The sequence below is a fragment of the Thiomicrorhabdus sp. Kp2 genome (assembly GCF_000478585.1).
Classification (GTDB): domain Bacteria; phylum Pseudomonadota; class Gammaproteobacteria; order Thiomicrospirales; family Thiomicrospiraceae; genus Thiomicrorhabdus.
The window spans coordinates 1-57671 of sequence record NZ_ARWI01000001.1 but is presented as its reverse complement, the minus strand read 5'-3'; the positions used below and the strand labels follow the sequence as shown (position 1 = coordinate 57671).

At 39.3% G+C, this 57671-nt stretch carries 52 protein-coding genes and 3 pseudogenes (1 of these 55 running past the window's edge); 12 read left to right on the top strand and 43 right to left on the bottom strand.

Annotated features, from left to right (window positions below):
• The 9 genes from A379_RS00275 to A379_RS00235 form a co-directional block, all read right to left on the bottom strand.
• Positions 1-365, bottom strand: the 5' portion of a protein-coding gene (locus A379_RS00275; RefSeq protein ID WP_040724834.1) for an oxygen-insensitive NAD(P)H-dependent nitroreductase NfsB. It extends 295 nt beyond the left edge of the window; 365 of the gene's 660 nt are visible here — the first part of the coding sequence; its start codon is at positions 363-365; the stop codon falls past the left edge of the window.
• Positions 366-536: 171 nt separating this feature from the next.
• Positions 537-2090 carry a bifunctional GNAT family N-acetyltransferase/carbon-nitrogen hydrolase family protein gene (locus A379_RS00270; RefSeq protein ID WP_040724832.1) on the bottom strand — a complete coding sequence of 518 codons (1554 nt, stop codon included), beginning with the start codon at positions 2088-2090 and terminating at the stop codon, positions 537-539.
• A gap of 177 nt (positions 2091-2267) precedes the next feature.
• The gene (locus A379_RS00265) at positions 2268-3707 is read right to left on the bottom strand and encodes a dicarboxylate/amino acid:cation symporter (protein ID WP_040724831.1); all 1440 of its coding nucleotides are present in this window, start codon (positions 3705-3707) and stop codon (positions 2268-2270) included.
• 282 nt (positions 3708-3989) lie between these two features.
• A complete protein-coding gene (locus tag A379_RS00260; protein WP_040724829.1) occupies positions 3990-4316 on the bottom strand; it encodes a carboxymuconolactone decarboxylase family protein in 327 nt (108 codons plus the stop codon).
• 205 nt (positions 4317-4521) lie between these two features.
• The gene (locus A379_RS00255; RefSeq protein WP_040724827.1) at positions 4522-5391 is read right to left on the bottom strand and encodes a sensor domain-containing diguanylate cyclase; all 870 of its coding nucleotides are present in this window, start codon (positions 5389-5391) and stop codon (positions 4522-4524) included.
• Positions 5392-5643: 252 nt separating this feature from the next.
• Complete coding sequence (locus A379_RS00250) at positions 5644-6117, bottom strand: HAD family hydrolase (RefSeq protein WP_040724825.1); 474 nt, start codon at positions 6115-6117, stop codon at positions 5644-5646.
• An 86-nt stretch (positions 6118-6203) separates the two neighbouring features.
• Positions 6204-7442, bottom strand: a complete 1239-nt coding sequence (locus A379_RS00245) for a TlpA disulfide reductase family protein (protein ID WP_157832326.1) — start codon at positions 7440-7442, stop codon at positions 6204-6206.
• Positions 7443-7757: 315 nt separating this feature from the next.
• A complete protein-coding gene (locus A379_RS00240; RefSeq protein ID WP_040724823.1) occupies positions 7758-8426 on the bottom strand; it encodes a rhodanese-like domain-containing protein in 669 nt (222 codons plus the stop codon).
• A gap of 261 nt (positions 8427-8687) precedes the next feature.
• Positions 8688-9035: a hypothetical protein gene (locus A379_RS00235; protein WP_040724822.1), complete on the bottom strand. Its 348-nt coding sequence runs from the start codon at positions 9033-9035 to the stop codon at positions 8688-8690.
• Between the two features lie 261 nt (positions 9036-9296).
• On the opposite strand from A379_RS00235, the gene A379_RS00230 reads away from it, so the two are divergent.
• Positions 9297-9731, top strand: coding sequence for a host attachment protein (locus A379_RS00230; protein ID WP_040724821.1), 435 nt, complete (start codon positions 9297-9299; stop codon positions 9729-9731).
• Positions 9732-9995: 264 nt separating this feature from the next.
• On the opposite strand, the gene A379_RS00225 is transcribed toward A379_RS00230, so the two are convergent.
• Both A379_RS00225 and A379_RS00220 read right to left on the bottom strand, forming a co-directional pair.
• Entirely contained in the window at positions 9996-11345 is a 1350-nt protein-coding gene (locus A379_RS00225; protein WP_040724819.1) for a sensor domain-containing diguanylate cyclase, read from the bottom strand.
• A gap of 17 nt (positions 11346-11362) precedes the next feature.
• Positions 11363-12172, bottom strand: coding sequence for an ABC transporter substrate-binding protein (locus A379_RS00220; RefSeq protein ID WP_040724818.1), 810 nt, complete (start codon positions 12170-12172; stop codon positions 11363-11365).
• Between the two features lie 306 nt (positions 12173-12478).
• On the opposite strand from A379_RS00220, the gene A379_RS00215 reads away from it, so the two are divergent.
• On the top strand, positions 12479-13525 hold the full coding sequence (locus A379_RS00215) for an NADP(H)-dependent aldo-keto reductase (protein ID WP_040724815.1): 1047 nt from the start codon (positions 12479-12481) through the stop codon (positions 13523-13525).
• Between the two features lie 144 nt (positions 13526-13669).
• On the opposite strand, the gene A379_RS00210 is transcribed toward A379_RS00215, so the two are convergent.
• The 13 genes and pseudogenes from A379_RS00210 to A379_RS00155 all read right to left on the bottom strand — a co-directional run bounded on the left by A379_RS00210 (position 13670) and on the right by A379_RS00155 (position 27713).
• Positions 13670-14764, bottom strand: coding sequence for a PQQ-dependent sugar dehydrogenase (locus A379_RS00210; RefSeq protein ID WP_040724813.1), 1095 nt, complete (start codon positions 14762-14764; stop codon positions 13670-13672).
• A gap of 124 nt (positions 14765-14888) precedes the next feature.
• Positions 14889-15521: a DNA-J related domain-containing protein gene (locus tag A379_RS00205; RefSeq protein ID WP_040724812.1), complete on the bottom strand. Its 633-nt coding sequence runs from the start codon at positions 15519-15521 to the stop codon at positions 14889-14891.
• A gap of 206 nt (positions 15522-15727) precedes the next feature.
• Positions 15728-16216, bottom strand: a complete 489-nt coding sequence (locus A379_RS00200) for a GGDEF domain-containing protein (protein WP_051144817.1) — start codon at positions 16214-16216, stop codon at positions 15728-15730.
• Positions 16217-16357: 141 nt separating this feature from the next.
• Positions 16358-16651: pseudogene (locus tag A379_RS00195) on the bottom strand (PAS domain-containing protein); the annotation flags it as partial.
• A 341-nt stretch (positions 16652-16992) separates the two neighbouring features.
• Positions 16993-17121, bottom strand: coding sequence for a hypothetical protein (locus A379_RS13195; RefSeq protein ID WP_255325062.1), 129 nt, complete (start codon positions 17119-17121; stop codon positions 16993-16995).
• A 247-nt stretch (positions 17122-17368) separates the two neighbouring features.
• Positions 17369-17579, bottom strand: a pseudogene (locus A379_RS00190) (DUF3820 family protein).
• Positions 17580-17942: 363 nt separating this feature from the next.
• Positions 17943-18215, bottom strand: a complete 273-nt coding sequence (locus tag A379_RS00185) for an addiction module antidote protein (protein ID WP_040724808.1) — start codon at positions 18213-18215, stop codon at positions 17943-17945.
• Positions 18202-18507, bottom strand: a complete 306-nt coding sequence (locus A379_RS00180; protein WP_040724806.1) for a type II toxin-antitoxin system RelE/ParE family toxin — start codon at positions 18505-18507, stop codon at positions 18202-18204. Before A379_RS00180 ends, A379_RS00185 begins: the two co-directional genes overlap by 14 nt.
• Before the next feature lie 277 nt (positions 18508-18784).
• Entirely contained in the window at positions 18785-20488 is a 1704-nt protein-coding gene (locus A379_RS00175) for a hypothetical protein (RefSeq protein WP_040724805.1), read from the bottom strand.
• A gap of 299 nt (positions 20489-20787) precedes the next feature.
• Positions 20788-22560, bottom strand: coding sequence for a dihydrolipoyl dehydrogenase (gene lpdA / locus A379_RS00170; RefSeq protein WP_040724802.1), 1773 nt, complete (start codon positions 22558-22560; stop codon positions 20788-20790).
• Positions 22561-22572: 12 nt separating this feature from the next.
• Positions 22573-23916, bottom strand: coding sequence for a dihydrolipoyllysine-residue acetyltransferase (gene aceF / locus A379_RS00165; RefSeq protein WP_040724799.1), 1344 nt, complete (start codon positions 23914-23916; stop codon positions 22573-22575).
• Positions 23917-24065: 149 nt separating this feature from the next.
• Positions 24066-26726, bottom strand: coding sequence for a pyruvate dehydrogenase (acetyl-transferring), homodimeric type (aceE, locus tag A379_RS00160; RefSeq protein ID WP_040724798.1), 2661 nt, complete (start codon positions 26724-26726; stop codon positions 24066-24068).
• Between the two features lie 495 nt (positions 26727-27221).
• Complete coding sequence (locus tag A379_RS00155) at positions 27222-27713, bottom strand: RNA pyrophosphohydrolase (protein WP_040724796.1); 492 nt, start codon at positions 27711-27713, stop codon at positions 27222-27224.
• A gap of 206 nt (positions 27714-27919) precedes the next feature.
• On the opposite strand from A379_RS00155, the gene A379_RS00150 reads away from it, so the two are divergent.
• On the top strand, positions 27920-28573 hold the full coding sequence (locus tag A379_RS00150; RefSeq protein ID WP_040724794.1) for an HAD family phosphatase: 654 nt from the start codon (positions 27920-27922) through the stop codon (positions 28571-28573).
• Positions 28574-28679: 106 nt separating this feature from the next.
• On the opposite strand, the pseudogene A379_RS00145 reads toward A379_RS00150, so the two are convergent.
• The 4 genes and pseudogenes from A379_RS00145 to A379_RS00130 all read right to left on the bottom strand — a co-directional run.
• Positions 28680-28979: pseudogene (locus A379_RS00145) on the bottom strand (flavodoxin domain-containing protein); the annotation flags it as partial.
• A gap of 285 nt (positions 28980-29264) precedes the next feature.
• On the bottom strand, positions 29265-31253 hold the full coding sequence (locus tag A379_RS00140; protein WP_157832325.1) for a TonB-dependent receptor plug domain-containing protein: 1989 nt from the start codon (positions 31251-31253) through the stop codon (positions 29265-29267).
• Between the two features lie 258 nt (positions 31254-31511).
• Positions 31512-31904 (bottom strand): hypothetical protein, encoded by a 393-nt coding sequence (locus tag A379_RS00135; RefSeq protein ID WP_040724791.1) that lies wholly within the window; start codon positions 31902-31904, stop codon positions 31512-31514.
• A 285-nt stretch (positions 31905-32189) separates the two neighbouring features.
• Positions 32190-32705 (bottom strand): flavodoxin, encoded by a 516-nt coding sequence (locus A379_RS00130; protein ID WP_040724788.1) that lies wholly within the window; start codon positions 32703-32705, stop codon positions 32190-32192.
• Between the two features lie 816 nt (positions 32706-33521).
• Between A379_RS00130 and A379_RS00120 the strand changes: the two genes are divergently transcribed.
• Entirely contained in the window at positions 33522-35534 is a 2013-nt protein-coding gene (locus tag A379_RS00120) for a cache domain-containing protein (protein WP_040724784.1), read from the top strand.
• A gap of 50 nt (positions 35535-35584) precedes the next feature.
• Here A379_RS00120 and ampD read toward each other — a convergent pair whose 3' ends face one another.
• Positions 35585-36172 (bottom strand): 1,6-anhydro-N-acetylmuramyl-L-alanine amidase AmpD, encoded by a 588-nt coding sequence (gene ampD / locus A379_RS00115; protein ID WP_051144815.1) that lies wholly within the window; start codon positions 36170-36172, stop codon positions 35585-35587.
• Between the two features lie 127 nt (positions 36173-36299).
• Between ampD and nadC the strand changes: the two genes are divergently transcribed.
• Complete coding sequence (nadC, locus tag A379_RS00110) at positions 36300-37148, top strand: carboxylating nicotinate-nucleotide diphosphorylase (protein WP_040724781.1); 849 nt, start codon at positions 36300-36302, stop codon at positions 37146-37148.
• A gap of 156 nt (positions 37149-37304) precedes the next feature.
• Positions 37305-39254, top strand: a complete 1950-nt coding sequence (locus tag A379_RS00105; RefSeq protein WP_232744786.1) for a monovalent cation:proton antiporter family protein — start codon at positions 37305-37307, stop codon at positions 39252-39254.
• A 38-nt stretch (positions 39255-39292) separates the two neighbouring features.
• Here the strand turns inward: A379_RS00105 and pgeF are convergent, their stop codons facing one another.
• Positions 39293-40045, bottom strand: a complete 753-nt coding sequence (gene pgeF / locus A379_RS00100) for a peptidoglycan editing factor PgeF (RefSeq protein WP_040724776.1) — start codon at positions 40043-40045, stop codon at positions 39293-39295.
• Positions 40046-40076: 31 nt separating this feature from the next.
• Positions 40077-41120, bottom strand: a complete 1044-nt coding sequence (rluD, locus tag A379_RS00095) for a 23S rRNA pseudouridine(1911/1915/1917) synthase RluD (RefSeq protein ID WP_040724773.1) — start codon at positions 41118-41120, stop codon at positions 40077-40079.
• Between the two features lie 186 nt (positions 41121-41306).
• On the opposite strand from rluD, the gene A379_RS00090 reads away from it, so the two are divergent.
• Positions 41307-42176: an outer membrane protein assembly factor BamD gene (locus tag A379_RS00090; RefSeq protein WP_040724769.1), complete on the top strand. Its 870-nt coding sequence runs from the start codon at positions 41307-41309 to the stop codon at positions 42174-42176.
• A gap of 75 nt (positions 42177-42251) precedes the next feature.
• Here the strand turns inward: A379_RS00090 and A379_RS00085 are convergent, their stop codons facing one another.
• The 3 genes from A379_RS00085 to sucC form a co-directional block, all read right to left on the bottom strand.
• A complete protein-coding gene (locus tag A379_RS00085; protein ID WP_040724765.1) occupies positions 42252-43880 on the bottom strand; it encodes an NAD+ synthase in 1629 nt (542 codons plus the stop codon).
• A 200-nt stretch (positions 43881-44080) separates the two neighbouring features.
• Positions 44081-44962, bottom strand: a complete 882-nt coding sequence (gene sucD / locus A379_RS00080; RefSeq protein ID WP_040724763.1) for a succinate--CoA ligase subunit alpha — start codon at positions 44960-44962, stop codon at positions 44081-44083.
• Between the two features lie 5 nt (positions 44963-44967).
• Positions 44968-46131 (bottom strand): ADP-forming succinate--CoA ligase subunit beta, encoded by a 1164-nt coding sequence (gene sucC, locus A379_RS00075; protein WP_040724762.1) that lies wholly within the window; start codon positions 46129-46131, stop codon positions 44968-44970.
• A 261-nt stretch (positions 46132-46392) separates the two neighbouring features.
• On the opposite strand from sucC, the gene A379_RS00070 reads away from it, so the two are divergent.
• A complete protein-coding gene (locus tag A379_RS00070; RefSeq protein ID WP_040724760.1) occupies positions 46393-46668 on the top strand; it encodes a PP0621 family protein in 276 nt (91 codons plus the stop codon).
• A gap of 52 nt (positions 46669-46720) precedes the next feature.
• On the opposite strand, the gene A379_RS00065 is transcribed toward A379_RS00070, so the two are convergent.
• From A379_RS00065 to A379_RS00045, 5 genes are all read right to left on the bottom strand, one after another.
• Complete coding sequence (locus tag A379_RS00065; protein ID WP_040724759.1) at positions 46721-47176, bottom strand: peptidylprolyl isomerase; 456 nt, start codon at positions 47174-47176, stop codon at positions 46721-46723.
• Between the two features lie 334 nt (positions 47177-47510).
• Positions 47511-48782 carry a GGDEF domain-containing protein gene (locus tag A379_RS00060; RefSeq protein ID WP_040724758.1) on the bottom strand — a complete coding sequence of 424 codons (1272 nt, stop codon included), beginning with the start codon at positions 48780-48782 and terminating at the stop codon, positions 47511-47513.
• 186 nt (positions 48783-48968) lie between these two features.
• Entirely contained in the window at positions 48969-49445 is a 477-nt protein-coding gene (locus A379_RS12465) for a hypothetical protein (protein ID WP_051144813.1), read from the bottom strand.
• 225 nt (positions 49446-49670) lie between these two features.
• Positions 49671-50006: a hypothetical protein gene (locus A379_RS00050; protein ID WP_040724757.1), complete on the bottom strand. Its 336-nt coding sequence runs from the start codon at positions 50004-50006 to the stop codon at positions 49671-49673.
• A gap of 54 nt (positions 50007-50060) precedes the next feature.
• Positions 50061-50408 (bottom strand): hypothetical protein, encoded by a 348-nt coding sequence (locus tag A379_RS00045; protein WP_040724754.1) that lies wholly within the window; start codon positions 50406-50408, stop codon positions 50061-50063.
• 299 nt (positions 50409-50707) lie between these two features.
• On the opposite strand from A379_RS00045, the gene A379_RS00040 reads away from it, so the two are divergent.
• From A379_RS00040 to A379_RS00030, 3 genes are all read left to right on the top strand, one after another.
• The gene (locus tag A379_RS00040; RefSeq protein ID WP_081696288.1) at positions 50708-51955 is read left to right on the top strand and encodes a glycosyltransferase; all 1248 of its coding nucleotides are present in this window, start codon (positions 50708-50710) and stop codon (positions 51953-51955) included.
• Positions 51956-52008: 53 nt separating this feature from the next.
• The gene (locus A379_RS00035; RefSeq protein WP_040724751.1) at positions 52009-52290 is read left to right on the top strand and encodes a VF530 family DNA-binding protein; all 282 of its coding nucleotides are present in this window, start codon (positions 52009-52011) and stop codon (positions 52288-52290) included.
• 98 nt (positions 52291-52388) lie between these two features.
• A complete protein-coding gene (locus tag A379_RS00030; RefSeq protein ID WP_040724748.1) occupies positions 52389-52751 on the top strand; it encodes a DUF6172 family protein in 363 nt (120 codons plus the stop codon).
• A gap of 23 nt (positions 52752-52774) precedes the next feature.
• Here the strand turns inward: A379_RS00030 and A379_RS00025 are convergent, their stop codons facing one another.
• Positions 52775-53224: a hypothetical protein gene (locus A379_RS00025; protein WP_040724746.1), complete on the bottom strand. Its 450-nt coding sequence runs from the start codon at positions 53222-53224 to the stop codon at positions 52775-52777.
• Positions 53225-53434: 210 nt separating this feature from the next.
• Here A379_RS00025 and A379_RS00020 point away from each other — a divergent pair, with 210 nt between their 5' ends.
• Positions 53435-53737 (top strand): peptidylprolyl isomerase, encoded by a 303-nt coding sequence (locus A379_RS00020; RefSeq protein ID WP_232744785.1) that lies wholly within the window; start codon positions 53435-53437, stop codon positions 53735-53737.
• Positions 53738-53903: 166 nt separating this feature from the next.
• On the opposite strand, the gene rluF is transcribed toward A379_RS00020, so the two are convergent.
• The 3 genes from rluF to A379_RS00005 form a co-directional block, all read right to left on the bottom strand.
• Complete coding sequence (rluF, locus tag A379_RS00015) at positions 53904-54881, bottom strand: 23S rRNA pseudouridine(2604) synthase RluF (RefSeq protein ID WP_232744784.1); 978 nt, start codon at positions 54879-54881, stop codon at positions 53904-53906.
• A 263-nt stretch (positions 54882-55144) separates the two neighbouring features.
• On the bottom strand, positions 55145-55657 hold the full coding sequence (locus tag A379_RS00010; protein ID WP_232744783.1) for a c-type cytochrome: 513 nt from the start codon (positions 55655-55657) through the stop codon (positions 55145-55147).
• Positions 55658-55941: 284 nt separating this feature from the next.
• On the bottom strand, positions 55942-57671 hold a 1730-nt coding region (locus A379_RS00005), incomplete at its 5' end, for a DUF3418 domain-containing protein (RefSeq protein WP_040724743.1).

The window sequence follows — 57671 nt, the reverse complement described above, 5'->3', positions numbered from 1 at the left end:
CCACGTACCTTACCTGCGATTTCCTTTGCTTCTGGCTTTGGAAAACGACCATTTTTATCTTCGTTTTCTAACAAGTGCTGTAAATACTCATCACTCATCTCCGTTTTAGCACAAAACAAAACCACATGTGAGGCATCTAAAATCTTAGGTTCATTAGCACTGTATACACCTTGTGCGCCTTTAGCCAGTCGCTTTTTGGCGTCTAAATTATCGGCAATCACAAAATGCCAAGGCTGAGAGTTCACACTGGATGGACTCAATCGCAGTAAAGTCTTAATCTGTGCAAAATCAGAATCTGAAATACGTTTGTTTGCATCAAACTTTTTGGTTGCATAACGCCTTTTAACGGCTTCAACAAGAGTCATATTTTTTCCTCAATTATTTTGGTATCGATTATTTTTGTAGCGACTATCTTAGTCGAAAACTCCACAGAGCTAAATACAGATAATAAAAAACCCGCTGAATGATTCAAGCAGGTTAAGAATCAAACCACCGACGAAAAATCATCGTTACCAGGCCTGGTAAATTGATCTAAATTACTCTTTATCGCCAATCCAATTAATACGGTATAAGTCACGGCGACGGTCTAAATAGTTACGTACAGAACCTTCGTTTTTAAGCACACTGAGTTTTTCTAAATCTAAATCAACAATGAGTGTCATTTCTGTATTTGGGGTCGTTTCTGCCATAATCGCATCATGTGGAAACGAAAAATCAGAAGGCGAAAATACCGCCGATTGTGCATATTGAATGTCTGCCCCATCCACTTTGGGTAAATTTCCCACACTTCCTGCAATCGCCACATAACATTCGTTTTCAATTGCTCTGGCTTGAGCGCAGCAGCGTACCCGTAAATAAGCATTTTTGGTATCTGTCCAAAATGGCACAAACAGGATTTGCATCCCCTCTTCCGATTGCATACGTGCAAGCTCTGGAAACTCCACGTCATAACAAATCAAAATACCAATTTTGCCAAAATCGGTATCAAACACATTTAATTTATTACCGCCCGCCATAATCCAAGCGCGTTTTTCATGTGGCGTTGGATGAATTTTATACTGCGATTCAATCGTACCGTCCCTTCGGCAAAAATAGGAGACATTATAGAGCACGTTATTTTCCATAACAGGCAGTGAACCCGCGATAATACTGATGTTATATGCAACGGCTAAACGAGATATTTCTTCAACCGTCTGCTCAGAATATTCAGAGAGCGCCTTAATTGAATCGATTGAGTTCTGATGGGTATCAATCCCCATTAATGGCGCATTAAAGAGCTCTGGAAAAAGCGCTAAATCACACTGATAGTCGGCCAATGCATCCACAAAAAATTCAACCTGTTGAATCAAATCTTCCATAGATTGTACGGGGCGCATTTGCCACTGAACACAACCAATTCTTGCCGACGTTTTTACTGCACCAAACAGTGGTGCTTTCTGCTTATCGTAATAGAGGTTAGTCCATTCCAGCAAAGTAGCATAGCCTTTTGATTCTTTATCTTCAGGCAGGTAGTCACTTAGTACTCTCTTCACTTCAAAATCATTAGAGAGTTGAAAGGTTAAAATCGGGTCGTAAATCTCTTTTTTCTTAACCCGTTCAATATACTTTTGCGGAGACATCTCATGGGCGTGATTTTTATAATTTGGAATTCGACCACCAGCCACAATCGACTTGAGATTTAAGTTCTGACACAGCTCTTTTCTGGCTTCGTACAACCTGCGGCCTAAACGCATTCCTTGGTAATCAGGATGCACCACCACCTCTGCGCCGTACAACACATCGCCCCTTGGATCGTGGGTTGTAAGATAAGCATTACCAGTAATCTCTTCATAAGTGTGATAGTCGCCAAACTTGTCATAATCCACAATTAATGAGAAGGCGGCGGCAATCACTTTTCCATGATCTTCAATACATATCTGCCCCTCTGGAAAAGTGGCTAATTGCGCTTTAAACACCTTCTCTGGCCCAGCACCATCCATATCGGGGTACACAATCGCCATCATCTCTTTAAGATCAGGAAAATCGGTTAATTCTAAATTTCTTAATATCAGTCGATGCTCTGAATCTTCTATTGAAATATTTGAGTCCATAAAATCCTAACCTTTTTGCAAATCATGTCGATTATCGTCCAGCCAATATAACGAAAATACATTATCTGGGTCAATAAAAAACCCGCTTAATAACAGTTAGCGGGCTTGACTGGTGTAAAAGAGACCAGGCCTGGAAGCTACAATAGATTTACCTTTTTTAAACACAAATAGTATCAATTACTTCACATTCTCTGGGGTTAAAACATCCATCCCCGTTTTCTCACGAATATCCTCATGTAAAGATTCTTCTTTTAGCTCTTCTTTCAATGTCGCTTTTGAGCCGACCCAACGATCCATAAGTTTAGCAGCAACCAAATCACCTGTAACATTAATAGCGGTACGACTCATATCAAGAATACGGTCAACCCCCATAATCAATGCGATTCCTGCGGGTGGAATTCCGACCGAGTTAAGTACCATAGCCAAAATAACAATCCCCACGCCTGGCGTAGCTGGAGCACCGATAGAAGCTCCCACAGAGGTTAATATTATCAATACCATTCCACTCAGACCGATTTCAATACCAAACACCTGAGCAAGAAATAATGCGGCAACCCCTTGATACAAAGCCGTTCCATTCATATTAATGGTTGCACCGAGCGGAATAACAAATTGAGAGACCGAGGGCCTTACTTTTAACTTCTCTTCGGCTGTTTTAATAGATAATGGCATGACCGCTGCAGAACTCGAGGTTGAAAATGCCAGTAACATAACCTCTCTTATGTCACGGATAAAACTGAATGGATACTCTCTTGCAATAAGAAAAATCATAATCAAATAGGTCATGAACAATAACAACAAAGCGAACAAAACCGTTCCAACATAAACGGCCATACCGAGTAAAGCATCCATACCCAGTTTGGCCGTCAATTGCGCCAATAAACCAAACACTGCAATGGGTGCTAACACCATAGCCCAGCGCACGACCGTCATACAGACTTCCTGCAAAGAACCTAACAAATCTAACATCGGTTTAGCCTGTGCTGGAGCCATCATCACTAATGCAACCCCAACAACCATAGCAAAGATGACCACTTGCAGCATATCACTTTCAACCATCGACCCTAATGGGTTTGCAGGAAGCAAAGAGACCACTTTTTGAGGCAGGTCTGAAATATTGATACTTTGTGACGAGGCTTGTTCAGCTAATACAGGTGCAATTGACATATTGGCCTGGAGTGCCTGACTATCGATGTAGGTACCAGGCTTAATGACCGAAGCTACGATTAACCCAATAACAATTGCCATTGCCGTAGTCGCGATAAAAAACAACACAACACGAAACCCCATACTGCGAAGTTGCTCAAGATCCTCTGTAGCGGCAAGCCCTCGTATAATTGAGGCAAAAATGAGCGGTATAACAATCATCTGAATAAGTGCCAGAAATAATTTTCCTGGAAAAGCCAGCCAGTCCCCAACCAAGATTGCCATTGAAGGTTCAACCAAACCTACCGAAGGCCCAATGAGTACTCCAGTCACAATCCCTAAAACCATTCCAATTAAAACCTGTAGCCACAAGCGATTATGAACCATAGACTGTAAATAGTTCGTGAGGTATTTAAGAGAACGTGGGTGTAACAAACCAATAGAATCATTCTGCTTTTGGTCTTTTGACATAACTTCACTCCAAATTAGTCTTACCAGCAATAATTAAACATAATTTCATTAAAAAAAATAGGGTAATAACTCAAGCGAGCTTAAAATGAATAGAGATAAGTCAACTCAGTCTTTGCGGGATTTCAAGTAAAAAATTTTATTTATGAGATTGATACAAAAAACCTACATGAAGTAGGTTTGGTTTTGTGCTTATTGAGAGTAAATCAAATTAGACTCTTAACCTAGCCAGAATATCGACTATATGATTTAGGTGTAATTTAATTCAGATTGTGTGAAGGCCAATTATTTAAAGTATTTATCCAACTCTTCATAGACCACTTCAATATACATTAACTTTGGACCGCCTCCCATGACAACCGCCATCATAGCGGCTTCAAGAATCTCTTCTTTCGTCGCTTTTTGATCCACACACCCTTTTACATGCACTGCTATACACCAAGCGCATTGAAATGCCACACCTAAAGAAAGCAACATTAAATGTTTGGTTTTTTCTTCTAAAGCACCATCCGCTTCGGCCACTTTAACAAAACCGCCAAACTGTTTTAACTGCTCTGGCATATCTTTCATAAGACGTTCCATCATCGCCCCTGTTTCCTGTAATCGTTCCATAACCACCTCCAAGACTTAAACTGAAAATAATATAAACCCATTTAATATTACTCTTTTAGCAAGTTTAAAAATGAATTTATTGTGAATATGCTGATATAAAAAGAGCAAAAAAAACGGTTATACAAGCTCTATCAAACTTTGAATACTGAAAAGAGGGCTTAACAATCTATCTTTTATTTTATTACTATTTCCAGGTGTTTAATGGCTAGGAACAAGCTCTCTTCCCTTTGGCTTTGTACATATCAACATCGGCAGCCGTAAGTAAACTGTCCATTGTTGTGCCATCTTCAGGGTAAATGGCTACACCAATACTACAACTGACTTGAAGCTGTTTATCATCAAAAATAAATACTTCATTTAATTTGTTTTCAATCGTTTCAACCATGCTAGAAAGATCATTTTTATTAGAGATATTTTCTAATAACAGAACAAATTCATCACCACCAATTCTGCCGACCGTATCTGATTTGCGAATGGTTTTCTCCAAGCGTGAAGCCGTTTCAACCAGAACTTGATCGCCAAATGTATGGCCTTTTGTGTCGTTAATGACTTTAAAATCATCCAAATCGATAAAAAGCAAAGCAAAGTGATTTTTACTACGTTCTGACTGTGCAATTAAATGTTCAATACGGTCAATCAGAAGGTAACGATTAGGAATTTTTGTGAGGTAATCATAATGTGCAAGCTGCTCAAGTCGCTTAGTTTCTTTTATACGATCCGTGATATCACGATTGATACCTAATGCGCCTATCATCTGTTCATTGTCTGCATAAATGGGTACACACATAGACTCAATCCAGCCAATATCACCGTTTTTACGCAACATCCTAATTTCACCAGACCATTTGCCAAATTTTTCAACCGCTGAAATCACTTCTAAAGTGATTTTTTCAGAATCCTCTGGAACATGTAAGATGTTAACGGGTTGTCCAATGGCTTCATTTTTAGAATAGCCGTACAACTCTTCTGAACCCTTATTCCAATCGATTATGACGCCTTGTAAATCCGTTACGACCACTGCATCGAACAGATAATCAAAAGCCTTAGCGCGTTGTTTAAGCGTATCCAAATTCATAATGTATTAAGCACCAAAGCTATTCATAATTATTAGAAAGATTTACCAACAGGTTCACTTATCAGAAAGCAAGTGAGAAACGTTTTACCCATTAAATAAAGCAAACATTCGTTAATCTCACAAGTAATTTTGATTATAACGTTTAATCCAAAATGGTATGTCATATTATTATTGGGCATAACTTAAGAGGATTAATGCACTCTATCTACCCCCCATTCAGCTGCTTAACTCGTTTAAACCCGCCTTATGAGATTAGGCATTACGCAAAGAAGCCATTAGGCGCTTAGGTTTAAGCAAAGAGTCTAAAACATCCACAATACTACTAAATACTAAATCGCTTGCCATAAGCGTTTTGGTGAAACAGCCTTCCTCTTGAATAACCACAATTCCCAAAGCAGCCTCTTTAAGCATAAACGCATCATTAAAGCCATTACCAACTGCAACACAGTTTTTTGCGTTCAAATGGTTAACATAGTCTTGTTTCTGCTTGTCTTGATGACTCTTTTCAATCACATAAATCGTGACCCCACTGCCCAAAAAAGCGTTATGCACCGAACCATGCGTATCTGCGGTAATCACATGCACTTGCAATAGACTAGAAAGCGCCTGTAATTTGCTCAAAACATTCTCTTTTAGAATGCCATCGCAAGCGACGGTGCCGTTATAATCCAAAACTAGGTGTTTTAACTCTAGGGTGTCATTACCAGGTACTTCAATCGTTAACATAGGCTTTACTTTCCAATTCTTTACAAAGGTTTGTTATTAACCAATGACCAATAAAATAATTCAAAGAAATTTTTGCTATCACACGACTACTCCTTAATCATTAATTCAATTGTCTCTTTGATTTTAGGTTCATCCCACTCAATCGCCGCATTTACTGAATAGCGTAAATTACCTTGGGCATCAATAATGAAAGAGCTTGGAAAAGAAAATATTTCATAACGGTTAGAGACTTTTCCATCCAAATCAATCAGCACTGGAAAATCCACTTTTACACTCTTTAAAAACGCTGCAATCGTTTCTGGGTTCTCTTTAAAATTCACAGAGACAATCTCAAAATCACTCGTCTTAAACGATTCTGCTAGGCGATTCATCGAAGGAATCTCTTTCACACAAGGTGGACACCAACTCGCCCAAAAATTCAGCAATATGACTTTGCCCCGCTTATTGTTTAACTGAATCGCCTTACCGTAGATATCGGTTAACTGAAAATTAGGTGCTGGACGGCTGGCAATCGGCACCAACCCTTTTACGCTAACAGTTGCCTCTTTGTTTAAAAGGGTTTTAACAGGCTTAAAGCGAGTGTTTTCTGCAACCAGCCCAGCTTTTAACCAAACTTCCAATTGCTCTGGAATCATCTCGCCTAATTTTTTCTCCAAAGCCGTCGGTTCACGTCTTAAAAAATACCAATCTCTAACATCAAGCGCCGCAGCAACCGTTACTTGGCTCTGGTTTCTTTCCAACGCCTCAATGACTTCAGGTAATTTCCATTTATAGGTGCCCTGTGTTGGCTGAACAAGCGTAATCGGCAAACTGCTTGCAGAAACAATTGGGAATAACGCAGGTGCATCCCCCGCTTTTTTAGGGGCATCAAATAGATTCGGAAAAAAGGTCACCACCTGCTTCAACTTTCCAACCCCATTTTGAGGGTCGCTTTTAAGCTGCCATAAACGACTACCTCGCAATAACACCAAACTCATTCGCCCTGTACTAACTGGCACAAAACCTCGATTTTGTTGGTTTGCATATTGCAAAACGGCCGCCACACCTTCACCTGTTAAAGCTCGAACATTGGTTGGTGTGCGCTCAATAAAATAAGACTCCAACAAATCAACCTGCCAAAACTCATAACCTAGGTCATTGAATTCAGATATTAATTGTCTAAAAGGCGGACGGCTTGCATAGCCTTCGGTAAACCAGATTAATAAAGGCTTTTCTGAGTCCGAAAAAGTCGCTGGATAAACTTTAACCGCCACCTCCTCACCAGAATCAAGCGACAAATTAAAATGGCTACTTGCTTGTGCAGTTGAAACACCCAAAAAAACCATTATCAAAAAAAGCCAAATACGCACCTGTAAACCCTCTTATAGAGAAACTTCAACCATCTTATATTTATAAAGCGCCTGTTGGAAAGTTTTATTTAAACCCCATCCATTGCCGCTACCCTAAATCATTTCATTACCCAATAAAAAACCCGTTTCACACACTGGTCAAACGGGGCTTTCAATACATTTAATTTACCAGGCCTGGCAAACATAGAGTTTAACGATGTCTTGTAAGCCTACGGTAAATTAAATTTTGTATAAAACGAGATTGTTTTAAGAGTTATATTACGGTTAGATTATGGTTAGTTCAGGGTTTGTTTATGGTTTAACCGTTGTTAAGCCTAACGCATTCCAGGCTTGCATACCGCCTCGATACCAATAAATTTTATCTGCTGGATAGCCCATACTGACTAAGGTTTTAATATTAGTTGGTGACTGACCACACCAAGGACCATTACAAAACATCACCAAATCCTTTGCATTGGAAAAGTCCCAAATGCCATCTTCCACTTTGGCTCCAAAACGCTCGGTCAAAATACTCTCAACCACCATTGGTTCAAAATTAGACGCTTTACGGTACAGTTGCGTCCACGGAATATTAATCGCCGTAGGAATAGTGCCTTTAGCAACCCAGTCTGGCGTTCGTGAATCAATAATTAATAGGTTCTTATCCCCATTCGATTTACCTTTAAGAAAAGTTAACATCTCCAGTTCACCAATTGTATGAACCCCTGGCAGTAAATTGATGGGTTGCACACAAAAAGGCGGGCAATTTCTTGAGGTTAAAGCGTAATCTTTAACAATGGTGTTTTCTGCATTTTGGTTACGCTGTATCACAATCGGCTTGCCATTGTGCAACACGGTGATAGAACCGATTTTATCGGTGATTTTTACCTTAAGTTCAGGCTTGGACACTTCTGCAGACCAAGCTGGTACTGAAAAAAGCATGATAACGGTGGTACACATTAATAACATTTTATAAAACATGACTCCTCCTTCAATTAGCTCAATTTGGCTAGTCGTTCAGTATTGATATTACCAGAAGGCCGTAAAAAACAAAATGTATAAAGGCGCTAGAGGAATTAACCAATAAGAAATGAAAGGCGTGTTTTATTGGTTTTAACATACCTGCTCTAACAGGTTGATTAAACAAAGATTAAACGAGGGTTAAACAATTTTGATATATAAAATTAAGCACTCTATGTTTTCAAAAGCTCATTGGACACTGAACATACCAGGCCTGGTTATTTACGCACCTTCGGCAAGCAAACAAACATCGGTTTCTCCAGCAGGTTTATGAATGGTCAGTCTTATTTTGCACTGTTCGGGTAGTTCGCAAATAGGCGTTGGATCATCCGCACAACAATCTCCCGCCTCCATGCCAGTATAAAATACCAATACCGTCAAAACCAAAGCTTGCTTAGTTTCATCGGCATTAAGTAACATAAAACTAATATCCGTGTCTGCCACACGGTTACTCATGGCCAGCCCTTGCTGTAAAGGCCATTGCGATTTATCCACTTGCTGAAGCTCTTTATGTAACACTCTTTTAAAATCAACGGTTGGCCAAGAAACAAGTACTTGTAATAAGTTCATAAGACCTCCTCCAACAAAACGGTTATTGATAAGTTTACCAGGCCTGGTAGACAGGCTCTCATTAAAAGTCTTTAAAGCTTCCCCCACAAAACGGAACACTAAATATAAACAATAAAGATTCGAATGAATCCCAAAATTAGTTTAGTATGAAAGATTGGGACAAGATAAGCATTTGTTTTTCCGAACATTACATGCCTAATATGTCTCTAGTTATAACCCACAAAGCATACATATGTAAATTTCCAATTTAGGAGGATTCAAATGAGCACAATCGGTTATGCAATACTTGTTGATTTAGGAAATATTAAAGTTTTTGCGGTCAATAAAAGTGAACAAAACAGCACTTCTCTACAAGCCTACCAATCAACTGAAAACACAGAGGTTCGCACAAAAATATCTGAACTCTATAGCGACAAGGCGGGAGACTATTCCAACTCTGTTACTGGGGCCAATAGTTCCTATGAAAACAAAAGCGACCTTGAAATAAAACACCGCTCCATTGAACTCATTAGCGGGTTTATTAATGAATTTGCAGACAAACATGAAGAAAAAATTTATCTCGCTATTTCTGATCCCATTCACAGTAAAGTAGAAACAAAACTTACCGCGACAACAAAATCAAAAATATCTAAATCTCTCGCAAAAAACCTGACTCAGCAAAACGTGGATAATGTTATAAAAGCGTTTGAATTCTAGATGTAAAACAGGTTGGTTTTAATCAAACTATTTTAATAAAACCCGCTTAACCAAATGGCTATAAAGTGCCCCCCTAAAGGTTGGACACCAATCTATGAGGGCACTTCACTAAACGGGGTTTTTATTCGTTTAAATAAAAAATTACTCAAGCTTAACCACTCACAATCTAATGAAAAATAAATATCCACTTTAAGTTCTTTTTATTCATTTAGATTTGAAACAACAGAGTCACTTTATTGAGAGTGGTTGTATTGATTTTATATTTCAAGAGACAGAGTGAAGCTCGCTGTAACAGACTACCTGATTCCTACCTCGGTGTTTTGCTTCGTATAAAGCTTGATCGGATTGAGCTAAAGTCTCCTCTAAAGTAAAGTTTTTTGGATTAGCTTCGATCACACCAAAACTCGCACTACTGGTAATGATTTGTCCCTCGTGCTCCACCTGAAGCTTCATAAATGCCTGCCGAATTTTTTCCGCTAACAACTTAGCTCCTTGCTCATCAGTCCGAGCTAGAATTAGGGCAAATTCTTCACCGCCAAGCCGTCCATTCAAATCTGAAGTACGAATAAGCGATGAAATTGTTTGCGCAAAAGCTGCTAGTACCTTATCTCCAGCCGAGTGACCATAAGTATCGTTAATGGTTTTAAAGTGGTCGATATCCATCATAATCATACTCAAATGTTCACCATTACGGACGGCTTCATTAAAGAGATGATTACCAATATCGAAAAAGGCACGACGCGTCTTTAAATTGGTGAGCATATCGGTAGAAGCAAGTAATTCAGCCTCATCTTTTGCCTTTTCAAGCTGATGTGTACGAACTTTAACCATTTGATCGAGTTCGGCATTAAGCGTCACCAATGCTTGCTGTTTGGTGTTTAACTCTTCAATCATTTGGTTATAACTGCCTTTTAGAACCTGTATCTCATTTTTATCGGACCAGGGCAGTTCTAAAGTGATTGGCTTAGGTTCGTTTATATCCTGACTCTTAATTTTATCGGTAAACTCATTTAGGGGTTCGCCCAAATAACGTTTGATAAAATAAAAAGCAATCAGCCAAAGCGCAAAGGTTTTGACCACTGAGTTAATCAGAATCAAAAAGAAACCGTATTTCACGCGCTCAAAAACCAGACGTTCATTCGAATAAAGCGTCACTTGACCTAAAGGTTGCAGCTCCTTGAAAGCGGGCCCATTATACGTAATTGGAAAAGTGTGACTAAAAAGAGAGGACGACCCCAACCCAGTCTCAGTTGGCTGAGAAAGTTTTCCTTGGCTATCATAAAATACTGGGCGTAATTCATCATCGAATATCGCACCGATCTTATAATCCATTTTATGGTCGAGAGATTTCACTTCAACGCCCACAACAATCGGGATGTTGTAGACGCCTTTTAAAATGGATTCAAGTAATTCTTGATTATAAGTCCAGACAGAGTCACTAATCCCTTGGCTAAAAGTCGCTGGCAATAACTGGATTTCTTGATAGAAGGTATTTTTAGTATTCTCGTACTCTTTATAAAGCTGAATGGCAGTAACCAATAGCGTCACAATAAAATAAAAACCGAAAATGACTACTAATAAATGTAGTGCAATGGAGTGGCGATATCGGAACATAATCGTCTAACTTGAACTTAACGCTGCCAATCTTGAATACCATAAGTCGACAGGATTTTTTGCAACTGGCCACTTTGACGCATCTTTTCAACTTCCTCTTCTAAAATCTGGGCATACTGCTTAGATTTTGGAAGTACTGGAGAGAATCCTGAGTAAACATTAATCACCGCGGAGGTCGAGCCAGAAACCCGAACCTGATCGGCATACCCCATTTGCTGTATTTTGTATTCCAGAACCATTTTATCGTCAATAACCGCAGTCAAACGTCCTGACAATAACATTTGCAACAGCCTTTCAAGAGGCTTTTCGCCAGTAATTTCCAAAACATTTTTAGGGTGTTGATTAATATAATCCATAACCTCAGAATCGACATAATCATATCCTTTAATGACACCAATCATTTTAGCTTGCTTAAGGGAATCTAATCCTTGATAGCGCCAATCATTGCCTTTGCGACTAAAAAAGGTGCTATTGCTTATTCCTTGAACCGCATTTGAAAAGACAAAATCGGGGGCTTCCTCTTTAAAGCAAGCCATCGTAGCATCCAACTTTCCTTCTCTAACCAGTTCTAAACCTCTAGAATAAGAAACCTCAACAAACTCAACTTTATGCCCCCTGTTCTGCATAGCGGCAACCAAAAGATCACCCATATAACCGACTTTGCCATCATTCTGAGAGGCAATACAGTCATAAGGACACCATTCATCCGTTGCTATTCTTAAAGTATCCGCCATGCTTTGTTGGGGTACAAATAGAACGAAACTAAAAATAAAGGTTACAAAATGTAATTTACGCTTTCTCTGCAAGGTAGCAATCAGGTTCATCATTGTCGCTTCTAAATGTATTTATTATGAAATTATCATTCATCGTATCCTAAACAACATTTAGTTACCAACACTTCGTTACCAATAAACTGAATCCTGCAAAAAAATAATAACTGGGTTTCTAAACCAACAAGATTAATCAATGAACTCAAATTAAAAATTAAATCAATGAAAAGAAGAGCGAACTAGCTGCTAATTGCTCTGGAGGTTCTGTTTTGTTGAGTCTTTTTCTTCTGAATGAATCACGTTTTATAATATTATAGAGTGTCGTAATACAATCAAAATTCAAACGGCTTTCAAAGGGGCAATATGCAATACAGTCATTTAGGAAATACTTCGATCAAAGTGAGTAAAATCTGTTTAGGCACCATGACTTGGGGTCAACAAAACACTCAAGCAGAAGCCTTTAAACAGATGGATTTTGCTTTAGGTCAAGGCGTTAACTTTTGGGACACAGCAGAGCTCTACTCCGTACCACCCAAAGCCGAAACCTATGGAGCAACGGAACGTATTATCGGCAACTGGCTTGCCGCAACTGGACGCCGAGATGAAATTGTACTGGCTTCTAAAATTGCAGGCCCAGGTGAATTTGTTGAGCATATTCGTGATGGCAAAACGCGCTTTAATCAATTGACTATTGAAACAGCCCTAAATCAATCACTCACACGCCTTCAAACCGACTACCTTGATCTTTACCAACTGCATTGGCCTGAACGCCCAACCAACTATTTTGGTCAACTCGGTTTTGAACACCCTAAAAACTCACCAGAAGATTTAACGCCAATCGCGGAGACCTTAGAGGCGCTTTCAAAACAAGTGAAAGCGGGTAAAATTCGTAGCATTGGTTTATCAAATGAGACAGCGTGGGCTACCATGAAGTTTATCCAAGTCGCTAAAGAGCTTGGGCTGGAGAAGATTGTTTCAGTACAAAACCCGTACAATCTTTTAAACCGCAGTTATGAAGTTGGATTGGCTGAAATTGCTCACCAAGAAAATGTTGGCTTACTAGCCTACTCGCCTTTGGCTTTTGGTGTATTAAGCGGAAAGTACCTGAATAATCAATGGCCTGAAGAGGCACGCATCACTCTCTTTCCTCGTTTTGATCGCTACCAAAACCCACAAGCGCAAGCAGCCACTCAAGCTTATTATGATTTAGCTCAAAAGCATGAGCTGTCTTTAACCCAAATGGCACTGAGTTATGTCAACACACGTCCATTTGTCACCAGCAATATCATTGGTGCCACGACAATGTCACAACTCAAAGAGAACATCGACTCCATTCACACCAAATTAAACGATGAACTGCTTACAGAGCTGGAACAAATTCACCAAAAATACACCTACCCTTCGCCTTAACTAGCAAATAAAGTTACAGGGATGTGTTGTTAGTAAAACCCATCCCTTTCAACCATGCCTGAATTTTCTCAAAGCCAAGGCTGTTTGCCGTTTTTCTATTTCAGTAAGGCGCATTCAGTTATTCAATACAAAACTTAAAACCGATTATTGAGCGCTCAGCCTATAAATCACGCCATTATCCGTTGCCACATAGATTCGCCCTTGTTTATCTTGAGTTAAACTTCTTACGCGTTGTTCCAAGGCTTGTAAATAACGATTTTCGGCAATGGCTTTGCCATTTTTATCCAATACCACTTGATTGAGATGGCGTAATACCAAAGCCCCTGCAAATAGACTCCCTTGCCATGTGCGGAATTCATTTCCCTGATACACAATCAAACCACTAGGTGCAATAGACGGGATATAGACTTTGACTGGTTCAATCACCCCTTCTTGATGGCGCTCGCCCACAGGCCTACCTGAAAAATACTCTTTACCTTGCGAGACGATTGGCCATCCGTAATTTTGACCTTTCTCTATAAGGTTGATTTCATCTCCACCACGCGGGCCATGTTCTATCTCCCATAAACGATTGGTTTTACCGTCAAACACTAACCCTTGCGGATTACGATGACCATAACTCCAAATCTCATCCAATGCATTAGCATCGCCCACAAACGGGTTGTCTTTGGGGACAGAGCCATCCTGGTTTAATCGAATAATGGTACCCGCATGATTGCTTAAATCTTGGGCATTTCCTCTGTTACCGCGATCTCCTACACTGAAAAAAACATGGTCTTGGTCATCAAACGCAATTCGGCTACCAAAGTGAATGTCTTTAAAACTTTCGGATTGAGTAACCATTAAATCTTGCCAGTTTAGTAAGTTATTGCCTGCTAGCTTTGCACGAGCCAAAGTGGTCACTGCCGAAGTAACGGTTGGTTTGCTATAGGTAAAATAAATCCAACCTATTTGGGCATAATTGGGCGCCGCTTTTACATCTAACAAACCGCCCTGGTTTTCATTATGAACTTCTGGCAAGCCTTTTAACCAAGTGACCTGGCCTGTCTGAATATTAAGCAAACCTGCTTGCCCACTTCGTTGGGTAAAAATCAGATTTGTCTCATCCAAAAAATCCATGCCCCAGACAATCCCTAAATCCTCTGCAAGCGGTTTAATCACAAACGGTTTTTCACTCGCATTTACAGGCAACAAGATTGTGGTAAAAAGCATCAATAACAGAGTTCTTAAAATAATCATAACCATACCTTTAACTTGTTAAGTATTTCATCCAGTCTAAAATAATGAGTGGCCGAGTAAAAAACGGTTTTAAGCGTTTTTTAAATGGCTTGAACGAATCAGAACAACTCGCCAGGATCCGCTTTTAATTTAACCCCTGAAGCAAAATCTCTTTAGCATCGCAAATCTGCCTAAAAACCTGAGCATCCCCACCCTTATCAGGATGGTGTTGCTGACACAAGTTACGAAACTGTAATTTCACACTCTGCCTAGATACAATCTGATTTTCCAAACCAAGAGTTTGCTGGGCTTGCAATCTGGCCCCCTCATTAATGGGGTAAATAGGATGGCTGGCCATCTTTTTCCAAAAATCATCCAATAAGCCCAGTACATCCTCTTCTTGTGTGTTTAAAAATTCACGGTAATCCAGATAATAAGCTTTGACGGGGTCATCTTTATGCACCTCTTGTGGCGTTCTCTCGACAGACTTCGGAGAAAATGCCATTTCCTGTAAATGAATATCTGTCGTATGGATGCTAAGCCAACCACGACTTTCAAAAAACCACTGGTCTTGTATACGATAAAGTAGGTGAAAGAGTAAAAAATGGGCACGAAATAGCGTTAATGGATCCAAGTCAGGTTTAAAGTCAGATAAACCTTGTTCAGATAAATATCGCAAGAGTTCATATTCACTGATGCTCTGCCGTGTTTTTAAAAGTTCCCATAACAGAGCTTCAAAACGCTCTGGCAACGGTGGCAATTCAGGAATATCGCTCATACTGTCAGTCTCGATCCTCTCTTATTTTTAGTGTGTTAGTCATCCATAAAAGGGGTTAGCTCCACTGCTGTCCCACTTAGCAGAAATGAAAAAGCCTGAGAACCGAAAACAAAAAACCTGCATTTTTAGGCGCAGGTTTTATTCAAGCATAAAATAGAAATAATCACTATTTTAAATTCACATTAAAGAATCTATTGATTACAACCTTATTCTAACGTGAAATTGTCTTTGCCTTTATCTTTCGAACCATACAAAGCTTTATCCGCACGTTGAATGATTGAATCTACATTATCTGATTCTGGGTAAACGGCACCACCAATACTCAAGGTTAAAAGTCCAATCTTTTCAAACTTATGTTGTTTTATATGATTCTGAAGGGTCTTTGCCAAGTGTAAAATGGTTTCTTTAGAGGCTTTGGGCACAATAATCAAAAACTCATCCCCTCCCCATCTACCAGCAATATCTGTTTGGCGGATCGAGCGCTTCAAAACATCGGCAAATTCCTTTAAAACTCTGTCGCCAAATACGTGACCTAAAGAGTCATTAATAACCTTAAAATTATCAACATCTATTAAAATCAAACCAAAGCAATTACCGTAACGTTTGGCAAAATTAACCTCCTTAGTTAACTCATTGTCTAACTTATGGCGGTTGTAAAGCATAGTCAACTTATCGTAGATTGAGATTTTCTCCATTTTTTGGAGTGCCTCTTCAAGCTCTTTAGTTCTGGCCTTTACTGTTTCCTCAAGCTTTTCATTAGTCAGTTTTAATTGCTCTTCTATACGTTTGAGTCGAGTAAACTCACGCGAAATACCAAAAATGCGTTGTGCTCCAGTTTATTCATCAATAATGGGAAGAATCATTGTTTCCCAATAGCGTGCTTCACCAGAGTCATCAAGAACATGAGTTTCCGCATAATGAACAGGGGCGTTGTTTTGTAAACAGTCGTTATAACGTTGCGCAATTTTTTGAAAAGCTTCTACTGGAAGCAGTGTTTTTAAGGAGGCACCTGATGCCTGTTGAGGAGTCATTTTAAAAAGCTTTACCAAAGCAGGATTGCTACGTTCGGTAATAAAATCCCCATCCTCTGTTTTCAAGACGATGAACAGATTATCTTCAGAATTGTTCCAAACGGCTTTAAATACCTAAGTTCATCAGCACTTGAAACCGTTTTATTTTCATTAATCTGCGTAGTCATCAACTCGCTTTTTTTATAAATGGTTTTTATTAACGATGCCAATCAGCCTGAACAGCGATAAATGACAAAAAATAATCTTTATGATAAAACAAAGCAACCCCTGATAAAAATGATTTTACAGTCAGAAAATAATGAGTATCAAATCCTTTACAGGGCAACCAGGCCTGGTAGGTTTTTGAAAGAATCGTTAGGTAAATTCAATTCCAAATAAAAAAGCCGAGTTACCTCAAAAAGATAACTCGGCTTTTCTATAAGCATTATTTAAATAGTCAACTAAGCCGTTGCTATTGGCAATACAATTTCACTAATCAATGTAATTGGAGCCAGTAAAAGTAATGCCCCGATAAGACCATATTTTAGCCATGAAGCCGTTTTAACTTTGTTTTGAGTTTGATTAGACATGTTTTCACCTATTATTATTTCGGGCAAAATCATATAACATTTTCCTATCAGTCAAAATCAAATTATTTTATCACTGGGCAAAAACTACCTATACATTAGATTATCAACTTTTGTTTCTTTTCAGACATAAAAAACCGCTTAACAAAAAGGCTAAACGTTTTTTGAAAACTACCTGGCCTGGCATATCCTGCGGCCAATATGCTTTGCAGATATAGGGTTATTTAAAAACTCAATTCTCTCATAAAACTCACTCTCTTAAAGGGTCAAGTAGTGACTTTAAACCATTATGATCCAACTCCTGCATTAGAAGCCAATAACTGCCCTAAATTACCAGGCGGAAAACCCTTTCTAGCAAACCAATTAAGGTAATTGCCTGGCAAATCAGCGATAATTCGACCCTTGTATTTACCGTAAGGCATCGTGACTTCAACAAGTTTCTTTAAGTTCTCTGGATTCATAAATTAATGTATTTAGATAAGGGTTTATTAAGCATTTTGACCATTAGTATACAGATGTGTATTTCAGTAGAGTTTAAGATTAACAACCTACCTCACATATTTTAAAAACAATTCTACCAGGCCTGCTATCACTGAAACCAACGAAAACTTAATAACTACAAAATTAAAAAGATAACTTATCCACAAAAAACGGCTTTGACCCCTTTTTTATTAAAGGACTCTGCCCCCTTTAATCAAAAAATCAAGCATTGCCAAAATCATAAAACCCGCTTAACAAAACTTGCTAAGCGTGTTCTTTTTATAAACTACCACACCCCGAAAGGGGGTATAAAGGCCTGGTTACTTTAAACTGTATCCCATCTTTTAAACCAACCTAAAGTTTAACCCTAAAGCGTGTATGACCTTATAAACCGTTTCAAAACGCGGGTGTTTACCAGCACCAAAAGACTTGTATAAACTCTGATAACCCAGGCCTGTCTTTTCTGATATTTCTTTCATGCCTTTAGAACGGCTTACGATCGCCAAAGCATCAATAAAAAACTCTGGATCATTCTCATCTAACGCCGCTTGTAAATACTGCTTAACGTCCTCTTCTGTTGCTAAATAGTCAGAGACATTCAATTCAGTTGTTTTCATTTATCCAGCCTTTTACTTTTTCAATATCTTTTGCTTGGGTTGATTTATTCCCTGTTAGGTAGAGTAAAACCACATCATGTGCCTGTTGTTGATAATAAACTCGCCACCCCTTGCCAACATCAATACGCAACTCATACAGATTGCCTTCAATATTTTTAAAGTCACCTCGATTACCTAACTCCAAACGCCGTAACCGAGTTAAGATTTTAGCTTTTGCCTGTGGATCTTTAACGCGCCGAAAGCTATCATCAAAAGGACATAACTCACCTAACCAAAATTTTCTAACTTTCATTGTACCATTTTTTATCCATCTGGATAATACCAAAGAACTGACATAAAAATCTAGTTTACCAAACCCTAATCAAGATTGAGTAAAAATACGTAATTAGTAGAGTTTAAATATAAAAAAACCGCTTAACAAAAATGCTAAACGGTTTTAACAATTTAACCAGGCCTGGTAACTTTTAATTGGGGTCAGAATTAAGTTATTTCTAATTCACTATGTTTTTCAACAGCTTGAAAATTTAATTTTACTCTGACCCCAATTGTTTGACCCCAATTATTCTTTTTTAGTCACAAGTATTCCTTAATATACTAATCACCTGTGTATGTTGTTCTCTAACAAACAGCGCATAATGTTTGAGCGAAAATTGTTCTGTATGTAGTTTTTTAATCAACTTATCAGCGAGTATCTTATTATTACGGATATTCAAGAGTGCCCATGCAATAAAAATAACCCGCGCTTCTTGACCGTGATATGTTTGCAAACTGGTGACCCATTCAATCAGATTATCCAACGCGCTTTCTACAGACTCACGAAATACTCTAACCATCATCGCATGCTCATTTTGGCAGCTGGCTTGCGTGGTGGAAGTAATGGCCAAATCTACAAGGACAATCTGCTCTTCTACCGTATCATGGACATTTTCAACGTCTTGCCATAAATCAATCACACGATTTTGCAACTTTACAATTTCTTTTAATGCCAGTTCTAGAACAGCTAAATCCAATTCAAAGGCAATCGAAGATATTATCAGTCGTTCCTTTGCTTTTAGCCAATTCACCTTATCAATCGGCAACGCCGTATTTATTTTCCCAATCATCTGATCAATAAACGGTAGCCATTGTTTGGACTGAACAGTCAACCACATATAATCATCCAACCATCGTTGGTTACCAATGTTTTTTGCAATTTGCGCATTCAACACATGCGTCAGCTCTCGATGGATTAATAATTTCTTACCAAGATCAAGCTTTCCTTCTTCAAGATTGACTTTGAGCTTAGGCATAAAACTGTCATAGCTTTTATTAAATGCTTTGCCATCATTTAAACGCATGCGTAACTCACTTAATCGAAAAACAAATACATCTTCCTCACTTTGTGGAGGAAACTTTGTCTGTATGGCATAAGCCTTGTCTATCCAAGCTTGACACTCTGCCTCCCTGCCTGCATGGAGCAAATCATTAGAATACTCAATCCATTGTTCACGATTGTTTTTATCCAGAAATTTTTCATACTCTAAAATTAAGCACTCAGATTTATCTAATAAACCTTGACGAGCATAGTTCAGCAATAAATTATGAACAATTACTGAAAAAAACTCTGGCTCTATTTTTTGTTTAAATAATCTATAAGATTTTTCATACTCAACTTGTGCAAAATCCAGTTGATGTAAAAAGGTATAAATGCGACCGCGGTTATTGTATATTTGCATACGTAATCTTGGTTTTTCAACCGATTCTAAAAGAACTTCTAGACGGGATAAGGCCTGATCATATAGTTGAGCACTTTCCAATTTCCTAACCAACAAAAAATCCAAATTCACACGAACCCGGTCAGAAAGATTACCAGAATGTACAGCTAACTCTTCGGCTAATGCATAAGCTCGTTGATGATTACCTACTTCAAATAAGAACCAAGCCAAATCTAACTGCGCCTGATGCTTTTCCCAAGGGAAAACAGCCAGCCTATTAAGTCGCTGATAAATTTGATAAGCATCTGAAAATAAACCATGTTTGATTAATGAATTTGCATTGAGAATTTTTTTACGCCGAAAAGAACTATGTCCTGGCCACAGCTTCCAAACAAATAAAGTCACCGCTAATAAAGCAAAAAACCACACATAATCAAATGCCCACGCAACCCCTGATTCCAAAAGCCACCAAGAGAACAATGTTAAAAATGACAAAATCAACAATATTAGTACTCGTGAATGCCTTAAAACATCACGAAAGGTATAAATCTTTTGTAAGTTCTTTAAATTTTCAAGCATAAAACTTATAACCTATGAATACTTAAGCGTAGAGCAATGATAATACATTTTAAATACATAAATTTTCCATTAACCTAAAAAATACGTAATAAAACCAATAAAAAACCCGCTAAAAAGCGGGTTCTTTAAGTGTTCAAACCTACCAGGCCTGGTAAATTTAGAAATCAATTACTACTTTGCCAGCAACAAAATCGTTGCGAGATAAAACTTGTCAGTTCAAGGCTTGAAAATGTTGAGCATACTATAAGTATGTGATCATTTTCATAACGCAGAAATGGCACGTTTTAGCCGCAACCCAATTACTTTTTACGCTTAGGAGGCATTAGATCGGTAATCGTCCCCTCCGCCATCTCAGCCGCAAAACAAAGCGTTTCACTTAGAGTAGGATGCGGATGAATCGTCAATCCAATATCTTGCATATCTGCACCCATCTCAATTGCTAGCATCGCTTCTGCAATCAGCTCACCTGCGTTTGGCCCGACCATTCCACAACCGAGTAAACGGTGTGTTTTGGCACAGAACATGGCTTTGGTTAGACCTTCGTCACGCCCTAGGCTTAAGCTACGACCTGAAGCCGCCCAAGGGAAGGCGCCTTTTTCGTATTCAATGCCTTCGGCTTTAAGTTCTTCTTCAGTTTTACCTGCCCAAGCCACTTCTGGGTCGGTATAGGCCACCGATGGTATAGACATTGGTGTAAAGGCGCTTGGCATTCCGCAAATGACTTCAGCGGCGACTTTACCTTCGTGTACGGCTTTGTGAGCTAGCATTGGCTGGCCTACAATATCACCGATTGCGTAGATATTGCTTACATTGGTTTCTTGACGTTCGTTAACGTCAATAAAGCCCCAATCGTTTACGGCAACCCCAGCTTTGTCTGCATCAATCAGCTTACCATTTGCGGCACGGCCTACGGCAACTAATACACGGTCAAATAGGTCGGTTTCTGGGCAGCCTTTACCTTCAAACGTAACTAATAAGCCTTCTGGCTTGGCTTCGACATTGGTGACTTTTGATTTTAGAAATACGTTTTCGTATTGCTTTTTAATCTTTTTAAGCAGTGGTTTAGAAATGTCTTTATCCGCACCTGGGATAATGGTATCTCCAAGCTCAACCACCGTGATTTTTGACCCTAAAGAGTCATAAACCTGCGCCATTTCTAGACCGATGATTCCGCCACCAATAACCAATAGACGTTTTGGAATTTCTTCTAAAGCTAAGGCATCGGTTGAATCCATAACACGTGGGTCATCATGTGGAATAAATGGTAATTTGATAACACGTGAACCCGCGGCAATAATCGCTTTTTCAAACGCAATGGTCTTAATAGACCCATCGTCTGCTTCTACCGAAACCGTATTACCTGATGTGAATTTACCGTAACCGGTGACGACTTCTACTTTACGGGCTTTTGCCAGGCCTGATAAACCGCCTGTTAGTTTATTGATAACCCCGTCTTTAAAAGCACGAATCTTATCAATATCAATTTGAGGTTCGGCAAAAGTAATGCCGTGTGCGCTCATTTCTTTGGTTTCATTTAACACCACAGACATGTGCAATAAGGCTTTTGATGGAATACAACCGACGTTTAGGCAAACACCACCGATATTGCTGTAACGCTCAACCATCACCACTTTTTTACCCAGGTCAGCCGCACGGAATGCCGCTGTGTAGCCACCAGGGCCTGAACCTAGAACCAAGACTTCACACTGAATATCTGCAGGAGGTAAATCACTGGCAGCAACCGCTTGAGGCGCAGGCGTTTCAGTTTTTGGTGCTTCTGGCTCAGCAGGCGCTACACTTTCTTCTACATTCGCTAAAACGGTGTTATGGTCGGCAATTTCAATGGTTCCTAGAATTGAACCCTCTTTGACTTTGTCGCCCACCTCTGCTGAGAAAGAAACAATCTTACCTGCGAATGGCGCAGGGATTTCCATCGTGGCTTTATCTGATTCTAAAGTCACTAAAGAGTCATCTTGAGCGACTTCTTCACCCGCTGAAACCAATACTTCAATAATATCGACTTCGGCGAAATCGCCGATGTCTGGAACAACGATGTCTATAATTTTACTCATCTTAAGCTCCTATTAAAGAATCAGCTGACGTAGGTCAGACAGGTAGTTGCCAACCGCAGTGGTGAAACGAACGCCTTCCGCACCGTCAATAGCACGGTGATCGTAAGAGACGCTGAATGGCATGATTAAGCGTGGAATGAATTCTGAACCGTTCCAAACTGGCTGCATTTTGGCTTTAGATAGCCCCATAATCGCCACTTCTGGTGCGTTTACGATTGGTGTGAACTGAGTACCACCAATACCACCTAAACTAGAGATGGTGAACGTGCCACCTGCCATATCGGCTGGCCCTAACTTACCATCACGTGCTTTAGCAGAGATTTCCATTAGGTCACGAGAAAGTTCGTAAATGCCTTTTTTATCAACGTCTTTCACCACTGGAACCATTAGGCCATTTGGTGTATCTACTGCAATACCGATATTGTAGTAAGATTTTTTGATGATGGATTGGCCATCCGAAGACAGTGAAGCGTTAAAGCTTGGGAAGTCTTGTAACGCTTTAACCACGGCTTTCATTACGAAAACCAGTGGTGTTAATTTAACACCCTGCTTCTCGGCAGCGGCTTTTTGATCTTTACGGAACTGATCCATCTCGGTAATGTCAGACTCATCAAACTGAGTGACGTGAGGTACGTTTAACCAGCTTGCATGTAGGAACTTACCAGAGATTTTCTTGATTCTGCCAAGTTCTTCAGTTGTGGTTTCACCAAACTTACTGAAATCGACTTCTGGAATTGGCGGAATACCTGTACCACTCATAGCCGCTTGACCAGGTGCCGCTGTTTGGCCACTCATTACCGCTTTAATTGCGGCTTCAACGTCTGTTTGCTGAATACGACCTTTTGGCCCTGAACCAGCAACATTAGTTAAATCAACACCTAAAGTACGAGCAAATGCACGTACTGATGGTGAGGCGTGAGATTTTGACCCCATGTCTTGAGCATTAACTGGCTTATTAGCCGCTGCTGCCACAATGGGAGAGGTTTCAACGGTAGCGTGCGTGATGGTGGTCGCTTTATGATTTTCAGCGGCTTTAGGTGCTTCTTTAGGAGCTTCGGCTACCAGGGCAGGTTTTTCTTCTGCTTTCGCGGCTTCAGGTTTTTCTGCCGCTGCATCATCAGAGACATCAATATCTAAAACGTAATCACCTTCTGAAACACTGCCACCTACTTCAACAGCAATTTTGGTTACTGTTCCTGCAAATGGCGATGGAATTTCCATCGTCGCTTTATCAGATTCTAAAGTTAATAATGAGTCATCAACGGCAACGGTATCGCCTACTGAGACTAAGACTTCAATGATTTCAACTGCGTCAAAATCACCAATATCTGGAATCGTAATTTGTTGTATCGCCATGTCAAAGTTTCCTTTGTATGGAGGCCTTAGTATTTATGTTCTTTGCTAAGGTCTCAAAAATTCGGTATTCGGGTGTTTGTAATCTGTTTTATTCAAAAAAACACCCTAATGAAAAAAGCCGCTAGACCAAAGCTAACGGCTTGCAACATTTAAGCGTGTACTGGGAAAGTTTTTTCGCTATCAATGCCGTACTTAGTAATGGCCTCTGCCACCACTTCTGGCTTGATTTTTCCAGCATCAGCTAACGCTTTAAGTGCTTCTACAACCACATACTGGCTGTTAACTTCGAAGAACTTACGTAGCTGTTCACGCGTATCAGAACGACCAAAGCCGTCTGTACCTAATACATAATAGTCACCAGGAACATATTGACGAATACGCTCTGGGTAGTCACGGATGTAATCCGTAGCCACAATGAATGGCCCTTCAGAACCTTGTAACTTTTCAGTGACAAACGGTACTTTAGGTGTTGAAGTTGGGTGCATTGTGTTCCAACGCGTTGCTTCAACTCCATCACGACGTAGCAAGTTGAAACTTGGTACACCCCAGATATCGGCAGCAACATTCCAGTCATTTTCAAGCATTTCTGCCGCTTGAATCACTTCACGGAAAATCGTACCTGAGCCCATTAACTGAACACGGTTTTTGTGTTTAGCGGTTGAGTCTTTAAATTTGTATAGACCTTTTAAGATGTCATCTTCAGACCCTTCTGGCATAGCAGGGTGTGAGTAGTTTTCGTTCATCGCAGTGATGTAATAGAAAACATCTTCTTTCTCATGGAACATACGCTTGATACCGTCACGAATAATAACAGCCATTTCAAAAGCGAATGTAGGGTCATAAGAAATACAGTTAGGAATGTGATCATACTGAATTAAGTTATGTCCATCTTGGTGCTGAAGACCTTCACCTTCAAGTGTAGTACGACCTGCTGTACCACCAATTAAGAAACCACGTGCACGTGAATCACCCGCTGCCCAAGCCAAGTCACCAATACGTTGGAAACCAAACATTGAGTAGTAGATATAGAAAGGAATCATGCTTACGCCGTAGTTTGCATAAGCTGTAGAGGCCGCAATCCAGTTAGCCATTGCACCCGCTTCGTTGATCCCTTCTTCAAATACTTGTCCGTTTGAAGACTCTTTGTACCACATCAACTGATCGTTATCCATTGGCTCATATAACTGGCCAGCTGGATCGTAAATACCGACTTGACGGAATAGACCTTCCATACCGAAAGTACGTGCTTCATCAGGGATGATTGGCACAACACGTGGTCCGATTGCCTTATCACGTAACAAAATAGATACGATACGCACAAACGCCATAGTGGTTGACATTTCACGGTCGCCAGTACCTTCAGTTAACATTTTGAAGGTTTCTAATGCTGGAACTGGAAGTGGTTCAGCGTTGTCTTGGCGAGTAGGTAATGAACCACCTAGAGCTTCACGACGCTCTCTCATATATTTCATCACATCAGAGTCTTCGTCTGGCACATAGAAAGGCACTTGTTTGGCTAAATCTTCATCTGAGAATGGAATCGCAAAACGGTCACGGAAGTATTTATACCCTTCGTAATCCAATTTTTTCTGTTGGTGAGCGGTGTTAGCCGATTCACCATATGGCCCCATTCCGTAACCTTTAACGGTCTTCGCTAAGATAACCGTTGGCTGCCCTTTAGTCTCTTCTGCACGTTTATAAGCGTTATAGATTTTACGAGGAGAGTGACCACCACGAGAAAGTTTGAAGATTTGGTCATCGGTCATATCGGCAACAAGTGCTGCGGTTTCTGGGTATTTACCAAAGAAGTGTTCACGAACGAAAGCACCGTCTTTAGCTTTGTAAGCCTGGTACTCACCATCAACCACTTCACCCATACGCTCAATCAGTTTTCCAGAGGTGTCTTTTTGTAAAAGACGATCCCAACCAGAACCCCAAATCACTTTAGTGACTGCCCAACCAGCACCACGGAACACACCTTCAAGTTCTTGAATAATGCTGTCGTTACCACGAACCGGGCCATCTAAACGCTGTAAGTTACAGTTAATAACAAATACAAGATTATCTAGCTTTTCACGTTTAGCAAGCTGTAACGCACCACGTGATTCTGGCTCATCCATTTCACCATCACCTAAGAACGCCCAAACCTTACGTCCGTCAGTCTTAGCTAAACCGCGTGCTTCCATATATTTCATAAAACGTGCTTGGTAAATTGCCATTAGCGGCCCAAGACCCATAGAAACCGTTGGGAACTGCCAGTAATCACTCATTAACCAAGGATGCGGATAAGAAGATAAACCATTACCATCGACTTCTTGACGGTAATTTCTAAGTTGTTCTTCATTTAAACGCCCTTCCATAAATGAACGTGCGTACATACCAGGCGCCGTGTGCCCCTGGAAGAAAATCATATCAGCACCTTTTTCGTGCTTAGGACCTTTGAAGAAGTGGTTCATACCTACTTCATATAAAGTACAGCTTGATGCATAAGAGGCAATGTGACCACCTACGCTGGTATTCTTGTTTGCGCCAGATACGATTGCCATCGCATTCCAACGTAACATTGCACGCATTTTTTGTTCAATGCCAACGTTACCTGGATAGTGTGCTTGTTCTTCTTCGGCAATGGTATTGCAATAAGGCGTATTTGCTGCGTACGGAATATCAATTCCATGCACACGCGCCTTTTCAATTAAAGTCGCAATAATGTGCTGTGCTTTATCTGATCCTTCAAAAGAAACTACCGCTTCTAAGGCGTCTAGCCATTCTTGAGTTTCTTGTGGATCCTGGTCAACGAAATTTTCGCTCATATGATGATTACCTCAATGGGTTGGATAATTTTTCTTCAGGTGCTGGGTAAGCCTGAAGGGGTTCGATACAACGTAGGTCATACAGTGTACCGCCAACAATTGTTACTTTGGGCTCCAGCTACTTAGTGTTCCAAAGCATTCTCTTAGTGGGCACTTCTTAAAGTTGCCCTTTTGTAAGTCGCCATGAACGAACGGCAAACAGGGTTAAAAAGAGACAAAAAATTTGGTGAATAATAACATTTTTTTAACAAAAATCACATTGTAACCCTTATTAGAAGGCCTAAAACAAGCTAAAGACATCATAAAAAGCTTATAAACTATTGAAAGCTAATCATTTATAGATAAAGGATATTTTCAACGACACATTTTCAGGCTTTTTCTATCATGATAAATATCAATAAGTTAACAACACAAAAAATCAGCTCAACAACAAATTTTAGACATAAAAAAACCACTCAGACTATTATCAATCTAAGTGGTTTAGATAAGATGAAATTACTTACGGTTTAACCAAAAGGTATTTATAGAATCTTCTAACTCGGTCAGAGCTTGGTGATAGACCGCTTGTTTAAAACTCACCACCTCTTGAACAGGTCGCCAATAGTCCACCCAATCCCAATCTTCAAACTCAGGGGTTTCATGGTGACTAAGATTAATGCGATCTGACTCGCCCTCTAATCCCAACATAAACCAAATCTGTTTTTGGCCAACACACACTGGCTGGCTGTAGTGGCGTATTAAATGTTTGGGCAAATCATAACTAATCCAATCTTGCGTTCTGCCTAAAACACGAACATCAGACGGGTCTAAACCTACCTCTTCTTTTAACTCTCTAAAGACGGCTTGTTGCGGAGTTTCGTTTTCACGAATCCCTCCTTGTGGAAACTGCCATGCATCTTGTTGTATGCGTTTTCCCCAAAACAGCTTGCCCTCTTTATTTACAATTATGATACCGACATTTGGCCGATATCCATCTGAATCTATCATGAGAACCTTAGCCTAAAATTTTTATTTATTTAATAGTGCCTAAAAATTGAGGTTTTTTCAATCCAAAATCACTGCTTTGTTCATATTTAATTACTATTTACGGTTTGCAATTACAATTTACAAGGGCTTAGCTTGTTTGTATAAACGCTTTAGATTACGATTAGCACCGCAAACATTCACATTAAAAAAGCAATATTGAGAAACTTATGGCACTGGCGATCTTTGATTTAGACAACACTTTAATAGCAAACGACAGCGACTTTCTTTGGGGAGAGTTTTTAGTACAAAGTGGCCATGTTGATGCCGAAGACTTTGCCAAACAAAATGCCCAATTTTATGAAGATTACAAAAGTGGAAACTTAGACATTTTTGCTTACCAACGTTTTGCTTTAAAACCATTGAGTGAGCAAAGCATGGAAACGCTAAACGAATGGCACGCGGAATTCATGAGAACCTTTATTGAGCCAATCATTCTGCCAAAGGCACAAGCTTTAGTTGATCAACATAAGGCAAAAGGTGATCGAGTCATAATCATTACCGCTACCAACACCTTTATTACCCGCAGAATTGGCTTACGTTATGGCATTGCTGAGTTGCTTGGTACTAATGGTGAAATCATCAATAATCGCTACACTGGTGAAGTTGATGGCATTCCTACCTTTCAAGAAGGAAAAGTCACACGTTTAAATGAATGGCTAAAGCGCGAACAAGAAACCCTGGATGGTAGCTTTTTCTACTCTGACTCTTTTAATGACCTGCCATTATTGGAAATAGTAGACAACCCAGTGGTAGTAGATGGTGATGAAAAACTGCAAGCGATTGCTAAAGAAAATGGCTGGCCATGTATCAGTTTAAGATAACCTGCCAGGCCTGGTAAATTAGAAAAACAAAAACACCGCTTAGATATTGTTCTAAACGGTGTTTTTTTAAGAAAGGCTAATCTTTTATTAGCTTGTGTATTAAAACTTAAATTCCAAACTCTCCTTTAATTTGGTCTACCCATTCATCAACACGGCCAGCGGTGAGTTCTGGTTGTTGGTCTTCGTCGATTCCTAAACCAACAAAGAACGCTTCGTCTTCGGTGATGGCTTTTGATTCATCAAACTCAAAACCGTCTGTTGAGGTATAACCTGCTGGGGTTGCGCCGCTTTCAATAGCGATATCGCGCATTAAACCCATGGCGTCTAAAAAATATTCTGAATAGTCCGCTTGGTCACCTAGACCAAAACAGGCAACTGTTTTACCTGTAAAGTCGATACCTTTGAAATCTTCCCAAAAGTCATCCCAGCTACTTTATTTTGATTGAGATAAGAGTAAAATTATTTTAAATATAATAAATAATATCAATAAGTTATTAATTTAATTTCACTCTGACTCCAATTATTGCAAACCAGTTTAATTGAATTTACCAGGCCTGGTAAAAGTAAAAATAATAAAAAAAACAACTAAAAAAAGATAACAAAAAAGCCACTTAGAAACAGTATCTAAGTGGCTATTATTTCAAACAATTTATAATTGTGTTTTAGCTAAGATTGCTTTATTTAAATAATTTTAAAAAAGCCATTCAACCCCTACACGTAAGTTACGTCCTGATTCCCAACTAGCGAGTTCACTGCCGTTATAGTAGGTACGAACCGTGGTATGTTCGGCATAACGTTCGTCGGTAATGTTTTCAAGTGCTAAAGTAATATGCAAATCATCTTTTGCAATGCTCGGTTGCCATAGAAGCTGAATATCTTGCACCAAATAACCCGGTTTTTCAGGGCTACCAGGTCGAACATCGGTAAGTTTATCTACCGCTGTTAAGGTATAACCAAGTGTTACGTTCGGTTTTACATCCCATGTTCCATCAAACACCCAACGATCACCTGTTGAAGCACCAACACGAGCTGAAGAACCCGTGGTATCACCAGGTAACCCTTCATAGTCACGGAATCTATTATGGCTGTAACTTAAACTGAGTAATAAATCACGAACACCCCAGTGGCCTCTTACTTCAACCCCTTTAGAAGTTACATCGCCATCGGCATTATAAAGACTGTCTGTAGCTGCAGAACCTTCGCCAGGGGTAATTAAATAATCTTTAATTACGTTGTCGTAAAAAGTAACGTCTACACCAATATGATCATTTTTGGTAAAGAAATTAACGTCATGCCAACGTGCACCCCATTCAGTTTGGTGCGCAGTTTCTGGTTTTAAACTGCCGTTTTTACCCAATTGAAAAGTTGTAGGATCGGCTGGATATTTACGAATCCAACCCGCTTGGTTAAGGCGACCACCTCTAATCGATTGACCGTAACCTGCAAATAAGGTTAGGTTCGTATCGCCTTTTAATAGATCCCATTCACCGCTAATATTGGGTGAAATTTCGGAGCCAGAATCATCATATTGATTATCGTATTTAGCTTGATAACTGTCTTGACGTAAACCTGCTGACAAACGTACCGCACCTAAATCGATACGGTCTTGAATGTAAACCCCTGTATTAGAACCGTGCTCTTTTAATAAAGGATTACCTTCTGTGTCATCTTGACCTTCAGTATAAAAATAATCGACACCATAGGTTAAGGCGTGTGTCATAGATTCTGTTTTAAATAACGAGGTGTTATGTAAATCACCACCATAACCTAAAGTTCGCCAGTCTGCATCTTTAGAATTAAAGACATGTTTTAAGCCTGTTTTTGAGTTATACATACTAAACTTTAAATCAATCTTATCTTGCCCTTCTGGACGATAACCGTAATTAAGGCTCTGTGAGCTATCATAAATACTTAGGTCCTCACCTGCCTTTGTCGTTCCATAGTTGGTTTCCCATGGAAAGTTAGCTCGTAAATCGCCACCATCATCTACACGATTTTGAACATTAAGACGTAAGCTATGTCCGTCCATATCTAATAGACTTGCTTTAATTTGATAGTCTTCATGCCAGCCCGCCGTAGAATCACGATCATCTCCTCCGCCTGCACGCATTGCATCATTACTGCTACGGCGTGTATGCACTAATAAACCAGCATGTTCACCCGCTTTACCATAAACGGTAGCCATGCCGCCAGTTAGATTACTTGAGCTTTCATAATTAGCGCCTATACGTGCGCCAACGGTTTGGCCTGGCTTTAACAAGTCTTGTGCATCTACGGTTTCAAACTTAACACTACCGCCCAAAGCACCAGGCCCGGCATCTGCCGCTGCTGGCCCTGGTTTAACCTCAACCTTTTTTAATAAAAAGGGATCGACATCAACACGACCTTGATGATGAAAGTTATTTGACCCTTGACGAACTCCATCAACCTGTACATTTAAGTGCAAGTCCTCAACACCACGCATAAATATTTTTTGACCATTTCTTGACCCCGTACCGACCTGTACCGATGGCTCTAGTTTAAAAATGTCTTGCAAATCTTGAGCTTGCGTTCGCTCTAAATATTCTGTATTGACTTCTCTATCAAAGGTATCTTGATTGACTTGACCTTCTATTTTGATGGTGTCTAACATGACAGCATCATGCTCTTCATGCGCGCTAACTTGTGTAGAAATTATCATCGGCGTCAATCCCAAAAAGACGGCACGATATAAAATGGAGTAATTCATGGTTAATTCTCTTCAACTTTATAAGTAGAGAGTTTTACACGAGATAAATGAACAGATAAAAATGATTAAAACTTGATGATTTGCTTTAATTTTATGCAGCTTATCTCTCGAGTAAAATTCTCAAATAATATTCAAGTCCAGCAAAACACACTCATCTTTTTGGTACTAACCAAAGACAAGGATTCGCTAAACGACTTTATAATTTGGATTTTAAATAGAAGAGAATACAGGAGGCGCGCGCCCCCAAAAATTAGGATAAAAGGCCGCTGAATAAACGGTAACTAAGAGAGGCGTTAAAAGAATGACGGCTGCAAGCCATAAAAATTCAACTATAAAAGAAAAAATAACAAAAGCAGAATGCGCGACCTCATCAAAAAGGTCACAAAAAAAGCCCCCTAGTTCAAAAGAATGCTCATTATGCAACTCTTCTTCAGCCTCAATATCATGAGAATGAGTATGGTTTTGGCTTTGATTATAGGCATTGACTAACAATTCGTGAGTTTCGTCTGCATGAAAAAAATGCACAGCACTATGCGACACAGATAAAACATTAACCGTGACAAGGCTTAAAACTAACGAAAAAACAAATGATTTTATTTTCATAAAAGAAATCATACCAAAGTTTTTTAATATGTATTAATAAAAATATCTTATATAATTACTAAACTTCACACCACCATATACTTTTAAACAATAGGTTGTGTAACAGCCTAAATTTATTACTATTTACCAAGTCGATTTTATATAAATTTAGCGAAGCCGTGATTTTCTTATAGATAGGTTAAATAATTTACAACACACATAAAAAAAGCCACTTAGGCAATATAGCTAAGTGGCTTTAGAGTAAAATAGAATTTAAACAAATAATTTAAATTTTAGATTTCAACTTTAAATACCAAACTCTTCTTTAATTTGGTCAACCCATTCATCAACACGGCCAGCAGTGTGCTCTGGTTGTTGGTCTTCATCGATTCCTAAACCAACAAAGAACGCTTCGTCTTCAGTAATGGCTTTTGATTCATCAAACTCAAAACCGTCTGTTGAGGTATAACCTGCTGGGGTTGCGCCATTTTCAATAGCGATATCGTGCATTAAACCCATGGCGTCTAAAAAATATTCTGAATAGTCCGCTTGGTCACCTAGACCAAAACAGGCAACTGTTTTACCTGTAAAGTCGATACCTTTAAAGTCTTCCCAAAAGTCATCCCAGCTACTTTGTAGTTCACCGTAGTACCAGGTTGGTTGCCCTAGAATAATATTGTCATACTGGGCAAAATCAGCAGCACTGGCTGTGGCGATATCGTGCACTTCACAAATATCTGCACCAATTTTGTCTTTAATCATGTCTGCAACACGTTCTGTATTACCTGTATCCGTTCCGTAGAATAGGCCAACTTTACTCATTTGATTACCCTTTTAAACATTTAATTTTTTAGTAGAATGTTATTTAAACTATTTAGTTACATTATTAAGAAAAGCTAACGTAAAGCAACGTAAAATCGTAAAAAGTTGAATATTTGTTGACGAAAGACAATTTAGACAAACTTTTGTTTATGCTCAATAACGACTACTTATAACCAGAATCGCATAATAGCACAGTGTCTATTATTTAAGAATTTACTTATTTTTATACAGAAACATGAATAAAACTAATCAAATAGACTGCTTTAAATGCCAGCATTTTTATATAACATGGGATGCCAATTCACCAAGAGGGTGTAAAGCGTTTGCGTTTAAAACAAGACGAATGCCAAGTGATGTGGTTTTAGAAACCTCTGGCGAACCTTGTTTAAAGTTTTGCCCTAAACAAGAAAACACCACACAACCAAAAAAGACTGGGTGGATAGCCTAATCCTTGCTTTGATTACAATCAAAACAAAATATTCTTAATCACATTTAAAGTGTTTTTTTGAAACCATAGCCATTAACGCTTAAACCTAGGTCAATTTAAAACTCAAAAACCAAACCTTTTATCTATACAGACTGGTAAAGATGTTTTAAATATGTGCATGCCTGATCCAAAATATTCATATCCTTCATTTTAAGCCACTAATAAACCACCGTAAAACCCCTCAAAACCAGTATAAACACGCATAAAAATCTTTTTTTCTCTAAAAAAACAGCCTATAACAAAAACTGGAATACAACCTGCTTAGCCATAACGTGACAAAAAGTTACAAACCTTTCCAAAAACATACGTTATAAGACAAAGCCTTCAAGATGACTCAAAAAAATAGTTCACTAGACAATAAATCCTATATTAATTATCTTCCAGCAGTAAAAGCTTACATTGGAGAGCTTGAACACCAAGATTTATGGTGGAGTACAGTTGGCATGGTCGGCAAAATCAATAATGAAAATATTGATTCTCAGCTGCTAGTTTCAATCGTTGAAACTCAAAAAGAGTTTCAGAACCTTAGAGATATTATGATTAACGAATTGATTGGCCGCTACTTAAACCAGGCTAATAGTGAAATCATGCTGAAGGCTCAAACCACTATAGATATTTTAATTCGTAACTTATTTGAACGAACCGCTGATGTGGGGTTTTTAGCGACCGATGATGACCTTATTGAGTTTATGGCGAAGGAAAACATTACCTCTGAAGACGATGATTTTATAGACCAACGTATTCAAGAATATGTGGCTAAATACACGGTATATGATGATATTGTTTTAGTAAAACCAAATGGTGATATTAAGGCTAAGTTAAATAAGTCTAACCCAGTTACCCACTCATCAGACCCTTTAATTAAAGAAGCCCTAAACACCAAAGAGGATTATGTAGAAGTTTTTCGTAACTCCGATTTGTTTGTGAACCAATCCTCACTGATTTACGCAAAAAAAATCACACAAACCAATGAAAACGGATCGGAACAGAATCTTGGTGTGCTATGCCTAAGCTTCAATTTTGACGAAGAAATGAAAGACATTTTTCGCGCTCTTGAAAATCAGACGGGCTATACCTTAATGTTACTTGATAAAGAGCAAAAGGTAATCGCTTCAAACAACAGCAAAAAATCTTTGGGCACTCAATTCACAGCTTCTTTCTCTGAAGATTCAAAACCCGTAAGAAACGGCAATACATTAAGATTTGCAACCAAAACAAATGGGTACCAGGGCTTCTATGGTTTGCCCTGGTTAGGCTATGCCGAAATTGAAATGAATGATGCGTTTAAAGACAAACAGAATAAAAAAGATCTTGGCATTGAAATCCCTAAAGAATCCCCTCTTTATTTACAGGATTTAGAACAGACAAACCTTAAGGTAAGCACCCTCTTATTAACGGTAATTTTAAACGGCAAAATCATGTCTTTAAAACGAGAGGTAAAGTCATTCCTGCCTATTCTTGACCGCTTTCAAGTGATTAGCTTGGAAATTCAGGATATTTTCTCTCGATTCATTAGGCATATTCATCAAGTATTGATTGACACAATTCAGTCTAAAGCGTCATTTAGTGCGGCTTTGGCAATTGATGTTATGGACAGAAACCTTTATGAAAGAGCGAATGACTGCCGCTGGTGGGCTTTAAACAGTAGCTTTAGACAAATTTTGACTAAAAACCACCAAATAGGAAGTATTACACCTGAAGAGAGTAAACGTTTAACCAAGATACTCGCTTATATTAATAGCCTGTATACCGTTTATACCAATATTATTTTATATGATAATTCAGGCAAAATACTCGCTGTGTCTAATGAATCAGAAAACCATATTGTGGGCACAACTCTTCCACGACCGACTGAAACGGCTCGCTGTTTAAAACTGCAAGATACTCAATCTTATACGGTTTCAGAATTTCACAAATCTGAACTATATGATAATGAATATACTTATATTTATCATGCGCCAGTCAAAGCGTGGGAAGACTTAAATACCAATGTAGGTGGTATCGCATTGATTTTTGACTCTAAACCTGAGTTTTTTGCCATGCTAAAAGAAACTGAACCCAAGTACCTAAACGATGCCATCAATAAAACCACATTTAGTGCCTACATCGATCGCGATGGAAAAGTCATCTCATCGACCCATCCTGATATCAAAGCAGAGAGCATTCTCAATATGCCTAAAGAGGTACTGGAAGCAGAAAACGGTGAAAATGACACTATTGCATGGCAATGGAATAACACCACCTACCTTGTTGGCTACAAAGTGAGCACGGGCTACAGAGAATACAAAAACGGCGATGGCTACAATAATGATGTCATTGGATTGATGCTAACAGGCATTTAACGCGCAACCTAAGTTAGGTAACGTAAGTTCTGCAATATTAACTCTATAAATTAGGTTTCTAATAAACGTTTAAGAGAAGACCAGAGAAAATACTCACCTGGATCGGTTTTCCGACCAGGTGCGATATCACAGTGTCCTGCTAGATTTTCTCTTTTAATCGATGGATAAGAATCCCATAATGCTTTAATCAAACGCGATAAGGATTGATACTGAGAAGCGGTGTAACAAGTTTGATCCGTACCCTCTAATTCAATACCAATCGAAAAATCATTACAACGTTCACGTCCATCAAACTCAGAAACACCCGCGTGCCAAGCTCGTTTATGAAACGGAACATATTGAATAATTTGACCATTACGTCGTATTAAGGCATGTGCAGAGACTTTTAAATGCTGAATAGCTTCATAATAAGGATGTTCTTTAGGGTCTAACTGATTGGTAAATAACTGGGTAATACCCTCTCCACCAAATTGATTTGGTGGCAAACTGATTCCGTGAACAACCACCAGGCCTGGTAACTCATTATTGGGGCGGTTATCAAAGTTTGGGCTCTGGATATATTCCCCCCCCACAATTAACCCCGTTTTTTTATCCACCGTTAAAGGAGTATTTATTGCGTATAAATCTGTTTTAGGCATTGGCATATTCTTTTTATTTCAATCTCTGGGTATTGGTAGAGTTCACATTGGCTATTTCGGTATAATACAGCCCATTATAAAAAATACGCAATTTAATGCACCTTAACTCACAAATAAAAAAACGACTATGAACGACATTAACTATTTTGAGAATATTGAAGAAACTGTATCACTGGCTTTAGATGAAGACATTAAAACGGGGGATTTAACCGCGGGGCTGATTCCAGAAAATATACAAGCCGTTGCCAATATCTATTGTCGAGAAACCGCTTTCATTTGTGGACGCCCATGGTTTGATGAAGTCTTTAGACAAGTAGACGAACAACTTACCGTAGAGTGGTTATGTGAAGAGGGTGAAGAAGTTAAACCTGATCAGTTAATTTGTACGATTAAAGGCTCTGCACGCAATATTTTGACCGCTGAAAGAACAGCACTGAATTTTTTACAAACGCTATCAGGTACAGCCACCACTACAGCTGAATACGTTAAACCGTTACTGGATACCAAAACCAAACTATTAGATACCCGTAAAACTTTACCAGGCTTACGCTTAGCACAAAAGTATGCCGTAGCGTGTGGCGGTGGTCAAAATCATCGTATTGGTTTATATGATGCTATTTTATTGAAAGAAAATCATATTATTGCCGCAGGTGGCATTGCTGAAGCGATTGGTCTGGCTAAGTTTCAACACCCTGGTAAAACCGTTGAAGTAGAAACAGAAAACCTGGACGAAGTTGAACAGGCGTTAGAAGGCGGTGCGGATATTATCATGCTAGATAACTTCACACTTGAGATGATGCACAAAGCGGTAACATTGGTCAATCACCGAGCAAAACTTGAAGTGTCAGGCAATGTAGAGATTCAGCACCTTAAAACCCTTGCAGAAACTAATGTTGATTTTATTTCTACAGGTGCGATTACCAAACACTTACGCTGTATTGATTTATCCATGCGTTTTAAAATGACAAGAAGTTAATTTAAACACATATAAATGATTAAAACATATTGAATTAAATGCAAAAATTCAATATGTTAGTACTTAAATTCTATACATAAACCCCACACAATTAAAACGCTTTTCAATGAGATACCTACTGTGCACGATCACCTACTCTTAAATATAGTATTACTCTTGACGGTCGCCGTCATTGCGGTATCCGTTTCAAGAAGACTTCACTTTCCACCCATTTTAGGCTACATCATTGTTGGTATTATTGTTGGGCCAAATGGCTTCGGTTTTATTGCCAAAGAGGAAACCATTAGTCTTTTAGCCGAGTTTGGCATTGTATTCTTACTTTTTGCAATAGGGCTAGAATTCTCAATCGCACAAATGATCGCCATGCGTAAGCAGGTATTTGGCTTAGGCAGCGCACAAGTTTTAATTACTGCCACGGTTGTCTATCTCTTAGGACACCTAGCAGGTTTAGATTCCAACACCAATATTGTGATTGCTGGTGCTTTTGCACTCTCCTCAACCGCTATCGTTATCAAACAGTTAACCGAACAGTCTGAAATCCAATCACGGCACGGACGTGCCACTGTGGGCATATTGATATTTCAAGACATAATGGCCATACCTTTGCTTATTTTGATTCCTGCCCTGGCCATGAGTGGTTCAGACGACAACGCCCTAACCTGGGCGCTCACTATGGCGTTTGTTAAAGGGGTTTTAGTAGTCGTGATTATGCATTTAATTGGCAAATACCTATTACGCCCACTCTTTCATGAAGTCGCCTCAGCCAAATCTCAAGAACTCTTTACCCTTGCCGTTTTAACCGTTGCATTAGGTGCAGCGGCCTTTACTGAAGAGATGGGACTTTCCATGACTTTAGGGGCTTTTTTAGCGGGTATGATGTTAAGTGAAACGGAGTATCGCCATCAAATCGAATCGGACATCCGCCCATTTCAAGACATCTTATTAGGCCTCTTCTTTGTGACCGTAGGTATGCTGATTTCCCTTGATGTGTTATCAGAAAACCTACTGGTTATCTTAGCCTTAACCCTTGCCATTTTTGTGGTAAAAGGCTCGGTACTCTATTTAGTGTCACGTGTCTTTAATAAAGAAAATGGCGTCTCATTACGTATTGCTCTATCGCTCTCTCAAGTGGGCGAGTTTGGTTTGGTGTTAATGACCTTAGCCTTTACCTACAAACTGCTACCAGAAGAAATTGGTAATATTCTATTAACCTCTGCCGTATTGAGCATGTCGATAGCTCCTTTTTTAGTGAAGTTTAATGGCAAAATCGCCAAGAAATTGAGTGGTAGTTATACCGCAAACCAACATGAAGTTGAACACACCATCTCAAAAGACACCAAACACATTAACGAGCATGTCATTTTGTGCGGCTTTGGGCGTGTTGGGCAAACGGTTGGCCGCTTTTTACATGCCTCTAATCAGGAGTTTATTGCGTTAGATATGGATATCAAACGTGTTCACGAAGCACGTGCCGCAGGCGAACGTGTTTATTATGGCGATGCGGCTAAAGAGACAATTTTACACGCAACCTCCATAGATAAAGCCAAGGTCATTATGATTACCTTCAGTGACTTTCACTCGGCCATTAAAATTTTAAAGACCATACGACGCATAAATAAAGAAATTCCAATCTTGGTCAGAACCTTAGATGATTTACACGTAAATGAGTTGATGGAAGCTGGCGCTACGGAAGTTATCCCCGATACATTTGAATCAAGCATTATGCTCTCTTCTCACTTAATGCTAATGCTTGGACAGCCTGCTAGTAAAGTGATTAGAGCCACCCGAGAAGCACGTAAAGGACGCTATAAACTACTTGAAAACTTCTACCCTGGAGAAGATGACAACCCACTTGAACAACACCAGGTAATGAGCGGTATTATTCATACGGTTATATTGAATAGTTCTGCTTATGCGGTGGGCATTAAATTAAAAGACTTAAACCTACATAGTTTTAATGTGAATGTAGACGCCATTAAACGCGGACATGTTCGTGGCGACAACCCAGATGGCGAAACGACACTGAGAATAGATGACCATTTGGTATTGAGTGGACTGGCTGAAGATATTAATCGCGCTGAAAAATACCTTCACCTAGGTAAATAAAACGCATTGATTATTCGCTAACTTCCTTTTAACGCTTGTTATTCAGTTGGCTTTTCAATCCAAATCAGTGAGGCCATACGCCCTGTTTTACCGTCTCTTCGGTAAGAGTAAAAATGCTCTTCATCATCGTAAGAGCATAATCCACTTTGATAAACGTCATTAACACCTAACGCATTCAATTCTGAAGTTACCAGGCCTGGTAAGTCAGCAAGATATTTATTTTCGGCTTGCTCTTTTATTTCAAAATAAGCTTTATGTTTCATATCCTTTGCAATAAACGCATCAAACACATCTTGACCTACTTCAAAATGCTGTTGAGAGATAGCTGGACCAACCCAAGCCATTAATTTTTCGGGTTCAACAGGTAGGTCTTTTATGGTTTTGCTAACAATCCTATCCGCTAAACCTTTCCAACCTGCATGAATTGCGGCCACGCAAGTGCCATCCATATCGGTGATTAAAATAGGCAAACAGTCTGCCGTCATAACCACGCAAACCACATCTGGCGTTTGTGCCCAACTGGCGTCCGCAATAGGTGGCTGAGTGAATTCAGAATCCGCTACTAAGGAGATAGCTCTATCGGTATGCTGTTGATTTAACCAAATGGGCGTTGAAGGAAGGTGGGCGACTTCTTGCAGCAATTGACGATTTTGTAAAACCGTATTTAAATCATCTTCGACATGAGTTGCCAAGTTAAAAGAATCAAAAGGTCTTTTGCTCTCCCCACCTTTACGAGTCGTACAAAAAGCCTTGATATTTTTAGGTACGGGCCAATTTGGACTGATAAACATAACTGAAAAACCTTTTGAAAACTTTGCTCAATTAATCGGGAATATCTTCATCTGTGACCCACTCTACCTCAACACCATAATCATAATCAAACTCGTCATAACCCAGCTGTTGAGATTCATAAAGTTCAAGGTCTTCACGCAACACATCAACCAATTCAAACAAATCATCAGGCATAGCAGCCTTCCACTTCAAGGTTTTACCTGTTACTGGGTGCTTTAAACTTAAAGCGCCAGCATGTAACGCTTGACGATGAAAACCACGCAAGAATTGTACAAACTCTTCATGCATCTTTTTAGGAATTCTAAAACGAGATCCATAAACAGGATCACCTACCAACGGATAACCTAAATGCGCCATATGCACACGTATTTGGTGAGTACGCCCAGTTTCTAACTTAACACGCACACGAGTGTGTTCTCTAAAATGTTCTAGTACACGATAATGCGAAACCGCTTCTTTACCACCAAAGGCTCGTACCGCCATCTTTTTTCTGTCAGAAGGACTGCGACCAATCGCTTTATCAACGGTTCCACCTCGCGCTAACTTGCCCACCACAACCGCATCATAAATACGCTCTACTTCATGGCGTTGTAACTGATCAACCAAGCTAGTTTGCGCTTGAATGGTTTTTGCCACCACCATTAAACCAGAGGTATCTTTATCTAAACGGTGCACAATACCTGCTCTAGGCACTTCACGTAAGGCTGGGTTATAGAACAATAGCGCATTCATTAAGGTACCATCAGGATTGCCTGCTCCTGGGTGAACCACCAGGCCTGGTGGTTTATTAATCACCATAATCGAATCATCTTCATAAACCACATCTAATTCAATTTCTTGCGCTGGAATTTCGGTTGTATTTTCAATTTCAGCAATCAACTCTACCTTTTCACCACCTAAGACAGTCAGTTTTGGCTTTTTCCAAACCTCACCATCTAACTTTACATTACCGTCTTTGATCCATTGCTGAATGCGGTTGCGCGAGTAATCAGAAAATAGTGGGCATAATGCCACATCAAGGCGTTCACCTAGGGCTTCGTGTGGAATATTGGCTGTGAGTGTTTGTGTTGTCAAAAGGTTACCTTTACTTCTTATATACCGTCTTATTTGCCTGAGTCATTTTACACCCAATAAATACGCTCAGAGCAAGCAATTATCACAGCGGTGTTTTTATGCAAAGGCAATCATTGAATATGCAATATTTGTGATACAATTATTGACAATTTTAACGCCTATTGTACCTAAGAGTACCGAACAAACATGAAAAAAACGCTACTATCCTTAATGTTAGTTTCAAGCCTGAGTTTACAAGGCTGCTCCACCCTAAATGGATTAATTGAAAAACCAGATGATGATAAGACGGTAGAAGAGTTTTATACTGATGCAACTGAAGCTTTTCAAGATCAACAGTGGGACACAGCCATTCAAAACTATGAAAAGTTAAAAGCGTATTTCCCTTATGGCCGCTATGCAGAACAGACACACCTTGAATTAGCTTACGCCTACTACCGATATGATGAGCCTGAATCAGCCATTGTTGAGTTAGATGAGTTTATTAGACTGTTTCCAAAACATAAACAACTCGCTTATGCCTATTATTTAAAAGCCTTATCGGCAGATTCTATTATTCGTAGCTGGTTAGATAACTATATCACCGACCCTGCAACCCGCGATGTAAAATCTGCAAAACGTGCTTATGGCTACTACAGTGAATTATTAAACCAATTCCCTGATAGCAAATACGCCACGGCGGCAAGCAAACGTTTAATTATATTGCGTAATCAAATGGCCAGACATGAAGTAAAAGTCGCTAACTTTTACTACAACAAACAAGCCTATTTGGCTTCGGCTAACCGCGCAAAATACATTCTAGAAAACTTTCCACAAGCCTCAGTCACCATTAAGGCACTCGAAATCTTAGAAAACTCCTACAGCAAGTTAGGAATGACTGAAACCGCTGAAGATATTAAGCGTGTCTATGAATTGAACAAAAATGCTGAGCAAGAAGCCATTAATATTGACTTTGGTTCAAGCCAAGCAACTAACAGCGAGAAGCCAAACACACCTAAAAAGAAAGAAGACAGCTCTTGGTGGTCAAGCTTTACTGGTATGTTTGATGGTTGGTTTTAACTAAACCATTTAATATCATCAGTACAATAAAAAAGCGACTTATAAAAGTCGCTTTTTTTATGCCCTATTTATTCGTTATTCCGAATAATGACTGGTAATTGGGTAACGTCTATCACGACCAAAGGCACGTTGGGTAATTTTAATGCCAGGTGCCGACTGACGACGCTTGTACTCACTTCGTTCAATTAAACGAATCACTTTACGCACTTCACCTTCTTGATAGCCCATTGCAATAATTTCGTCTGGCGTCTTATCTAACTTAACGTAATGTTTGATAATGGCATCTAACACATCGTAATCTGGCAAAGAGTCTTGATCTAATTGATCTGGACGTAATTCTGCAGACGGTGGACGAGTGATAACACGTTCAGGAATACACTCCGACAAAGAGTTTCGATACTCCGCTAAACGATAAACTAAAGTTTTAGGCACATCTTTAAGCGGTGAAAATCCACCGACCATATCGCCATAAAGTGTTGAATAGCCAACCGCCACTTCACTCTTATTACTGGTCGCTAAAACCATCTTACCTGACTTATTTGAAATCGCCATTAACAGAGTACCGCGAATACGAGCCTGTAAATTTTCTTCGGTTAAATCCGCCTCTTTGCCTTCAAAACTGCTTGCAAGCGCAGCTTCAAACGCCGAGTACATGTTTTCGATAGGAATCGATTGGTACTGAATACCTAATGTAGTCGCTTGCTGAGCGGCATCTTCTTTACTGATTTCAGCGGTGTAACGGAAAGGCATCATTACCGCCTCAACCTTATCTGCTCCTAACGCATCCACCGCTATCGCCAGAGTTAATGCGGAATCAATACCACCTGATAATCCCAATATTACCCCAGGAAAACCGTTCTTAACCACATAGTCTTTTACCCCCATTTTCAGTGCTTCGTAAATACGTGCTTCACCCTCAAATAACGGTGCTTTTACGCCTTCAAGTATCACCACAGAATCCGCTTGTTTAACGAGATTAACAGGGGTTAAATCGGTTTTAAACTCTGGCGCCTGAACACAGACATCACCTTCAGCACACATCGCAAAAGAGCCACCATCAAACACCAAATCATCCTGTCCACCGACTTGATTGACATAGATAATCGGCTTTTTAATCTCATCAACACGTCGCTGTAAAGTCGCTATTCGATCTTGATGTTTCTCTTCAGAGAAAGGCGAGGCATTTAAGTTAAGAATCACATCCGCACCCGCTTCTTTAGCTTGAGTACAAGGCGTGATTTTCCAAATATCCTCACAAATTAAGATGCCAAAGTGAATCCCTTTGTACTCAACGACACAAGGATTATGACCAGCCGTAAAATAACGCTGCTCATCAAACACACTGTAGTTAGGCAGGTTCTGTTTAATGTAACTGGCTTGAATCATACCGTTTTCAATCCAAGCAGCCATATTAAAGCGCTCACCAAGTTCATCCATCATGGGATAACCCACCACACATACAATATCTGATAACTCTTCACAGAGACGACTTAATGCTTGATTAACTTGAGCGTAAAGCCCTTCTCGTAGTAATAAATCTTCTGGCGGGTAACCCGTAATAGTCATTTCAGGAAAGACAATAATATCTGCAGAAAGTTCTTTTCTGGCGCGTTTTGCGGCGGCCACAATCAAATCAACATTACCCGAAATATCGCCCACAATTGGGTCGATTTGTCCCATAACAACGGTTACATTTTGAGTCATTGAGAATCTCTTTTTTTGCGATGAGAAGAATACAAACAGGCCTGGTAAGTTTTACTGCAAAGTTTTACTAAACCCTTTACAGTAATCACAGTAAATAGATCGTTTGCTTTTGTTTATTTAGGTTTGTAAACCGACATTTATCTGAACAAAGCAAACAGTTTACTCTGCCCAGTTTTGGTTTCTATTTTGTTTAAAAAGAATTAAGCCAGTTGCTCTTTCATTGCGGCACCTAAATCAGCAGGTGAACGTACAACCGTTACCCCCGCCTCTTCAAGTGCAGCAAATTTAGCTTCGGCCGTTCCCTTGCCACCACTTACAATAGCTCCAGCATGCCCCATACGTTTACCAGCAGGTGCGGTTACACCCGCAATGTACGCCACAACAGGTTTAGTCACATTGGCTTTAATAAACTCAGCAGCATCCTCTTCAGCTTGACCACCAATTTCACCCACCATAATAATACCTTGGGTTTGTGGATCTTCTTGAAACAGACGTAAGCAGTCAATAAAGTTCATACCCTGAATTGGGTCTCCACCAATGCCCACACAAGTCGATTGCCCTAAGCCATTTTGTGTAGTTTGGTGAACCGCTTCATAGGTTAAGGTTCCTGAACGAGAAACAATACCGATTTTACCTGGCAAATGAATATGCCCTGGCATAATCCCAATCTTACAGCCTTCCATTCCATCACCTGGCGTGATTAACCCTGGGCAGTTAGGCCCGATTAAATACGCATCTGACTTTTCTAAAACCGCACGTACTTTAAGCATATCTGCAACGGGAATACCTTCTGTAATACAGGTAATGACTTTAATACCCGCGGCAATCGCTTCAATAATAGAGTCTGCCGCAAACGCAGGCGGCACATAAATCATAGATGCCTCTGCGCCCGCTTGTTCAACCGCTTCGGCAACCGTATTAAAAACAGGAAGACCTAAATGGGTTTGCCCCCCTTTACCTGGCGTAACGCCACCGACCATTTTTGTGCCGTAAGCAATCGCTTGTTCTGAGTGAAATGTTCCTTGCTTCCCTGTAAAACCTTGGCAGATAACCTTAGTATTGCTATCAATTAAAATACTCATCTAAATTATGCTCCTGCCACTTCTACAACTTTACGCGCTGCATCGGCTAAACCGTCTGCGGTAATAATGCTTAAATCACTGTTAGCTAAAATCTCTCTACCTAACTCAACATTGGTTCCCTCTAGACGAACCACCACTGGAATATTTAACCCGACTTCTTGAACCGCTTGGATAATACCTTCCGCAATCAAATCACAACGGACGATACCACCAAAAATATTCACTAGAATCGACTTCACTTCTGATGAAGATAAAATCAATTTAAAGGCTTCAGCCACACGCTCAGGTGTAGCGCCTCCACCAACGTCTAAGAAGTTAGCTGGCTCACCACCATTGAGTTTAATTAAATCCATGGTTGCCATCGCTAACCCTGCACCGTTAACCATACAACCAATATCACCGTCTAAAGCAATGTAGTTTAACTGATACTCAGACGCTTTAGCTTCACGCTCATCTTCTTGAGAGAAGTCACGCAGTTCTACCAGGCCTGGTTGTCTGTAAAGTGCATTAGAATCAATATTGACTTTAGCATCTAAAGCAATAAGTTCGTTATCTGCCGTTCTAACCAGTGGATTAATCTCTAACTGAGAAATATCTTTATCTATCGCTAACTTATAAAAACGCGTCATTAACTGACCCATTTGTTTAAAAGCATCTCCCGTTAAACCTAAAGCAAAACCTACTTCACGACACTGGTAAGGCATCACACCCACGGTAGGGTCTATGTGCACACTTAAAATTTTCTCTGGTGTTTCTTCTGCAACCGCTTCAATATCCATTCCACCAGCGGCAGAAATGACAAATGTATGGGTACGAGTAACACGGTCAACCACTAAACTTAAATACAGCTCTTCTTCAATATTTAAAGTTTGTTCAATCAAAAGGCTATTAATGGGTAACTCTTTACCCGCCGTTTGAATAGTAGCGAGCTTGCCACCCAGTAACTCACTCGCAACTTGTTTAGCTTCTTCTCGGTTGGTAACTAACTTAACACCACCCGCTTTACCACGAGCCCCTGCGTGAATCTGAGCCTTAACAACCCATGCGTTGTCACCAACGGCATCTAATGCAGAATCTAACTGCTCTAACTTAGTAATCAACTGCCCTTGTGGCACACCAATGCCATATTCTGAAAACAAGGCTTTTGACTGATATTCATGTAAATTCATGGAAATATTTCTCTATCGATTTATCTCAGATTTTTAAGCAAATCACCTAGCTGAGAATAAATTTAAAATGGGTAAAAATGGGGTTCTTTATTTAAAGAATAAAATTGCTTTTATTGTATGATTTTTAGGCATTGAATGCATTAACTATTCGCGCGATTCATGGACTTTAAGCGGTTAAAAACCGAATATTTTACGGTTAACGAACAAATCGTTTTATAATCATCACACTTGTCTGTTTTTTATTAACTTAAAGGGTTGTTTGTGAGAGCCATTGTCTTTTTATTATTTATTGTTTTAGTTTATTTTATTGCGCGTTTTACTTTGAATCGAATTATTGAAATTCGCGAAAAGCAACGCCAAGAAAGATTAAAACAAGAACAACAAAACAACGCTACTGAAAAACCACCCGAAGAGATGGTACGTTGTGCGTTATGCGGTGTGCATTTACCCCAAGCAGAAGCCTATTTTGATGGTAAAGACACTTTTTGCAGTGAAGGACATATGAAGCAATATCACGAACAGCAGAACCAAAAGTAATAAAACCGCTCGGCCTTTTATTAACTAAATATCCCTTTAACTAAATATCCCTTTAACTAAATATCTCTTCAATCTTAGCGGTAAATACAACGTCTGCACCCGCTAGAGGGTGGTTAAAATCCACCACCACTTCATTTTCCGTCACATCATGAATCGTACCTGGAATTTCTTCACCCGTTGGTGTATTAAAACCAATAACATGCCCTATTTCTAATGGCATGTCTGCGGGAAAATCGGCACGTTGCATCGTTTGAAAATTCTCGGAATCAGCCATTCCAAACGCGCGTTCGGGAGACAAACTCAGTCTAGCCTGTGTACCTAACTCCAAACCAACCAATAGGTTTTCAAGCGTATTAATAAAAGTGCCATCCCCAATCGTAAATCGAAACGGTTCATTTTCGGGTGAGGCTTCTACTAAAGTACCGTCAGCTAATTCAAGCTTAAATGTAATGGCAATTTCACTGTTTTCAGCTACTGTAGGCAAAGCCGTATTTGATTTGCTAGACATAGCACTCCCTTTAATTTTATGGGTATCCATATTCTGTAATTGATTCTTCGGTATTATAAAAATCAACCACGAAGACGCTGAGGCACGAAGAATTAAAAATGAACAAAAACGATTCGATAAACCCAGTCCAACATTTTAACTCGCGTCATCAGCACTTTATTTATAGAGCTTTAGAATAAATAACCAATTACATTTAAAACAGTCATTCGTTCACACAAAGTGGATATTAGATTTTTTAACTCTTCATACTTTTGTGATTAATTGTTTTTTTATCAACCATAAAATACGCTTACCCAATCTTATTTAAAAAAAATGACACTAGCGACGAGTTGATTTAACTTTTGTTGACCGCAGCGGGCTTTCTAGCTTTTGCTTTGCTAACACTTGTTTTGTTAACCTTTGTTTTGTTAACTGAGGCGACTTTAAGATTTGATACAATTAATTTGTTACGCCCTGCTTTTTTCGCTTTATACAACCCTTCATCGGCAAACTTAATCACTTGCTCAGGCGTTGAATACTGTGCATCAGGTTCAGCCACACCAATACTGATTGTGACATTCACCTCTTTAAACGTTTTATTCGCTTTAGATTTTGTATTTTGATTAGCCTCAGCCATCTCAACATAAATCACCTCTTGAGAGATCTCAACTCGCAAACGCTCTAGCTCTTGCACAACCGATTCGGCGGATTTTCCAGGAAATATCAAGGTAAACTCCTCACCACCAAAACGGTACGCTTTACCGCCTGAAACACTATTCAAAATAGCCGCTACACTCTTTAACACCTTATCGCCAACGTCATGTCCATAGGTATCATTAAATTGTTTGAAATGGTCAATATCAATCATGGCGACAGCATAACGCTTGCCTAAGCCCATAAATGACTCATTTAAGGCTCTTCGACCTTTCAACCCCGTTAACTCATCGGTATAGGCGATATGGTGCGCATCAAAAACCAACGATAGAATGACCATTAGACCAACCACTGAGGAGACCCAAGCCAAAACCCCTGGTTGCATATATTGGTTCAAAGCAAAAGCCATTAGCAATAAGATAAAAACAATGGCATGATTAAAGACTCGTAACTGCGATTGTTTACTCAACTTCAAAGACAACACAAACCCAGCAATCAAAAAGCTAAAAGAACTTGCAAAAGTGAGATGGTAAACCTTGGAATCAGCTAACACAGGCAGCGAAATTACCTCAATCCATTGCAAAGGTAACTCTGTCATCAACCAATAAACCAACATGGCTTGAATAAAAAACAGGGCCAAAATCATGCTGTTATAAGTTTGATTTTGCACCCCTTTTTCAGGCAGTAAACTCCATAAAAATAGGTTAATAGGTAGCATTAAACTCAAAACAGGAAAGAGTATAGATTGTGCAATAGAGATTTGTGCAGCGGGTGCAAAGTAAACAAATAATAGATTAACCAATAACACCGTCACTAAAACCAAAAATGGCTGAATACGATTTAACCACAAGCTAACAAAAGCGCCTATAAACACAATTGCATAAGGGGCATATTGCACGAGAGTTAACCAAGATTTTGGCCAGGTTTGAATACTTAAAGCCTGCCAAACGGCCAGTATGGATAGAGCTGCCAACCAAAGGTAATGCCGAGTTAAAATATTAATAACACACTCTCTTTATCTATTTTTTACAAATATATTTTGCACTTTCGCATGAAATTAAATCAACGATTCAAAGTTTAAACTACGATAGAGAACACTTAAATAGCCTATAAAAAAGCCACATACAATGTGTGGCTTCTTAATCAAAAATAATGAGATTTAGGTTTTACCAAATAAGCTAAATGGCTCTTTTGGCACATCTTGACATTTTATTAGCCACTCCAGCTTATATTCACAAGGCATATCAGCTTCGCATTGCGCATCAGAATAGGCAAAGCCAGACGTTTTTTGTGCAAAACGATTTAGATAAATATAACCTTGAGGACAAACGTCACGCGCTTCTATTCTCATAGACCAACTATCTAAGGACCTAACAGGTTCATAAAAGTTTTCAGTTAACACAAATTGATCATCTGCTTTTTTTTCTATCGCGACCTCACTGGCAACCTTGTCAAAACCTTCAGCTACGTAAACAACGCCTGAGCCAACCGCATCCATGCCATCCGCAATAGTTGAACAGCCTGTTAGATTTAAAGCCGATACACTTAAAGCCATAACAACCAGCGATTTAGATTTAGTCATCTGAATATGAGACTTGTTAAATATTTTTTGTATTGCTGGAATTTGATTCCGCATTCACATCACCGTTACTATTTAATAATCATTCTAAAGGCGTTCGACTTCAGTCAAACGTCATTTAGATTTTGATAAATGGAGTGGGTTTTAAAGCTCCGCACTCTCAACTGAATTGTGCCAATATTAATGCGAAACATCATAGCAGAAATCTTTTTAAAAGGCCTATCAAATTAGCCATCATCCCCTTGAAAACCACTCAATATAGTTCAAGTGAGTATTTACTATTTATTTTTCATTAATAAAGTTATTTTGCACAACTGGCTCTTCTTTTGTGCCAATTTCAGAAATAATATAACAAAGGTTGGTGTGTACTTTTTTTCCATCAATTAGTAATGAGGTTCCTTGTACATCTTCTGGATTCATCCTGACATCACCTCGATAGACCTTAATTAACTTGCCCGTCATACAACTATAAATTTCTACATTACGTTTTAACCCAACCCAATCAGATTGCAAATTTTTAGCACTATTGGCCACTTTTTCACACCCCGTTAAGCTTGAAACACTAAGCAAACTCGCCACCAACAAGGAACTTAAACCGAGTACTTTACCTATTGACATCTTATTCTCCAATTTCTCATTTACTGCACGCCTTTATCAACCACTGACTGCAAATTACTCTTGTTTAGGTACGCCATATTCATCAACATTGGGCTCATCGGGGTTTTTAGCGCTCTCTTTAATCCCTTCCCAAGCTTTTACATAAGTTTCCTTATCAGCGAGTTTTTTAATATCCGACAAAGAACCAGATTCATCATCATTGGCATTATTTGAACTACTCTCAGAAGTGACTTCATCCCACTTTTTAACCGCACTATCTTTTAGTTCATTAGAGGTTTCTTTGGTACTTTCCCAAGCGCTTGAAGCCAACTCTTTAGTATCATCCCAAAGTCCAGCATTCGCCTGGGTTGATAATGCAACCGAAAGTGTAATCAATAAAGGGGATACGACTCTTTTTAGCATTCTTAATCCTTAAATGTTTAGCCAATACACGGTATTTAAAACGCAATGTAGAGGTGAGTGATTTGTTAAAGTGTAATCATTCTATACTTTATAACTTAATAACAACACAGCAACACGATTACAATATAGGGCTAAATTCTTTAAATTCAAGCTTATAAGCCTGAATAAGAAATACTCTATTTTTTAAAAACTGAGCACACTCTATTTTGAACAAAACATCAACTCTTTCTAATTCTAATGACCTATTGATTATAGGCTACGTCTGGCCCGAGCCTAACTCCTCTGCAGCAGGAACAAGAATGATGCAACTCATTAAATTGTTTCAAAACGCAGGTTGGACAATTACTTTTGCCAGCCCAGCTAGACTTGGCGAACACAAAGAAGACCTCTTACAATATGGTATTAAAGAACAAAACATAGCATTAAATGATTCCAGTTTTGATGGTTTTATTGAAGCATTACAACCAAGCCTGGTAATTTTTGACCGTTTTATGATGGAAGAACAGTTTGGTTGGCGTGTTGAACAATTCGCCCCCAAGGCATTAAGAATTTTAAACACTGAAGACCTGCACTCATTAAGAGCATGTCGCCAACAAATTATTAAAGATTACCTAAAAACTTCGCCAACTGAGATAGATTTAGCCCCGCTTGATTTAACTAACCAGGCCTGGTTATTTGAAAAAATGGCCAATACAGACATTGCAAAACGTGAAATCGCCGCTATTTTCCGTTGCGATTTAACTTTAATGATTTCAGAATTTGAAATGCAATTATTACAAGCGCAATTTAAAGTGCCTAAACAGCAACTCTACTATTTACCGTTTATGTATGAGCCAATTAACACTCAATCACTTCCCTCTTTTGAAGAGCGCCAGCATTTTGTAACCATTGGCAATTTTAGACATGAACCCAACTGGGATGCCGTACTTTGGTTAAAAGAGTCTATTTGGCCTAAAATCCGTCAACAATTACCCAAAGCCGAACTGCATATTTATGGCGCTTACCCACCGCCTAAAGCGACTGCTTTACACAACCCAAAACAAGGTTTTTTAATTAAAGGTTGGGCAGAAGATGCGTTTGAAGTCATTCAAAATGCCAGAGTGCTTTTAGCCCCTTTACGTTTTGGCGCAGGCGTCAAAGGTAAGCTGGCTGAAGCGATGTTAAATGGCACACCCAGTGTAACAACCTTAATAGGCTGCGAATCAATGACTCAGCACAACTCTGCGTCAGATAACACTTCAAACAACTGGCCTGGCATAATAGCTAATAACACAGACGACTTTGTTAACGCATCAGTCACCCTTTACCAAGATAACCAGGCCTGGTTGAACAAACAAGTAATAGGCTTTAAAAATGCATCTCAACTCTATGTAAATACAGAGTTAAATAAAAATAGTTCAAAAGTAGACTTTATTAAACATATTGATCAAACCGCGCTCAATCTAACCAATCATAGAAACCAAAACTTTATTGGTGCCATGCTGAACCATCACCAGCATAAAAGCACAAAATATATGGCACAATGGATTGAAGCCAAAAATAAATAACCATAAAAACACCAAAGCAAGAAGCTAACAAGAAGTTAACAAGAAGCAAAGAGATGACTGATTCTGATAAAAATACCACACCAAATAACACTGAAAAATGCCAACACCCCAAAGACCCATTACACGGCGTAACATTGAAAAGTATTGTGATAGAGCTTGAAGAAAATTATGGCTGGCAAGGTCTTGCAGAGAGAATTCCTGTCAACTGTTTTAAAAGTAACCCCAGCCTAAAATCAAGCCTCACTTTTCTTAGAAAAACACCCTGGGCAAGAGAAAAGGTTGAACAGCTATACATACAGTCAAAACAGAATTGGGGAAAATACAAAAAAAACTAAGTTACCAGGCCTGGTAACTTATGAATAAACAGAGCTCAAAAGATAAAATGCACTATAATCCACACATTATTTACCCCCTATTCTGAATTGAGAACAGCATGAAAAAGACCTTTAAATTGACTCACGAAAAAATCCAACCTGCGCGCCTAGCAGATGCGATTAAAAGCGAAGTAAAGAAATACATAAAACGTGAACGTAAAAAAGCCTTACCTAAAGGGACTGAGTTCTGGGCGTTTAAATGTAAATATGGTGCGGATTCAGAGAGCAGTGTAGAAATCCATGAGGCAGAAATAAGCCAATCTATTGATAAAGCCTTAGCGGAAAACTTAGAAACTTTTTACCTAGAAGTTGTCGCGCAACCTGCTAACCGAACCAAAAAACCTGCTGAACTTAAAGCACAAGAGCTTGAAGATGAGTTTGAAGGCGAGTATGAAGATAACTTTGATTACGAACAAGATTAATCAAATCATAATAAATCAAAACCCTACTCTTTAATTTTTAGTTGAAAGTTGGCATGACAAGCGACACAAAGCTTTTGCATATTTGCCAGCTTTTGCATAATCACCTTAGGTTGAGTATCTGGTTTTTTTGCTACATCAGCAATTTCAGCAAACCCATAATGTAAAGACTTAAGCATGGCATAAAACGTCTTAGGCATTTTTGCCGTCATCTCTTTGGGCAAATTTTTCAACATTTTAACCCCAAGCGGTTTCGCTGTGCGGTGAACCAGTTCCATGTCTTCTTGTAAGGAGTTTTCTAAAACTTCTTGACTACCACGCAAAAAATTACGCATCTCTATAAGCAGTACCGCCTTTTCAGCCTCATTAAGGTAGATTACCTGCCTGCCATCAACCGCATACGCTTTAGAAGTCAAACTTGAAAACACAATCAATAAGATAAATATAAAAAGAAAAGAGAATAGATTTTTTGTCATACTGATGAAAGCCAGTTGGCGATACCTAATTATTCGTATCTGTAGTATACCCAACTCTTTTGAAATTACCCCTTATTCCTAAAGCTTAAAGAAATAGTATTATTTATACAGATATTAAGAATCTTTTAAAATCGATGCTGCTAAACACTTAGACTCGCTTTAATGTAACATAGCAAACCTTAAAATAACGCTCATCAAAGGAAATTTGTTGTGATTCACCCCGACTCTCGTGCCAAAGCGCATCATATTTTATTAGACAGTGAACAGGCTTGTTTGGAGCTTATTCCGAAAATAGAGAGCTTAGAAACATTTAGTGCTTTAGCCAAAGAACATTCAAAATGCCCTTCGGCCAAAATTGGTGGAGATATTGGTTTGGTAAAACCCGAGGTGATTGTGGTTGAAATGGCTGAAACGATTTTTAGCGACGCCCCACTTAACCGTGTGATTGGCCCTATTAAAACCGTGCATGGCTATCATTTGGTTTGGATAACCAAACGCCAGCTTGTTGATTAATAGAACAGAAGTTTTAACCACGAAGGCACTAAAGCACGAAGAATTCTAAGATCTAATTCTTGTTTTATATTTATTTAATCGCTTTGGTAAAGTATCGATAATAACCGAGTTAGGTTTTATTAAGCCTTTACACATAACTTGCGCAAAGGTCTTTTAGTTAATTTAACTAACTTTGTTTATTTTTAGGTTTTAGTCGCAGGGTATTTGCACGCGGTACTTTTTGTACTTTTGCTGATTTTTTGTCTGATGATCGGCTTGCTTTATTGGCGCCCTGTTTTTTAGGGTTTTCTAAATTTTTTGAAGATTTGGCAATATCGGCTAATTTTTTGCCCTCTTCTCGTTCTCTTAGAATTTGACGATATTCTTGGCGGGTAAAGTTTTGTGCTTTTGGCCCAGAACGCACGCCACTTGCGGTTTTTTTAGAGTCTTTTAGCGCCTCATTCATTTCGCTCATCTCTTGTTCGCTTAAATAACGCCACTGCCCAGGTTTTAAGTTACCTAGTTCTACATTCATAATACGTGAACGCTGTAAGTGCGTGACCTCGTAACCTAGGTGTTCACACATACGGCGAATTTGTCGGTTTAGGCCTTGAGTAAGAATCATTTTAAAGACATAGCGACTCTGTACCGTGACTTTGCAGGGTTTGGTCACAGTGCCTAAAATCGGCACACCTCGTGACATGTGGTCAACAAACTGATCGGTAATGGGTTTATCTACGGTCACGATATATTCTTTATCGTGGGCATTTTCTGCACGTAAAATTTTATTAACAATATCGCCATCATTGGTTAAAAAAATCAGCCCTTCTGAGGGTTTGTCTAAACGCCCAATCGGGAAAATTCTTTGCGGAAAACCAATCGCATCAATAATATTGTCTTCAATACTGGTATCCGTAATACAAATAATGCCTATGGGTTTGTTATAAGCGATATAAATACGGTCTGATTTATTTTCTGCACTGGCCTGAATTCGCTGACCATCAACCTTCACCACATCACCAGGTTGCACTTTACTGCCAAGCTCAGGTTGTTTTCCATTAATGGTAACTCGGTTCTGCTCAATAAATCGATCCGCCTCTCTGCGGGAACAAAATCCAGAGTCACTTATAAATTTATTTAGGCGTTTTTCTAATGGTGCGTTCAAAACAGAATCTCTCATATCAATTAAGAGAGTATTAAACCACAAAGGCTAGGTATTTGGCATTAAAGCAGGTTTTGAAGTAAAGATGAGTAAAGACTTTAGAGTTACCAGGCCTGGTAAGGTTATAGAAATGTTATTGAAATGCTTTTGTAAAACTTACTTTTAAATAGCAAAAAACACCTATATGCTTTGCATATAAGTGCCTTTCTTTACAAATAATGATCGTCACACTGAATAGTCAGTGTAACGCTATACACTATACCCAATTACAGGTTAGTAACATAATCCGCAATCGCTTGCATATCTTCTGTACTTAATGGTGTCGCCATTGGCGCCATCATGGCTGTCATTGGCCCCATTTGCTCACCCGCTTTGTATTTTTCAAGCTTAGCCACAATATCTTCTGGTGATTGATTACTTAAACGTGGTCCAACACCACCCTCTGCTTGAGCACCATGACAACCTATGCATGTCGCATAAGCTTTTTCACCAGAAGGAGCCGCTGCAACCACTGCGGCAGCCTCTTCCTTAATCTCTTCAATTTTTTCTTCTACCTCTGCCACCGCTTCTTCAACTGGAGCTGGCGCAGGCTGTAAAGCTTCTTTAGGGGCTGCAACAGGTTCTGATTGTTTTACGGCCATGGTATTTTGTTCGGCTACAGGCGCTTGAGCGGTTTTAGCTTCATCACTATCACCTGAACAGCCTACCAAAAATAGAGTCGTACTCAATAGAGCGGTTGATAAAACAGCTGTACTCTTAAAGTTAAAACGTTTTTTCATAATGCGTATCCTTATATAGTTTTTAGTCTTTGCTGGCGAGGGATGACCAACCTACAGGCTTAAACCCATTTTGTGGGTTTAACAAATGTTTTGTAACTACCTCTCTCATACAAAGGTGTTTTATGCATAAAACTCGTTATTCTTTATCAGTTTAAAACGGTTTTAACGCTGAAACAAGTAAATGCGTAAAAACCTTTATAAGAGATACAAATCGATATTGAAAACATATTCATTTTTAAAAACGACCAGGCCTGGTCGTTCTGTAAAAACAAAGCTTCGCTAAATCATAACGCTTTAATTTGCTTTTCAATACGTTGAATTGAAACAGGTTTTATGGTTTTCATCGGTTGAGAAAACAAAGAAATACGCAACTCTTCAAGCATCCAACGAATATCTACCAGGCCTGGTAGGTTTTGGTAAGCAGGTTCTTGAGCAATCTCTTGATATTTTTTAAGCAATGGTTGTATCTCCCTAATCGATTTTTGATCTTTATTGGGATCCAAATCAAGTTTCTCTAAACGCATTTGTAACGCTTTTAAATAACGCTCAATCTGTTTAAACCAAAAATCGGGGGTATTTCGCACAAAGTCTTTTGAGATTAACTCGTCTAACTGATGTTGAATATCGGATACTGACGCCAGCCAACGGGGATTTACCCTCCCCCTAACCTGTTTAGCGACTTGCTGATGCAGGGTAAAAATCGTATTAACCTGTTTGGCAATACGTTGAGCCACATCAATCCAGTTAGATTGCACTTTATTCAAAACTTTTTCAAATTCGTTCTGAGTACGGAGTTTTTCAGGATAAGGCACTAGCTCATGCAACGCTCGGTCAATCACTTGCTGGGTTAAATCTTGGCAAGTCCCATAAGGCGCGTAACATAAACAGGCTTTTTGCATAGGCAGCTTCTTTTGCAAATACTTGCTTTTATCTGACAATAACCGCTCAATTAAAACGATAACCGCTTGGCCATGTTGTTCCATGGCTGCTTGTTGCTCGCCCATTAAGCCTAATACAATCTGGCTGTTTTGCAATTGCAACGCTGGGTAAGCCAACATCTCTTTGCCTTGGCTTTTAATGGTTTGGCTATCCGCTAAATCGCCAAAAACCCATTCAGTAATAACGATGTCTTCAGCCTGTTTTTGAGCTTGATGTTTTTGAATTTTAGCATCCACTAAATGTTGGTATTCTTCTTTTAACGCCAATAAACGGCTATTTTCTGCGAGCTTACGACCTTTATCATCCTCAAGCACAAAATAGGGTTTTAAATGCTCTGGCAAGACTACATCACTTAAATCATTGAGCGAGACCTTTACGTTAGCACGTCGATTTAACGCCCAAACCAATTGATTTAAATACGGCTCTTTTTTAGAACCACTCAATATTTTATCGGGACTCATTTCTGTCAAAACCAAATCGGCATATTGCGGCGCAGGAATAAACTGTTTACGCAAAGATTTAGGTAGTGACTTAATGTAAAAGGCTGTTTTCTCTTTTAACAGGCCTGGTGTTAACCATTCAAAGTCTTCTGACTGCACACTGTTTAAACCCGACAAGGGTAAATGATAAATTAAGCCATCACGTTTTTTACCTGGTTCAAAATGGTAATCGACCTCTAATGACATTTGATTGCTTAAATGCACCTGGTCAGGAAAATCAAGCAATAAAGAATCACTTGCCGACTGCTTCATTAAATCTTGTTCGGTTAAAAACAGGGCTTCGAGTTTTTTAGGTGACTCTTTTTCAGTTTTTTTCACCCACTTTTCAAAGGCGGGCTTACTGTAAATATGTTTGGGAATGCGCTCATCGTAAAACTGATAAAGCACCTCTTCATCCACCAAAAAGTCTGGACGACGTAACTTATGCTCGAGCTTTTCAACCTTTTGAATTAGGGCTTGGTTATGTACAAAAAATTTGGCATTGGTAAACAACTCACCCTCAACTAAGGCGTGGCGTAAAAAGAGTTTATGCGCATCTATTGGGTTAATTGGGCCGTAGTTACAGTGTCGGCGGG

What these genes read in the sequence shown, in the direction of transcription:
- A379_RS00270 (WP_040724832.1), bottom strand. Translation starts at nt 2,090, where the DNA reads ATGGACTCAAATATTTCAATAGAAGATTCAGAGCATCGACTGATATTA.
- A379_RS00265 (WP_040724831.1), bottom strand. Translation starts at nt 3,707, where the DNA reads ATGTCAAAAGACCAAAAGCAGAATGATTCTATTGGTTTGTTACACCCA.
- A379_RS00260 (WP_040724829.1), bottom strand. Translation starts at nt 4,316, where the DNA reads ATGGAACGATTACAGGAAACAGGGGCGATGATGGAACGTCTTATGAAA.
- A379_RS00255 (WP_040724827.1), bottom strand. Translation starts at nt 5,391, where the DNA reads ATGAATTTGGATACGCTTAAACAACGCGCTAAGGCTTTTGATTATCTG.
- A379_RS00250 (WP_040724825.1), bottom strand. Translation starts at nt 6,117, where the DNA reads ATGTTAACGATTGAAGTACCTGGTAATGACACCCTAGAGTTAAAACAC.
- A379_RS00245 (WP_157832326.1), bottom strand. Translation starts at nt 7,442, where the DNA reads ATGGTTTTTTTGGGTGTTTCAACTGCACAAGCAAGTAGCCATTTTAAT.
- A379_RS00240 (WP_040724823.1), bottom strand. Translation starts at nt 8,426, where the DNA reads ATGTTTTATAAAATGTTATTAATGTGTACCACCGTTATCATGCTTTTT.
- A379_RS00235 (WP_040724822.1), bottom strand. Translation starts at nt 9,035, where the DNA reads ATGAACTTATTACAAGTACTTGTTTCTTGGCCAACCGTTGATTTTAAA.
- A379_RS00230 (WP_040724821.1), top strand. Translation starts at nt 9,297, where the DNA reads ATGAGCACAATCGGTTATGCAATACTTGTTGATTTAGGAAATATTAAA.
- A379_RS00225 (WP_040724819.1), bottom strand. Translation starts at nt 11,345, where the DNA reads ATGTTCCGATATCGCCACTCCATTGCACTACATTTATTAGTAGTCATT.
- A379_RS00220 (WP_040724818.1), bottom strand. Translation starts at nt 12,172, where the DNA reads ATGATGAACCTGATTGCTACCTTGCAGAGAAAGCGTAAATTACATTTT.
- A379_RS00215 (WP_040724815.1), top strand. Translation starts at nt 12,479, where the DNA reads ATGCAATACAGTCATTTAGGAAATACTTCGATCAAAGTGAGTAAAATC.
- A379_RS00210 (WP_040724813.1), bottom strand. Translation starts at nt 14,764, where the DNA reads ATGATTATTTTAAGAACTCTGTTATTGATGCTTTTTACCACAATCTTG.
- A379_RS00205 (WP_040724812.1), bottom strand. Translation starts at nt 15,521, where the DNA reads ATGAGCGATATTCCTGAATTGCCACCGTTGCCAGAGCGTTTTGAAGCT.
- A379_RS00200 (WP_051144817.1), bottom strand. Translation starts at nt 16,216, where the DNA reads ATGGAGAAAATCTCAATCTACGATAAGTTGACTATGCTTTACAACCGC.
- A379_RS13195 (WP_255325062.1), bottom strand. Translation starts at nt 17,121, where the DNA reads ATGTCTAATCAAACTCAAAACAAAGTTAAAACGGCTTCATGGCTAAAA.
- A379_RS00185 (WP_040724808.1), bottom strand. Translation starts at nt 18,215, where the DNA reads ATGAAAACAACTGAATTGAATGTCTCTGACTATTTAGCAACAGAAGAG.
- A379_RS00180 (WP_040724806.1), bottom strand. Translation starts at nt 18,507, where the DNA reads ATGAAAGTTAGAAAATTTTGGTTAGGTGAGTTATGTCCTTTTGATGAT.
- A379_RS00175 (WP_040724805.1), bottom strand. Translation starts at nt 20,488, where the DNA reads ATGCTTGAAAATTTAAAGAACTTACAAAAGATTTATACCTTTCGTGAT.
- lpdA (WP_040724802.1), bottom strand. Translation starts at nt 22,560, where the DNA reads ATGAGTAAAATTATAGACATCGTTGTTCCAGACATCGGCGATTTCGCC.
- aceF (WP_040724799.1), bottom strand. Translation starts at nt 23,916, where the DNA reads ATGGCGATACAACAAATTACGATTCCAGATATTGGTGATTTTGACGCA.
- aceE (WP_040724798.1), bottom strand. Translation starts at nt 26,726, where the DNA reads ATGAGCGAAAATTTCGTTGACCAGGATCCACAAGAAACTCAAGAATGG.
- A379_RS00155 (WP_040724796.1), bottom strand. Translation starts at nt 27,713, where the DNA reads ATGATAGATTCAGATGGATATCGGCCAAATGTCGGTATCATAATTGTA.
- A379_RS00150 (WP_040724794.1), top strand. Translation starts at nt 27,920, where the DNA reads ATGGCACTGGCGATCTTTGATTTAGACAACACTTTAATAGCAAACGAC.
- A379_RS00140 (WP_157832325.1), bottom strand. Translation starts at nt 31,253, where the DNA reads ATGATAATTTCTACACAAGTTAGCGCGCATGAAGAGCATGATGCTGTC.
- A379_RS00135 (WP_040724791.1), bottom strand. Translation starts at nt 31,904, where the DNA reads ATGAAAATAAAATCATTTGTTTTTTCGTTAGTTTTAAGCCTTGTCACG.
- A379_RS00130 (WP_040724788.1), bottom strand. Translation starts at nt 32,705, where the DNA reads ATGAGTAAAGTTGGCCTATTCTACGGAACGGATACAGGTAATACAGAA.
- A379_RS00120 (WP_040724784.1), top strand. Translation starts at nt 33,522, where the DNA reads ATGACTCAAAAAAATAGTTCACTAGACAATAAATCCTATATTAATTAT.
- ampD (WP_051144815.1), bottom strand. Translation starts at nt 36,172, where the DNA reads ATGCCTAAAACAGATTTATACGCAATAAATACTCCTTTAACGGTGGAT.
- nadC (WP_040724781.1), top strand. Translation starts at nt 36,300, where the DNA reads ATGAACGACATTAACTATTTTGAGAATATTGAAGAAACTGTATCACTG.
- pgeF (WP_040724776.1), bottom strand. Translation starts at nt 40,045, where the DNA reads ATGTTTATCAGTCCAAATTGGCCCGTACCTAAAAATATCAAGGCTTTT.
- A379_RS00090 (WP_040724769.1), top strand. Translation starts at nt 41,307, where the DNA reads ATGAAAAAAACGCTACTATCCTTAATGTTAGTTTCAAGCCTGAGTTTA.
- A379_RS00085 (WP_040724765.1), bottom strand. Translation starts at nt 43,880, where the DNA reads ATGACTCAAAATGTAACCGTTGTTATGGGACAAATCGACCCAATTGTG.
- sucD (WP_040724763.1), bottom strand. Translation starts at nt 44,962, where the DNA reads ATGAGTATTTTAATTGATAGCAATACTAAGGTTATCTGCCAAGGTTTT.
- sucC (WP_040724762.1), bottom strand. Translation starts at nt 46,131, where the DNA reads ATGAATTTACATGAATATCAGTCAAAAGCCTTGTTTTCAGAATATGGC.
- A379_RS00065 (WP_040724759.1), bottom strand. Translation starts at nt 47,176, where the DNA reads ATGTCTAGCAAATCAAATACGGCTTTGCCTACAGTAGCTGAAAACAGT.
- A379_RS12465 (WP_051144813.1), bottom strand. Translation starts at nt 49,445, where the DNA reads ATGCGGAATCAAATTCCAGCAATACAAAAAATATTTAACAAGTCTCAT.
- A379_RS00050 (WP_040724757.1), bottom strand. Translation starts at nt 50,006, where the DNA reads ATGTCAATAGGTAAAGTACTCGGTTTAAGTTCCTTGTTGGTGGCGAGT.
- A379_RS00045 (WP_040724754.1), bottom strand. Translation starts at nt 50,408, where the DNA reads ATGCTAAAAAGAGTCGTATCCCCTTTATTGATTACACTTTCGGTTGCA.
- A379_RS00040 (WP_081696288.1), top strand. Translation starts at nt 50,708, where the DNA reads ATGATGCAACTCATTAAATTGTTTCAAAACGCAGGTTGGACAATTACT.
- A379_RS00035 (WP_040724751.1), top strand. Translation starts at nt 52,009, where the DNA reads ATGACTGATTCTGATAAAAATACCACACCAAATAACACTGAAAAATGC.
- A379_RS00030 (WP_040724748.1), top strand. Translation starts at nt 52,389, where the DNA reads ATGAAAAAGACCTTTAAATTGACTCACGAAAAAATCCAACCTGCGCGC.
- A379_RS00025 (WP_040724746.1), bottom strand. Translation starts at nt 53,224, where the DNA reads ATGACAAAAAATCTATTCTCTTTTCTTTTTATATTTATCTTATTGATT.
- A379_RS00010 (WP_232744783.1), bottom strand. Translation starts at nt 55,657, where the DNA reads ATGAAAAAACGTTTTAACTTTAAGAGTACAGCTGTTTTATCAACCGCT.